The following is a 57,671-nucleotide window of genomic DNA, read 5'->3' as shown; positions in this document are numbered from 1 at the left end:
AGATCATCGTGATGGATCTGTCCGAAGACAAGAGCGAGCCCCGGGTGTTCATCAACCCGTCGGTTGAAGTGCTTGATGGCGATCTTGAGGACATGCAGGAAGGCTGCCTGTCGGTACCCGGCTTCTACGAAGACGTCAGCCGTATCGAACACGTCATGATCCGAGCCATCGATCGGGACGGCAAGCCCTACGAACTCGAAGCGCGGGGTTTGCTGGCGGTCTGTATCCAGCATGAGATGGACCACCTGAACGGCAAGCTGTTCGTCGATTATCTCAGCTCCCTGAAGCGCAACCGGATTCGCAAGAAGCTGGAAAAACTGCATAAACAGAGCGCCTGACCGGCAAGCGGTTCGCCGTTCTTGCAGGACTACAGACCTCGGACCGGGTTACGACCCGGTCTTTTCGTATTCAACGAGACAGAGACTTCAGCACCGTGCGACTTGTTTTTGCCGGCACCCCCGATTTTGCTGCCATCGCCCTGAAAGCCCTGCTGGGCACCCACCACACCGTTGTCGGTGTTTATTCCCAGCCGGACCGACCCGCCGGTCGTGGCCGCAAGCTGATGCCCAGCCCGGTCAAACAGGTGGCCCTGGACGCCAACATCCCGGTGTTCCAGCCGGAAAGCCTGAAGTCCGAGGCAGCCCAGCAGGAACTGGCTGCCCTAAAACCGGACGTGATGATCGTAGCGGCCTACGGCCTGATCCTGCCCAAGGCCGTGCTCGACATTCCCACCCACGGCTGCCTCAACATCCATGCCTCGCTGCTACCGCGCTGGCGCGGCGCGGCGCCGATCCATCGCGCCCTGGCCGCCGGCGATCAGGAAACCGGCATCACCATCATGCAGATGGATGAAGGTCTGGATACCGGCGCCATGCTGCTGAAATCGATGACCGCCATTGCCCCCACCGATACCGGCGGCAGCCTGCATGACCGCCTGGCCGACCAGGGTGGCGAAGCCATTGTCGAAGCCCTGCGATTGCTGGAGAAGGGCGAATTGGCCGGTGAAGCCCAGAATGACGATTTTGCCTGCTATGCCCACAAACTGGTAAAAGACGAAGGCCACATCGACTGGACCCGGAATGCCGCTGACATTGAACGCCTGGTCCGCGCCTTCAATCCCTGGCCCGGCACCTACACTGATCTGGATACCCAGCGCATCCGCATCCACGCCGCCACCGTGCTGGACGAAGACAGCCAGCAGCCGCCGGGTACGGTGCTGCGCCGGGAGCGCGAGGGCATCGACATTGCCTGTGGTACCGGCACCCTGCGGATTGTCCGGGTGCAACTGCCTGGCTCCCGGGCCCAGAGCGTGAACGACCTGATAAACGGCGGCAAACAACTGCTGTTGCCGGGCCAGGAGCTGCACTGACATGAGCGATCAGCCTCAGCCCCTGCGGGCCATTGCTGCCGGTGTCCTGCTGGCGGTCGAGAACGGCCAGTCCCTGTCCCAATGCTTGCCACCAGCCCTGGCGCGCCTTCCGATCAGTGAACGGCCCGCCTTGCAGGCCCTGTGTTATGGCAGTTGCCGCTGGTTTCACCGGCTCGACGACGAACTCCAGGGCCGGCTGAAAAAACCGCTACGGGCTTCCGACCGCGTTGTTCATCACCTGATGCTGGTAGCCCTGTTCCAGTTGCGTTTCAGCCAGCAGGCCAGCTACGCCGTGCTGAATGAAACCGTGGAGGCCTGCCGGGCCCTGGACAAACCGCACCTGACCGGGCTGGTCAATGGCGTGCTGCGCGCCGCCGAACGGACCGGGGCACCGGAGCCGAGCACCGACGCCAGCCGTGTCAGCCATCCAGCCTGGATGGTGGAAAAGCTTCGCCACAACTGGCCCGAGGACTGGCGCGCCATTGTCGACGCCAACAATGCTCAGGCACCGATGACGCTGCGGGTTAATGCGCTCCGGTTCAGTCGGGACGAGTACCTGGCACTACTGAAAGAAGCCGGCATCGGCGCCGTGGCCACCCGGTTTGCCCCCAACGGCATCCAACTGCAACAGCCGGTGCCGGTTGACCGCCTGCCCTGGTTCGCCGATGGCGCGGTCAGTGTCCAGGATGAAGCCGCCCAACTGTGCACTACAGTGCTGGATCTGGCGCCGGGGCAGCGGGTACTTGATGCCTGCGCCGCGCCGGGTGGCAAGACCTGCGCCATCCTCGAAGCCTGCAGCGAACTGGCCGAGGTGGTCGCCATTGATGAATCCGAGGCCCGGCTGCCGCGGGTGCAGGAAAACCTCGACCGCCTGGATCTGGTCGCGACCCTGAAACAGGCCGACGCCGCCGATATCCATCAATGGTGGGATGGCGAGCCGTTCGACCGGATTCTGCTGGACGTGCCCTGCAGTGCCAGCGGCGTTATCCGGCGCCACCCGGACATCAAGCTGCTGCGCCGGGAGTCGGACATCGTCCCCCTGGCCAGCATCCAGCTTGGCCTGCTTGAGGCTATGTGGTCTATCCTCAAACCCGGTGGTCGCCTGGTGTACGCGACCTGCTCGGTGTTCCCCCAGGAGAACCACCGTATAATCCAGCGCTTCCGCAAACAGCAGGAAGCGGCCCGTCTCATGGAACCCGAGGTTTCTTGGGGACGGGACATGGGCCCGGGGCGTCAGTTGCTCCCCGATCCGAACAGCCATGACGGCTTCTTCTACGCCGTACTGGAGAAACCCGAAGCATGAAGATCCTCATTCTCGGTGCCGGCCAGGTCGGTGGCACACTGGCGGAAAACCTGGCCAACGAAGCCAATGACATCACCATCATCGACAGCGACGGGGCCCGGCTCCGTGAGCTGCAGGATCGCCTGGACATCCGCACGGTGCAGGGCGAAGCCTCCTACCCAACCTCGCTCCGACGGGCGGTTGCCGAAGACGCCGACATGGTGATTGCGGTAACCAGCAGTGACGAAACCAACATGGTGGCGTGCCAGGTCGCCAAACTGCTCTACAAGACCCCGACCACCATCTGCCGGGTGCGCGCCAGTGCCTATCTGGCCAAGTCGGACCTGTTCTACCAGAAGGATCGCACCAAAGACCTGGACAGCCTGCGCGGTTTTCCCATTGATGTCCTGATCAGTCCGGAGCACCTGGTCACCAAGCACATTACCCGGCTGATTGAGAACCCGGGCGCCCTCCAGGTGCTTGAGTTTTCCAAGGGCCTGACCCGGCTGGTAGCCATCCGGGCCATGGAGGGCGGACCGCTGGTCGGCCATGAATTGTCCTACCTGCGCACCCACATGCCACGCATCGATACTCGAGTCGCGGCGATCTTCCGGAAAGACCGGGCGATCATGCCCCAGGGCGACACGGTGATCGAGGACGGCGACGAGGTCTTCTTCATCGCCGCCTCCGACCACATCCGGTCGGTGATGAGTGAGCTCCAGCCCCTGGTCAAGAACTACAAGCGCATTTTTATCTGCGGCGGTGGCAACATCGGCCAGCGCCTGGCGCATACCCTGGAGAATCGCTACCAGGTCAAACTGCTGGAGCGGAACCACGAGCGCTGCGTGATGTTGTCGGAAAACCTGCGCAAGACCGTGGTGCTGGAAGGCAACGCCGCCAACAAGGACATCCTGCTGGAAGAGAACATCGAGAACACCGACGTGTTCTGCGCCGTCACCAACGATGACGAAGCCAACATCATGGCCTCGCTGCTGGCCAAGCGACTGGGCGCGCGCAAGGTACTGACTCTGATCAACAATCCGGATTATGTCGACCTGATCCAGGGTGGCGATATCGACGTCGCAATCTCACCCCAGCAAACCACCATCGGCAGCCTGCTGACCCACGTTCGCCGCGGCGACGTAGTGAATGTTCACTCCCTGCGCCGGGGCGCGGCGGAAGCCATCGAGGCCATTGCCCATGGCGATCACCGCTCCTCCAAGGTGGTCGGCAAGCGGCTGGATGAGATCAATCTGCCCGAGGGCACCACCATCGGTGCCATCGTACGCCGGAGTGAGGTCCTGATCGCCCACGATCACCTCCGGGTTCAGCCCGATGACCACGTGATCCTGTTCCTGGTGGACAAGACCCGGATCCGCGAGGTGGAAAAACTGTTCCAGGTGGGACTGACTTTCTTCTAGTTCAAAATCAAGGCAGTGAACTGCACTTAGAAATACCGCTTTGGCAGGCGTATAATGCGCTTTTTTTCAGAGTGCCCCGGGCCAGTTCGGGGCGCCACATTCAGATCGATCAGTAGGCAAACGTCGTGACAGACAAGGCAACCAAGCAAACTACTCCGGACATCAAGACCTTCCAGGGCTTGATTCTGGCTCTGCAGAATTTCTGGGCGCAGCATGGCTGTGTGGTCCTCCAGCCACTGGATATGGAAGTGGGTGCCGGTACCTTCCACCCGGCGACGTTCCTGCGGGCCATCGGGCCGGAAACCTGGAACGCCGCGTATGTCCAGCCGAGCCGTCGGCCGACCGATGGCCGTTACGGCGAGAACCCGAACCGCCTGCAGCACTACTACCAGTTTCAGGTGGTCCTGAAGCCCTCGCCGGACAACATCCAGGAACTATACCTGGATTCCCTGAAGGCCCTGGGCCTGGATCCGCTGGTACACGACATCCGGTTCGTGGAAGACAACTGGGAATCACCGACACTGGGTGCCTGGGGCCTGGGCTGGGAAATCTGGCTGAACGGCATGGAGGTGACCCAGTTCACCTACTTCCAGCAGGTTGGCGGTATCGAATGCTTCCCGGTCACCGGCGAGCTGACCTACGGCCTTGAGCGTATCGCCATGTACCTGCAGGGCGTGGACAGCGTCTACGACCTGGTCTGGACCGAAGGTCCGGATGGTGTGGTGACTTACGGCGACGTGTTCCACCAGCAGGAAGTGGAAATGTCGACCTACAACTTCGAGCACGCCGACACCGAGTTCCTGTTCCACAGCTTCGACGTTCATGAGCGCGAGAGTGCCCGTCTGATCGAAGCCGGTCTGGCGCTGCCGGCCTATGAGCAGGTGCTCAAGGCCTCCCACACCTTCAACCTGCTGGACGCCCGGCACGCCATCTCGGTGACCGAGCGCCAGCGTTTCATCCTGCGAGTTCGCACCCTGGCACGCTCTGTCGCACAGGCTTACTTCGACAGTCGCCGTAAACTTCGTTTCCCGCTGGCCCCCGAGGCCCTGCGCGAGGAAGTACTGGCCGCGGCCGACGCCGCCGATGACAAGGCCAAAGGCAAGAAAGGCAAAAAAGCGAAGAAGGCTCAGCAGGAACAGGGGAACGCGTAATCATGGCAACACAGGATTTTTTGGTCGAACTGGGCACCGAAGAGCTGCCCCCGAAAGCACTCAAACCACTGTCCGATGCCTTCACCCAGGGCATTGCCAAGGGTCTGGAGGACGCCGGCATTGAGTTTGGCAAGGTCGAGGCCTTTGCCGCGCCCCGCCGCCTGGCGGTTCGCATTCGTGAGCTGGCCGATGCCCAGCCGGACAAGCCAGTTGAAAAGCGCGGTCCGGCAGTCAAGGCCGCCTTTGACGACGCCGGCAACCCGACCCGGGCGCTGACCGGCTTTGCCACCTCCCTGGGGGTCACCCCGGATCAGCTGGACACCCTGGAAACCGACAAGGGTGCCTGGGTGGTCTACCGTACCGTGGAGCAGGGTAAGCCCACCGTAGAACTGCTACCGGAACTGGTCGACCAGTCACTGGCGGCGCTGCCGATTCCCAAGCGCATGCGCTGGGGTGCGCATCGGACCGAGTTTGTCCGTCCGGTCCACTGGGTAATCATGCTGTTCGGCAACAAGGTGATCGACACCCCGATCATGGGTCTGAAGCCCGGCAACAAGACCCGGGGCCACCGCTTCCACTGCCCGAAGAAACTGATTGTACCCACCCCCAATGACTATGAGGTGGTGCTCAAGCAGGAAGGCTACGTGCTCGCCGATTTCGCCGAGCGTCGGGCCAAGATTCGCGCCGGTGTGGCCGAACTGGCCGAATCCGAGGCCGGCGGCAAGGCGGTCATCGATGAGGACCTGCTGGATGAAGTTACCGCGCTGAACGAATGGCCGGTACCGCTCATGGGCCGGTTTGAAGACCGCTTCCTGGAGGTTCCTGCGGAAGCGCTGATTTCCTCCATGAAGGAACACCAGAAGTACTTCCACGTTGTCGGTGCCAATGGCGCCATGCTGCCGCTGTTCATCACCGTGGCCAACATTGAGAGCAAGGATCCGGCCCAGGTTATTTCCGGCAACGAGAAGGTGATTCGCCCTCGTCTGTCGGACGCTGCCTTCTTCTACGAGACCGACCGCAAGAGCCGCCTGGAAGATCGTATCGACCGGCTCAAACCGATCGTGTTCCAGGAAAAACTGGGCAGCATCTACGACAAGTCAGTTCGGGTCGCAGCCCTGGCCAGCAAGATTGCCGAGGCCATCGACAGCGATCCGGCCCTGGCCGAACGCGCTGCCATGTTGGCCAAGACCGACCTGGTCACCGAGATGGTGCTTGAGTTCACCGACCTGCAGGGCATCATGGGCCAGTACTACGCCGCCAATGACGGCGAGGCCGACGATGTTGCCAAGGCCCTGAACGAGCAGTACATGCCGCGTTTTGCCGGCGATGACCTGCCCACCACCGCCACCGGCTGTGCCGTGGCCATTGCCGATCGCCTGGATTCGCTGGTCGGTTTGTTTGGCATCAATCAGCCACCGTCCGGCACCCGCGATCCGTTTGCCCTGCGCCGTGCCTCCCTGGGTGTGCTGCGCATCATCATCGAGCGGGAACTGCCGCTGGATCTGCAGACCTGCTGCGAGTGGGCCGCGGAGAACTTTACCGTACTGACCGAGCAGGACACCGCCTCCACCGTGGTGGATTACATGCTCGAGCGCTTCCGGGCCCATTACGACGAGCTCGGCATTGGCGCCGAAGTGTACCTGGCGGTGCACGCCCGTCGTCCGACCCGGCCACTGGACTTCGACCGTCGGGTCAAGGCGGTGGAAGCCTTCCGCCAGCTGCCAGAAGCTCAGGCCCTGGCCAGCGCCAACAAACGGGTGTCGAATATCCTGACCAAGCAGGGTGGCGACCAGATTGGCGAAACCGTCGACACCAGCCTGCTTCAGGATTCTGCCGAGCAGCAGCTGGCCGAGCAGGTCGAGCAACAGGCCGGGAAAGTACTGCCGCTGTTCGAGCAGGGCGATTACGCCAGTGCCTTGCGCTCCCTGGCCAGCCTGCGTGAGCCGGTGGACAGCTTCTTCGATGAGGTGATGGTGATGGCCGAAGACGACGCCACCCGTAACAATCGCCTGGCACTGCTGAACCGCCTGCGTAATCTGTTCCTGCGAGTGGCAGACATTTCCCTGCTACCCACGGCCGGATAACGGACAAAGACGCAGGAGCGAAAGAACCAGGATGCTGATCATCCTCGACCGGGACGGCGTCATCAACGAGTACGATGGCAACTACATCTGCTCCGCTGAGGACTGGCACCCCATTCCCGGCAGCATCGAGGCGGTGGCCCGGCTATGCAACGCCGGCCACCGTATCGCCATTGCCACCAACCAGTCCGGCATCGCCCGGGGCTATTACGGCCTCGAGGAACTGGATGCCATGCACGAAAAGCTGGAGAGCCTGGTGGAGGCTGCCGGTGGCTGCATCGATATCATTGCCTACTGCCCGCACCATCCTGACGACCGTTGCCACTGTCGCAAACCATTAACCGGCCTGCTGGAGCAAATCCGGAGTCATTACCACCTGGACTCGCTGGATGGGGCCATCATGGTGGGTGACAGCCGCAAGGACCTGGAGGCTGCCATCGCCGGAAACTGCCAGCCGGTTCTGGTACGGACCGGTAATGGTCGGGACACCGAGCGCCACCTGGACGCCCGACCGATCCGGGGAGCCGAGGTAGCGGTCTACGATACTCTCAGCAAGTTTACGGATGCGCTTTTGCCCGCGGAGGGCTGGTAAAACCAAAGTGAATCCGTATAATACCGGCCGTTGATCGGCGTGTGGCGCAGCTTGGTAGCGCACTTCGTTCGGGACGAAGGGGTCGCAGGTTCGAATCCTGCCACGCCGACCACTTTCCCGCTTTTCCCGTCTTTTCGGTTCCATTACTCCCCTTCCTGCATTCATTCTTCCCCCATTTGAACCACTATTTATTTTTGCCCAAACCCCATTGCTTTCGACGCCCCATAATTGGTCAGAAGAACAACAAAATTCGTGCGTGAAACACCGCTTGGAATAATGCTATAAAGTTGAAAACACCCAACGGAGGGAACAATGGACCGGACAACACCGGCTTCTCCAGGCCTGTCTGCAGGTAGGCAAATGGGTGAGTGTTAGTCGGTGAGGTGAGGGAGCACATGTATCTATCGGCGGAAACCAGACTCAAGGCCATTCTCGAAGGCACCGGGGCAGGTACCTGGGAATTCAACCTCGATACCGAAGAAGTCATTTTCAACGATCGCTGGGCCGGCATGCTGGGGTACACCCTTGAAGAGCTGGCACCGATCTCATTCCAGACCTGGTCGCAGCTCTGCCACCCCGACGACGTCCAAGCCGCCTACCTGGCACTAGATAGTTACCTGGGCGGCCACAGCCCGCAATACGAATGCGTGCTGCGTATGCAGCACAAAGACGGCAATTGGCGTTATATCCACACCCGGGGCGCCGTGTTCGCTAGCCGACAGGGAACGCACGCACGCTGGTTGATGGGCACCCACCTTGATGTCACTGAAGAGAAGCGCAGACAGCGCCAATTGCAGCAGTTGGCAGAATCCTTGCCGGGTGTGATCTACACCTTTGCTATGGACTCCCAAGGTCAGTACGGGTTTCCATTCGTGAGCCGAAAGGCTGAGGAGTTTTATGGCGTAGACGCCGACGCGGCCATGGCCAACCCCCAACTGCTATTCGATTGCATCCACCCGGACGATCTGCCCCGGGTACACGAATCCATCATCACTTCAGCCAACACGCTCGAGCAATGGAGCTGTGATTATCGCATTGTCCGGGAATGCGGCACTCAATGGGTGCGCGGCACCTCCCAACCGGAACGAGATCCCGACGGTAGCATTACCTGGCACGGCGTCATCACCAACATCGATGACCAGAAGCGCCTGGAACAGAAACTTGAGCACCTGGCGATCACCGACGAACTCACCGGCCTGTATAACCTCCGGTATCTGCTGATGAAGCTGGATGAGTGCGCGGCCGAGACCGAACGCTATGGCACCACCTTCTCGGTGGCCTCACTGGATATCGACTACTTCAAGTCGGTCAACGACCGCTGGGGCCATCCCACTGGCGATCGGGTCTTGCAGGGCATTGCTGAACTGCTCCGTCAGCGGACCAGACGCGCCGACATTGTCGCCCGCACTGGGGGTGAGGAATTCATTGCGCTGATGCCACGAACCGGCCCGGACGATGCCCGGCACCTGATGGAAACCCTACGCAATGATCTGGCGGAAAAGGTCTTCACCAGTGACAGCGGCGACGCCTTCAGTGTCACCCTGAGCGCTGGCGTTGCCAGCTGGTCCGAACACACAAACGCCGTTAGCCTCCTGCTATCCGCATGCGACCGGTCCCTGTATGCTGCCAAGCACGCCGGCCGAAATTGTGTCCTGATCGACAGCCGGTAAACGGCACTGCCAAGTCTCATACGCGCTGCTCCGAGGCCGGACAAGCACAATGGCCAGCTTCAGCGCTAACCCCTTCGTTTGGAGCACAGACTATGATCGGTTACGTCACCATTGGTGTCAGCGACATCAACAAGGCCAAGGATTTCTACACCAAGCTGCTGACAGACATGGACGCCAAGGTCCTGCTGGACATGGGCCGCATCGCCTTTATTGGCAAGAATATGGGCACACCCATGTTGGCGGTGTGTGAGCCGTTCAACCAAGAACCCAACCACCCGGGGAATGGCAACATGTTCGCGCTTCAGCCCGGCTCCAAAGAAGCCGTCGACGCGCATTACCACAAGGCCCTGGAGTTGGGCGGCAGCTGCGATGGCGAACCCGGCCAGAGAATCCCGAACCAGTTCTATGGCGCCTACGTAAAAGACCCGGACGGCAACAAACTGGCGTTCTTCCACTTCGGCTAATCAAAAAGGCCCTCACGTGAGGGCCTTGCTCATTGTGGCATTTGCTGTCAGGCGGCGGTGGCAGCCACTTCGGCCTTGCCACCCTTGAGCAGCGCATAGCCCAGACCAATCACCAGCGATCCGATGGTGATGGCGATGAGGTAGGGCAGAACGACACTGACGGCATTGGGAATCGCCAGCACGAACAGGCCACCGTGGGGCGCCATCAATTTTACGGTGAACAGCATCGACAGGGCGCCGGTGATTGCCCCGCCCAGCATGCAGACCGGAATAACCCGGAGCGGGTCCTTGGCCATGAACGGAATTGCGCCTTCCGAGATGAAACAAAGCCCCAGTACAAATGACGCGCGGCCAGCCTGGCGCTCGGCCTCGGCGAACTTGCGACGGGCCACAAACGACGCCACTCCCATGCCAATGGCCGGCACCATTCCGGCTGCCATGATCGCTGCCATCGGCGCGGAACCGCCGCTGCCTTCCGACAGCAACCCAACGCCAAAGGTGTAGGCGGCCTTGTTCACCGGACCACCCAGATCGAAACACATCATCGCGCCCAAGATACCGCCCAGCAGAATGGCGTTGGTGGTGCCCATGCTTTCCAGGAAGCTGGTGAGCGCGTCCATGATCGCCGCCATGGGCTCGCCCAGTACGTAGATCATGCCAAGCCCGGTCACCAGGCTTGCCACCAGGGGAATGATCAGGATCGGCTTCAGCGATTCGACACTCTCCGGCAGCGGCAGTTTCCGACTGATAAAGCGGGCCACATAACCGGCCAGGAAGCCCGCGACGATGCCGCCAAGAAACCCGGCCCCCAGTTCACCAGCCAGATAGCCGCCGATCATGCCCGGCGCCAGGCCCGGACGGTCGGCAATGGACCAGGCAATGTAGCCGGCCAACAGCGGAATCATCAGTTTGAAGGCTGTTCCGCCGCCAATCTGCATTAACGCCTCCGGCAGGCTACCCGGCTCCTGAAAGGCTTCGATTCCGAACACGAACGACAACGCAATCAGCAAGCCGCCGGCCACCACCATCGGCAACATGAAGGACACCCCGGTGAGCAGGTGCTTGTAGGGGCCGCGAGCCTCGCCGCCCGCTGATGAGCTGGCCTGAGGCTTGCCGGTGTCCAGCACCTGAGCCTCCGCCAGAGCAGCCTGCACCGTATCGGCCGGTTTTTTCAGCGCCGCGCCAGTGGAGGTCCGCCACACCCGCTTACCGGCGAAGCGCTCGGGATTCACTTCAATATCACAGGCCAGGATGACCACATCCGCGGCAGCAATCTCTGCCTCGGTCAGGGGATCCTGGGCGCCCACCGAGCCCTGGGTTTCAACCCGGATTCGGTGCCCGGCCGCCTCAGCAGCCGCGGTCAGAGCTTCTGCTGCCATAAAGGTATGCGCGACACCGGTCGGGCAGGCGGTCACTGCGACAATCTGTCGAGCTTCGGAATCCGCCGCTACCGACGCTTTGGCGGCCACGGCAGGCTCGCTGGGGGTCCAAGGCCGGGCCTCCTGCACCGCGGTGTCCAGAACCGCCGCTGGCGCCGCCAGTGCTTCGGTCACCGGCAATTGGTACATGGCCTTACCGGTGTAAGCATCGAGCGCCACCGGGGTACCCAAGGCGGCGATCACCAGGTCGGCGGCGGCAATGTCGGCCTCGCCAATGGCGGTCGGCTGCTGGCCGTCGCGGCCACGCATATCCGTTCTCACCGTCCAGCCCCGATCCAGGGCAGCCCGTTCAAGCGCCCGGGCGGCCAGGAAACTGGTGGCAATGCCCTGGGGACAGGAACTCACAATAATCAGGTTCATAACGGCACCTCCCCATTGTTGTTATCCCCAGGCCAGGGGGTAACCCGGGTTTGTTCGACAAGTGAATGAAAATCCGACGCGGCCGGATTGCCGACACCGGCATGGCGCACGCATTCGGCAGATAGCGCCGTGGCAAAGCGCAACTGGGCCACAGTGGGTTCTCGGTGTTCTGTCTGCAGCAAGCCGTGCAACAGACCAGCCAACAGGGTATCGCCGGCGCAGACGGTACTGCGCGCGGACACCGGCGGGGGCTCGGACTGGTAGCTGCCATCGGGGCCGAACCAGAGCACGCCGTCGGCGCCCAGGGACACCACAACATGAGCCAGGCCCTCGGCCTGCAACTGGGTGGCTACGCCCGCCACCTGTTGGCGGGACACCAGCGGACGCCCGGCCCAGGCCGACAGTTCCTCAATATTCGGCTTGATACCGAATGGACCCGCCTGCAGACCGCAGGTGAGGGCGTCGCCACTGGTATCCAGCCACACTGGTTTATCCACAGCCCGGACCATGGCCACCAGATCGGCGACCGCTGCCGCGGGCAGACTCGCCGGCAGACTGCCACCGATCACGATGGCATCATGCTCGGCTAGCAAAGGCGATAACTGATCCATCAACTGGTCCAGGGTGTGTTCAGACACCTCGAAACCGGCGCTGTTGATGTCGGTAACCCGGCCGTCCTGTTCCGCCAGCTTGATGTTGACCCGATTGCGACCGGGCACCCGCACAAAACGGTCGGCCAGGCCTTTATCGGCAAACAGCCGCTCGAACGGTGCCGCATTAGCCTCGCCCAGCAGACCGGACACGGTCACCTGATGGCCAAGGCCAGCCAGCACCCGGGCCACATTGATGCCCTTGCCCGCCGGCTCCAGCCGGGTGGCTGTAGTGCGATTGACCTGGCCAGGCTCAAGGGCATCCAGCTCGGCATTGAGGTCCAACGCCGGGTTCAGGGTAATGGTCAGGATGCGTGCCATCAGAACGACTCCAGGGCATCGCGTACCTCAACCGCCGTGGCCTTGGACAAGGCCAGCCTGGCCCGTTCCCGGGCCGCATCCAGGGTGAAATCACGGATGCAGGCCTTGACCAGGGGTACCCGCCGGCTGGTGACGGACAGCTCGTCCACCTCCAGGCCAACCAGCACCGGAATCGCCTGGGGATCCGAGGCCAGCTCGCCACAGACCCCAACCCAGCGGCCATGGGCGTGGGCGGCTTGCACGGTCATCTGAATCAGCCGCAGCACGGCCGGATGCAGGGCATCGGAATCGGCCGAGAGCTGGCCATGGCCACGGTCGATGGCCAGGGTGTACTGGGTCAGGTCGTTGGTACCGATGGAGAAAAAGTCCACTTCCGGCGCCAGGGTCGGCGCCAGCAGGGCACAGGAGGGCACTTCGATCATCACGCCAATCTGCACGTCGGCGCAGGTGACCTCGGCCTGCACCCGCTGCACGATCTGCTTGGCGGCGCGGAACTCTTCCAGATCCTTGACCATCGGAAACATAATCCGCAGGGGCCGGTCGCCGGCGGCGGTCAGCAGGGCGCGGATCTGGGTTTCCAGGATCTCGGGCCGGGTCAGGGACAACCGGATGCCACGCATGCCCAGGAAGGGATTGTCTTCCTGGGGCAGCGGCCAGTAATCCAGCGGCTTGTCGCCACCGACATCCAGCGTCCGGGCCACCAGCGGCAGACCGTTGAGCGCGTCGAAAGCACTGCGATACTCATCAATCTGAGTCGCCAGATCCGGTGCTTCCGGATGGGCCATGAACACGAATTCGGTGCGCAACAGACCAATGCCCTCGGCACCGCGGGCCACCGCATCGGGTGCGTGCGCGGTATTGCCCAGATTGGCGCAGACTTCCACCCGGTGACCATCGCGGGTGATGGCGGGCTGGTGCCGCTTGTCGTGGGCCTCGGCCTGCAGGGCTGCCAATTGCTCCAGCCGGCGGGCAACCTGGGCCCGACGCTCATCGCCCGGATTCGGCACCAGCGAGCCGCGCTCGCCATCGACCACCAGCTCGGCACCGTCAACCAGCTTCAGCACGGCATCGCCGGCACCCACCACCGCGGGTAGACCCAGCGCCCGGGCCAGAATGGCGCTGTGGGAGGTAGCACCACCGCGGGCGGTAACCAGCGCCCGAACTCGCGTGGTATCCAGCCGGGCGACGTCGGATGGCCCCAGGTCATCAGCCACCAACACATAAGGCTGCTCCGGCGGTTTTGGCATTTCCACACCGCAGAGGTTGGCCAGTACGCGCCGACCGACATCGCGCAGGTCTGCCGCGCGCTCGGCCAGCAGCCGATCCGCCAGCGCCTCCTGGCCCTTGGCGGCGGTATCGATGGCCTGCCACCAGCCGGCTTCGGCGGACGCGCCTTCGTTGATCGCTTCCAGAGCAGCCTGATACAGATCTTCGTCCTGCAGCATTTCCACGTGCACCGACAGAATCGGCGCGGCTTCGCCGCCCTCGGCCTGGCGAATCAGGGTGCGCAGCTGACTGTCGGCGGCATCAAAGGCGCGGTTCAGGCGCATGATCTGGGTTTCGCTGTCGACCGAGGTGTCCGGGTAAGTCAGCGTTGGCTGGCGCAGGACGAAAATCGGCGCCAGTGCCAGACCCGGCGATGCCGCCACTGCTTTCAGCGGCTGGTCGTCCGGCAAAGGCTCAGGTTCGTTCTGGGGCCGGGTCTGCGGTGACTGCTCGGCACGAAACGGCGCTACCGCTTCACCCAGGCCCTCAGTGATGGCTTTGGTGAGGGCGGCCACCGCCGCCTGGGCATCTTCGCCGGTGGCGGACAGGATCAGGGTCTGGCCCCGACGCGCGCCCAGGCCAATGATCCGGGTCAGACTGGTGGCGGAGACGGCACCGCCATCGCCTTCCCGCAAGCGCACCCGGATGCTGGCGTTATGACGGCGCGCCTCCTGCACCAACTGCTTGGCGGGGCGAGCATGCAAACCGTGGCTGTTCAGCAGGATGACACTGGCGGTGACGGCATCGGCCGCTTCACCAGACAGCCGGGCCAGCAGTGCCTCGGCCCCCAGACCTTCAATTGGCTCACCGGCGGTCAGGAATTGGTCCAACCGTTCCAGCAGCTCCTGACACTCGTCGCCCGGGCCGGCCAGGCAAAACACCCCCTGAAACTCGGGCCCCGGACGTTTCGGCGTCGCCAGTGACAACGCCGGACGGCGCGCTCCCCGGCTGTGGTGCACCAGCCACAGGCCCTGACCCAATGCCACCGGAGGCTGCCCGATGATCTCGGTGAGGAAATCGGTGTCAACACAGCGCAGGCTCTGCAGGCGAGCAGCGGCAATCAGTGCCAGTTCGCTGGCCGTGGTGGCCTCAAGCCCCAGGCACAGACTGTCCCGGTCGCATTTCGCCAGCACCGGCGGTTTGCTCAGCAAGGCCACCAGCTCTGCAGCATCGCCGGTGCGGGCCAGCTTGTCAGCCAGCCCCGGGGTATCCAGTACCCGGGTCAGATGACGAAGAATGTCCAGGTGCTCGTCAGACTGGGCAGCGATGGCCACCAGCACATACACCCGGGCACCGTCGTGCCAGGTCACGCCATCGGGAAACTGCAGCAGCCGGATGCCGGTATTGTGCACCGCGGTGCGGCTGTCCGGGGTACCGTGGGGAATGGCAATGCCGTTGCCCAGGACCGTGGACGACTGTTGTTCCCGGGCCATCATGCCGTTCAGGTAATCGGAGGAGGTGCGACCAGCGGCTTCCAGGTCCCGGCCGGCCTGGGTCAAGGCGTCCTGCCAGTCGACGGCGGTGGCGCCGAGTCGAACATCGTTGGCGGTCAGCGTCAGCATCGAAGTTGCCTCGCTTTGTTGTTGTGGTGAGCGTAAGTTTGGGGTTGCTGAATCGTGTCAGCAAACATAGAATCGATAATGAATCAGATATGATCGAAAATCAAGCAATCGCGTAATAGGACCTTCCATGACACTCGCCGAACTCGCCCGACTTGCCGGTGTATCCAGAACCACCGCCAGTTATGTCATGAATGGTCAGGGCGTGGCCCGGCGCATCAAGCCCGACACCATAGACAAGGTGCTGGCGATCGCCCGGAAGCACCGGTTTCAGGTCGACGCCCAAGCCGCAGCGCTGCGTGGCGGTGCCAGCAAGACCCTGGGTTTTATCCTGCCGGACCTGGAAAACACCAGCTACGCGCGCCTGGCCAAACTGCTGGAACAGGGCGCCCGTGCCCGCGGCTACCAGTTGCTGATAGCCGGCTCCGACGACAACCCCGAAACCGAAAAGGCTCTGGCGCAGGCTCTGAAAGCGCGGCGCTGTGACGCCTTGATCGTGGCCAGCGCACTGTCAGAACACGACCCTTTCTACCCCGACCTACAGGCCGATGGCCTGCCGGTGATCGCAGTGGACCGGGCTCAGTCGCCGGACCTGATTCGCTGCGTGGTCAGCGATAACCGGAGCGCCGCCGACAGCCTGACCCGCTCGGTGCTGACCGAAGGCTCCGGCACCGTGGCCTGGTTTGACGCCGTACCGGACCTGGCCATGAGCCGGGAACGCCGGTCCGGCTTTGAAGCGGCGGCCCGGAAATTGGGCTGGGCCACCGAGGTATGCAGCGGCGCCCGCTATGATCGGGCGACCGGCGCCGCCCTGATGCGGGACCTGCTCAGCCACCGGGCGCTGCCGGAAGCGCTGGTCACGGCCTCCTACACCTTGTTGCAAGGGGCACTGGATGTGCTTTTGGAACAGCCCGGCGGCCTGACCCCGGCACTGAAACTGGCGACCTTTGGCGACGACCGGCTGCTGGATTTCCTGCCGGTGCCGGTGCACTCGCTGCCGCAGAACCACGAGGCCATTGCCGCCGCCGCTCTCGACCAGGCCCTGGCCGCCATCGCCGAGCCACAGGCGCCGGTTCAGACGGTCACCATCAACCGGACCCTGAAACACCGTCCGGTTCGGACTCAACAGGCGACTCAAACCACCATCCCGGGAGCAGGGCCCGCACCGGTGGCTTGAGAAAGCGGTCGTCGATCAGCCAGATCACGCCCTCGTCCTCCGGCGTGCGGATCACCCGACCAGCGGCCTGGGCCACTTTCTGTAAGCCCGGGATCAGATAGGTGTAGTCGTAGCCGGCGCCGAACCGTCGTTGCAGACGGTCCTTGAGCAGTTCGTGCCAGGCGTCGAAGGGCGGCAGGCCCAGGGTAGCGACAAACGCCCCGATCAGCTGGTCGCCGGGCAGATCAATGCCTTCGCTGAACACCCCACCGAGCACCGCAAAGGCCACGCTCCCGGATTCGCGCCGGAAACCGTCAAGAAAGTCCCGCCGTTGCTGGGGACTCATGGCCGGCTGTTGTGAGCGCTGGGGGACCTCCGGGGCCTGCCGGGCCAGCACTTCCGCCACCTCATTCAGGTACTTGAAGCTGCTGAAAAACGCCAGATAGTGGCCCGGTCGTGCCTGGTACTGGCGGGCAATCAACTCGGCAATGGGTTGGGCCGAGGCCTGCCGATGGGCCTGACGGGTACTGATCCGGGGCGTGAACTGAACCTGCAACTGGTCCCCGTCGAAAGGACTGGGCAATGAGGTAAAGCGACTGTCCTCGGGCAGGCCCAGAAGATCCCGGTGATAGATGCCCGGATTGAGGGTTGCGGAGAACAGCAGCACCGAGCTGGCGGCCGCAAACCGCTCACGCAGAAAGTCCGCCGGCACCAGATTCTGAATCGTCAGCCGCGCCCGGCCCCGGCCCTCGCGCCGGAACTCGCACAGGGAATGGTCACCGAAGGAATCCGCCAGCTTCATGAACGCAACCGATTCAAACAGCAGCTCCTGCAGCGCCAGATCGGGCGGATTGTCGGCCAGGAAGTCGGTCAGCGCCGATACCAGCCCGAGCAGGCTGCCGGTCAGCGCCGACGGCAACTGCTCGAGAAAAACCGCGGCGTCACCGGCATCGCCATGGTCCCGGATTACCCCTTGCCAGGCCCGGGCGGTGCGATCCAGGTGTGGTTTCAGGACTTTCGGGGCGGTTTTCTTCAACCGCAGAAGACGCTGCTGATCCAGACGCACCGAGTACATACCCCGGCCGCGATCCACCAGATTGTGGGCCTCGTCCACCAGCACTGATGCCTGCCACTGGTTTTGCCGGATCAGCCCGTGGAGCAGGGCAGACTGGTCGAACATCCGGTTCACATCGGCCACCACCACATCACTCCAGCGCGCCATTTCCTGGGCCAGGAAATACGGGCACAGCTGATGGCCGGCGGCGATCTCTGCCAGCCGATCCCGGGTCAGGGTGGTACCGGCCTGCACCGCCTCGGCGCGGGCATCCGGCAACCGGTCGAAGAAACCCTTCGCCAGTGGACAAGACTCGCCGTGACAGGCCTTATCCGGGTGTTCGCAGGCGTCGTCCTTGGCCACCAGTTCCAGGGTCCGTAGTGGCCAGTCGTCAGGTTCGGGCTGGGCGGCCCGCAGGCGCTCGATGGCATCCACCGCCAGTTGCCGGGTGGTGTTGCGACAGGTCAGGTAATACAGCCGGTCCTGGCTGGCGGCGGGCATGGCCATCAGGGCCGGAAACAGCGTGCCCAGGGTCTTGCCGAGGCCCGTGGGCGCCTCCAACAGCAGGGTGCCGGCGTTCAGGGTGTTGCGGTACACGGTCTCGGCCAGCTGACGCTGCCGGGGCCGGAAATCCGGGAAGGGAAAACGCAGTGTCCGCAGGCGGGCATCCCGACGCTCACGGTGATCCGCCTCCCACTCGGCCCAGGCCTGGTATTTAGCGCACAGGGCTTCCAGTTCCTGCCACAGCTGCTCGGCACTGGCGGTTTCCGAGATCGGGGTTTCCTTGTCCCGGCCGGTATCGTAATACACCAGCACCAACTCCACTTTCTTACGGTTTTCCTGTCGGCACAGCAGCGCACCGTATGCCCGTAGCTGGGCCCGGTGCAGGGCTCGCTGGTGCTCCCGGACGCGGGACAGATCGCCCCGGTGGGTCTTGATTTCCTCCAGCCGGCCCTGGTGTGGGTGGTAGCCGTCGGCCCGACCCGAAAGCTCTAAACCCAGGCACTCCCCAGTCAGTAAATACTCACTTTTGTAACCATAGCCACGCCGGGACTGGATCGCCTGATGCCCGGCAATGCCCTCCTCGGAACTGGGCGCCGGGGTGTAGCGGAAATCCAGATCGCCATGGCGGGCGGCGAATTCACACAGGGTCCGGACCGCAACTTTCACGTCGAGGCTCCGTCGGGTTGCCAGCGCACGTAACAGACACTGGCGGGAATGCCCTGGTCGGCAAAGAAGGCTAGCCAGCGAATCTGGTGGTCCTGCAACCGATCACCCGGGCCTTTCACCTCGATCATCTGATAGCGCGGCGCAGACGCCGGCGCCTCCGGGTGGAACTGGATCAGATCCGGAAAGCCACTGCGGTGCTCGCGGATGTTCAGCAGCAGGCGCCGGAACAGCTGCTCCAGATCCGCGGCCGGAATACAGGCCAGGGCCAGATCCAGCAGTTCCGGCGTAAGCACTGGCCAGATCACGAACGGATTGACGATGCCGTACTTGGCATCGTAGCTGTCGAGAATGCGGCGCTGGTAGCTGCCATCTGAAAGGGCGGCAAAACAGCGATCGAACGACACCTGTCGACGCTCGACAAAATCATCCCGGGTCAGGTCCGCGGGGCCGACGTGAAACGGGTGGAAAAAGGCGCCTGGCAACGGCTCAAAAATGGTGTCCCAGCACAGCAGGCCGAACAGGCCGGTGATCAAGGTGTTCTCGACATAGAACACCGGCGCCTGGTCCTGCCATAAATGTTGCAGCACCGAGAACTCCACCGAGCCGGTCGATGGCTTGGGCAATTCCACCGACCACTCCCGCAGCTGGGGAGAGCCGGAACTCAGGGGTGAGGGCTGGGCCAGCTTGGCGGCCAGCCGTTTCAGGATTCGCGCCAGGCCCTGGGCCTCGGCATCACTGAGGGCCTGTCGCTGCCATGCGATGGCAATGGCCCAGGCTTCGTCAAAGCGTTTCAATCGTTCCAGCAAGCGTAGCTGTTTCAGCCGGGCCTCGCGATGGCCGCTGGCGGCAAACGCCGTCACCGCCAGTTCACGCTCACCCTGGCGTTCGGCCTGCCGGCCCAGTTCCAACAACAGCCGGTTCCGCCGGCTGGTCAGCCAAGGATTGCTCAATTCACCAGGCACCTCTGGCCAGACTTCAGCGGCGGGCACGCCCTCGTCCAGCCACTGCCGGCACTGATGCATGACCAGGTAACAGTCCACTTCCACCCGCTGGGCGAAGGCGCGGGAATCCAGTGTGAACGGTACTGGCTCGTAGCGCTGGTGCCCCAGCTCCACCAGCACAAAATCGGACCAGCTCTGGCGCAGGTTGCCGAAGAACATCAGCCGGATACGATCAAACAATCCCATTTGCTTCAGGCGCACCACCGGTGCCGCCGACTGGCGGAGCCAGTCCGCCAGTGGTCGCGGGTCGGGAAAGCGGTGGTGCAGGCTCTCCAACATCCGGGCCTTGGCCAGGGATTTTGGCAAGCCCAGGGCCTCGAGCTCGCCGGCAAACACCCGCCGCAACTCCGGTAGCGTGTACAGACGGAACAGCTGCTCAAGCTCCAGCAACGGCTCGGCATCCAGCCAGTCGTTGGCGAGCAGCGGCTCCAGGGCCACAGCTTCGGCCACCGCCAGCTCCGGGTAGTTGAGTTTGTCGGTGCGAAAATGTTCTCCGGTGCGCATCACCAGCCGGGTCAGCAGGGCCCGCGCCGGCATCGGCAGGGTCAGGAATCCGGTCAGCCGGCACTGCTCGGGGTCGGTCAACAGATCGGCGTGGTGATCCCGGACCCAGGCCACCACGGTCTCCATGTTTTCCAGGTAATACAGCGGATTTTCAAGATCCGCGGTGCCCGGTTTCCGGTACCTGGGTTTGGGTTTGGGTTTGGGTTTGGGTTTGGATCTGGGGCCGACCATGGTCCGGGCGATGCCTCCTGATGGCTGGTTCGATTGACGGCTGTCGGGGGTTGTGGCGGGCTAATGACCCGAGCCCGGCATTCTGGCGTATGCACTGACTCATTCACAGGAGAATGCCATGACCGCTCCCATTCTGATCACCGGCGCCGGCCAACGCATTGGCCTGGCGTTTGCCAAAGCCTGTCTCGAGCAGGGCCAGCCGGTGATTGCCACCTACCGCACCTATCGGCCGGCGGTGGACGCCCTGCAAAAAGCCGGGGCCGACTGCGTACACGCGGATTTTGCCACGAACGAGGGCATCGATGCCTTTATCGATACCCTGATGACGAAAACCGACAGCCTGCGGGCGATCATCCACAATGCCTCAGACTGGCTGCCGGAACGTAACGACACCGATCCGGGCGAGGTGATGCAGGCGATGATGCAGATTCATGCCATGACGCCCTACCGCATCAATCTGGCGTGCCGGGCACTGCTGGAAAACAGTGACCAGACCACCGACATTATCCACATGACTGATTACGTGGTCGAAAAGGGCAGTGCCAAGCACATCGGCTACGCCGCCAGCAAAGCAGCCCTGGCCAATCTGACCCTGTCGTTTGCCCGGCTGCTGGCGCCCAAGGTGAAGGTGAACAGCCTGGCGCCGTCGCTGATCATGTTCAATTCGGGTGACAGCGAGGCCTACCGGGAAAAGACCCTGAAAAAATCCCTGATGGGCATTGAGCCGGGAGTGGAAGTGGCGGTGCAAACCCTGCAGTTCCTGCTCGACACCCCGTACATCACCGGGCGCAACCTGCCGTTAGACGGCGGCCGCCATCTGGCGTAAATAATCGCTGGTGATTACAAACGATCGGACGTGATAGGCAGTGATCAAAAGCAATCAGATGCCCAGTTTCGCCGGCTTCAGCAGAACCCCGGCGATTTTCCAGACACCGTCCACCAGCACCATGCGGTAATAGGCATCCCAACGTTTACCCTCGGGCCCTTGCAGTCGCACCCCCTGAATTTCAAAGGCGCCATGGGGCACCCGATCAGTAAATTCGATCGCGGTAGCGCTGTGGACCGCCGGGTACGCCTGCCGCACCATGTTGATAAACACGTCCGAGCTGCCGAAGCGGCGTTTGATACCCTCGGAGGCATGAGCCCAGGCCTGTTCCTGATCGTTGTTGGCGAAGGCTTCAATTTGCAGCAGGATCGTTTCCCGAATGTCGGAGTCCTTGTCGGCCGCCAGGGGCCGGGCAGTGAGCACCAACGCCAACACGACCAGGACAACCAGGAAGACCCGCGCAGTCAGGCTCGCGCGATTGTGAATGATGGCGATGCTGTCCATCGAGACACCCTCCATTGTTCATGTCATAGACAATACGCTTATGTCTGCGCCACAGATCCGTTTGCTTCGCCAAGATTCAACCAATTCCACCTGCTTTCTTGATTGTTTACTGCTTAATTTTTGACCTGTTCGAGCGCCGACCTCGTATACTTTTAAACGTCGACGACAAACCCGAGGTCAATATCCTATGCACATGAACACCGGCGAACTGAAAAGCCACAAACACGATCCCATCTCCCTGCTGGAAATCGTCTCCATGGAGGGCCGTTACTACATGGCACGGTTTTACCTGGACGGCGTAGGCTATATCCTCACCGATACTCACGACCACGTCGTCATGTTTACCGGCGCCTGTGCCGTGCGGGACTTCTTCCACGATTACCAGGTGGAGACGACCGAAGTGATTCCGCCTACCGGCACCGACGAGATGATTGGCATGCCCGTAACCAGCACTGAAACCATGCGGGTTCCGCTCTGAATCCGGGCTGACCGAACCCGTTGATAACAGCGCCGGCAAAACGGGCCGGCGTTATCCCCCCTTGGCGAAAAATCCCCATCATCTTTTACCCGGACAACGGTCTTAAGGCGGTCTGATTCTGTGGCCACATGCGGTAACCTGTACCCTCAGGATTGAAACCCGCATTCGCACTGGATCTCCTCATAACAAGGACCCCCATGGCCGACCATTCCGCCATCGAACCCGGCTTCCATGCCATCCACGCCAACCACCTGGAAGACCTGCGCCGGGCCGTCGTGTTCGTGTGTCAGCAGACACCGCTGCCGCCTCTGGAAAGCGAAACCTTTCTGGTGCAGAGCAACGGCATTGCCCAGTGGCTGAAACTGGCACTGGCGGAGCAGCGGTCAGACGACGGTGGCGGCCTGGGAATCGCCGCCGGTATGGATTTCCTGTTCCCGGCTCGTTTTATCTGGCAGGCCTATCGGGCCGTTTTGCCGGCCGGAGATGTGCCGGAGCAGTCACCGTTCGACAAGCACCGGCTGGTGTGGCGGCTGTACCGGTTATTGCCGGAATTAGTCGGTGAGGACGAGGTATTCACGCCCCTGGCTCGCTTTCTCGACGGCAGCGATTCGGAGCTGCGGACTTTCCAGTTGGCCGAGAAAGTGGCCGATCTGTTCGACCAGTACCAGGTCTTCCGGGCCGATTGGCTCAGTGCCTGGGAGCAGGGCCGGGATGTGGTGATCACCGCCCGCAATGACGAAAAAACGCTGGACCCGGAGCGGCGCTGGCAGCCGGTGCTGTGGCGGCGCCTGGTTGAAGACGTGGGTGTCGACGCTCGCACCAGTCGCTCACAGATTCACACCCGGTTCATGGAGGTGGGCCAGACCGTGACCGCGCCGGCACACCCGAACCGTCTGCCCCGGCGGATCGTGGTGTTCGGGGTTTCCTCGCTGCCCCGGCAGGCGCTGGAGGCGCTGTACGTGCTCAGTCGCTTCAGCCAGGTGGTGCTGTGTGTGCACAACCCCTGCCAGTTCTACTGGGCCGACATCATCAGTGACCGGGAACTGCTGAAGGCGGAACGCAAGCGCGGCAGTGCCCATCCGACCCTGTCCCAGATCGACGACCCGGACCAGCTACACCAGCACGCCAACCCGCTGCTGGCGGCCTGGGGCAAGCAGGGCCGGGATTACATCCGGCTGCTGGACGAATTCGACAACCCGGACGAATACCGCAGCCGGTTCCAGACCCCGGACCAGAAGATCGACATTTTTTCCGAACACGGCCAGGCCGATGCCCCGCGTCTGCTACACCAGCTCCAGAACGACATCTACAACCTGACACCACTGCGGGATATCCGGGACGAGCACCGCGAGGTGACACCGGCGCAGGATCATTCCCTGGTGTTTCACGATGCCCACAGTCCCCAGCGGGAAGTGGAAATCCTGCACGACCAGTTGCTGGCAGCATTCAACGCCGACCCGACCCTGCGGCCCCGGGATGTTATTGTCATGGTCCCCGACATTAACGTGTACGCCCCGCACATACAGGCGGTGTTTGGCCGTGACCCGTCCGACCGCACCCGCCACATCCCATACACCATCTCAGATCAGGGCCAGCGCCATCACGAACCGGTTTTAATTGCCCTGGAAACCCTGATGTCGCTACCGCGCAGCCGGTTCGCCATGAGCGAGATCATCAGCCTGTTGGAAGTACCGGGCATCCGTGACCGCTTCGACATCAGCGAAGCCGAGATTCCGCTGGCCCGGCAGTGGGTGGAAGGTGCCAACATCCGTTGGGGCCTGCACGGCCAGCACCGGGAAAGCCTGGAACTGCCGGCGCACCTGGACCGCAACACCTGGCAGAAAGGCCTTCAGGCCATGCTTCTGGGTTACGGCATGGGCGATGACGAACCCTGGGGCGGGGTTGAACCCTACGGCGAAATCGGGGGCCTGCAAGCCAGTCTGGCGGGCCGGCTGAACGACTTTGTCCACCAACTGGAACGGCTCTGGCAGGAACTGCAGGAAGCCCGCACCCCCAGCCGCTGGGAGACCCTGTTCTCGGCCATGCTCGAGCGCTTCTTCGACCAGCTTGAAGGCAGCGACCTGCTGTTGCTGAACCGGTTCCGGCGCCAGCTCGAGCAGTGGCTGGACAATGCCCTCGCCGCCGGCCTGCAGGACCAACCGCTGCCACTTACGATCGTCAAGGACGTGCTGCTGGACGGCCTGGACGAAGGCGGCCTGAATCAGCGCTTTCTCGCCGGTAAGGTCAACTTCGCCACCCTGATGCCGATGCGGGCGATTCCGTTTCGCCGGGTCTGCCTGTTGGGCATGAACGACGGCGACTACCCACGATCACGGCCGCCGGTGGATTTTGACCTGATGGCCGAGGACTATCGCCCTGGCGACCGCTCACGCCGGGAGGACGACCGTTACCTGTTCCTGGAGGCGCTGCTGTCGGCCCGGGAACAGCTGTACATCAGCTGGGTCGGGCGCAGCATCCGGGACGACTCGGAACGGCCGCCGTCGGTCTTGGTAGGGCAGTTACGGGATCACCTCGACGGCCTCTGGCACTGGTCCGGTGACGGCGATATACCGGTATCCCAACCAGTGTCCCAAGTGCTGACCACCGAGCACCCGCTGCAACCGTTCAGCCGGGACTATTTCCCCCAGGCCAACGGCATCGCAGGCGACCCCGACAGTGCCGCCAAGCCGGTCATCGAGGTGCTGCGTGCCGGTACCCTGTTTACCTATGAGCGGGAATGGCGCGCCGCTCACGGCGGCGAATTGCCCGGCGCCGAACAGGCACCGCTGCCGTACCAGGAACCCGAGGAGCCGATTACCCTGAGCGACCTGGCCCAGTTCCTGAAAAAGCCCATCGATACCTTTTACCAGCGCCGGCTGCAGGTGCGCTTTGACGCCGTCGATGACGACGATACCGACAACGAGAATTTCGACCTGACCGGTCTGGATCGCTGGCGTCTGGACAACGAGCTGATCCAGGACAGTGTCCTGAAAGCCGGCTCGGAACCGGAGCTGCACGACCGATCGGAGCTCACCCTGGACCGGATGGCCCGGCGCGGCGATCTGGGCATGGGCGTGACCGAACACCGGTTGCGCACCGAACTGGCGGGCCGGCTGCCAGACCTGTTCGAGCGCTACCGCAGTGCCCTGAGCAGCTGGCCGGAAGCCCTGGCAGAGCCCATCACCCTGGACTACCGCTACAGCGACCCCACCGGCGCCGTCGAATTGGTGGACCTAATCGACGGCCTACGTGCCAGTCCGGATGGCCAGCTGTGCCGGCTGGTCATTGCCCGCTCCAGCCTGCTGGCCGGTTCCGGTGCTGGCCGCCGGGTGCGCTACGCCAACCTGATGGCCGACTGGCTAATCCACCTGGCCGGCCAACTGACTGACCGACCGTTTGAAACCCTGATTCTGGCCAAGGAAGAGGGCCGGAAATTCCGCTTCCCGCCGATGCCGCCGGAGCAGGCACGGGCCCAGCTGGACGCCATCCTGGCCGGCTGGATGCAGGCCACGACTCGGGCGCTGCCGCTGCATTGCGAGGCCGGCTTCGCCTGGATTGCCAGCTACTATCAAAGCAAGAAATACCTGGGCGATCACGACCGCGCCATCGCCGAAGCCGAACAGGCCTACCAGGTTGCCCTGGAGCGCGACACCGGCTACCTGCGTGGTGCCTATGGCAGCCCGGAGGCACTGCTGGCGAGCGGCGAATTTGAGGCCCTGCTGCATGCACTCTATGTTCCGCTCTGGGAAGCCGAGCAGGGCAAATCCGCCGCCGGCGCAGTGGGGGCACAGGCATGAGCACCGACACCATGACACCCAATCCGAACCTGGATCCGTTAACGCTGCCGCTGCACGGTAGCACCCTGATTGAGGCCAGCGCCGGTACCGGCAAGACCTTCACCATTGCGATTCTGTACGTACGCCTGGTGCTCGGGCACCAGCAACCGGCGGACAGCCCGCTGGCCCAGGGCATGCTGCCGCCCAATTTGCTGGTAGTGACCTTTACCGACGCCGCCACCAAGGAACTGCGGGACCGCATCCGCACCCGGCTGACCCAGGCCGCCGAGGTGTTCTCCGATACCGCCGATGCCGCCACGGCGTCGCCGGAAACCGCACTGATTTACCAGCTCCGGGACCAGAGCTATCCGGATCCGTCGTCCTGGCCGGACTGCCGCAAGAAGCTGCTGCTGGCGGCGGAATGGATGGACGAGGCCGCGGTCTCCACCATTCACGGCTGGTGTAACCGCATGCTGAGTGAGCACGCGTTCGACAGTGGCAGCCTGTTCAAGCTGACCCTGGAAACCGACCAGACCGACCTGCTGGACGAGGTGGTCCGGGATTACTGGCGCACCTTCATCTACCCGCTGCCGCCAGCGCTGATGGACGATGTGCTCGGCCATTGGAAAACCCCGGGCGAGCTGCGCCTGGCGGTTCGCAACCTGCTGACCGAGGCCGAGCAGCTGGCGGCTTCCGAGGGCGACGTGAAGGCGGTCATCGAAGCGGTCCAGCGCCGGCGCCGGGATAGGGCCCAGCAGCTGAAAGACTATCCCTGGGCCAGCTGGAAAGACGAGGTTCTGGAGCTGCTGGATGACCTGCAGAAGGCCAAGCGCCTGCACGGCGGCAGCAAGAAAGCGATGGTTGCGGCCTGGGATACCCTGCTGGACTGGCAGGCCTCCGACACGCTCGCGCCGGACGGCCTGGACAAGGCCGGGTTCCAGAACCAGACCCCGACCGTGCTGCCAACCAAGCTCAAGGGCGACGAGCCGGCCCCCGACCATGCCGCCTTCACCGCCATCGAGGAACTGGTCGGGTTCAGCCAGAGCCTGCCGAGCGCCAAATCTGACCTGCTTCGGCACGCCACCCGGTGGATCGCCAAGCGGCTGGAAGCCGAGAAACAGAAACGCTCGGAAATGGGTTTTGACGACCTGCTCACCCGCCTGGACGATGCCCTGCACGGCCCCCGGGGTGACCAGCTGGCGGCCACCATCCGCCGCCAGTTCCCGGTCGCGCTCATCGACGAATTCCAGGACACCGACCCGGTCCAGTACCGCATTTTCGATCGAGTCTATCGGGTCACGGACAACGACCCCAACACCTGCCTGTTGATGATCGGTGACCCCAAGCAGGCCATTTACGGCTTCCGCGGTGCCGACATCTACACCTACCTGCAGGCACGCCAGGGCGCCCGCGAACGCACCTACACCCTGGGTCGGAACTTCCGTTCCGCCAGGCCCATGGTGCAGGCGGTGAACCGGGTGTTCGAGCACGCCGACCGGACCAGTCGTGACGGCGCCTTTCTGTTTGGCCCCGGGGATAGCTCGCCACTGCCGTTCCAGGGCGTGGATGCCAACGGCACCAAACGCCTGTGGTCGGTCGACGGCGACTACCAGCCCAGCCTGACATTGTGGGCCCTTCAGAGCGGCGCCGAGGACAAGGCCGGCAACCCGAAAGGCCTGGCCAAGGGCGCGGCAACCGCGGATCTGGCCGAGGCCTGCGGCAGCGAAATTGCCCGCCTGCTGACTCTGGGCCAGCAGGGCCGCGCCGGCTTTGCCCGCACCGACGATGCCACCGACCTGCAAGCAGTCCGCCCCGGCGACATTGCCATTCTGGTGAACAACCGGACCGAGGCCGGCGCGGTTCGCGCGGCCCTGGCCGAACGGCGGATCAAGAGCGTGTACCTGTCGGACCGGGATTCGGTGCTGACCTCGCCAACTGCCGCGGAAGTGCTGTGCTGGCTGCGCGCGGTGGCGGAGCCGCGCCAGCTGAGCCTGACCCGGGCGGCGCTGGCAACCCCGACCCTGGCGCAATCCTGGCAGGACCTGAACCGGCTGCTGACCGATGAGCTGGCTCTGGAGCGAGAAATTGAGCGCTTCATGGGCTACCAGCAACAATGGCAGAACCAGGGCGTGCTGCCGATGCTGCGCAGCCTGCTGATGGACTTCGAGGTGCCCGCGCGTCTGCTGCCACGCCCGGACGGTGAACGCCGCCTGACCGATCTCCTGCACATTGCCGAGTTGCTGCAGCAGGACAGCCTGCAGCTGGATGGCGAACATGCCCTGGTGCATCACTTCACCCAGATCCTGCGGGCCGCCGACGAAGAAGACGAGCATCGCACCCTGCGCCTGGAAAGCGACGCCGGCCTGGTACAGGTGATCACCGTGCACAAATCCAAGGGCCTGGAATACCCCCTGGTGTTCCTGCCCTTCGGCACCTCGTTCCGGGCCGAGAAGGATTCCCAGGCCTGGGTCCGTTACCACGACGACCAGGGCAAACTGGTGACCGTGTTCGATCCCGGCCCGGACGACATCGCCCGGGCCGACCGGGAACGCCTGGGCGAGGACATCCGCAAACTCTACGTGGCGCTGACCCGGGCCCGGTTTGCCACCTGGGTTGGGGTCGCCGAAATCGACCAGTGGTCCCAGAGCGGGCTGGGTTATCTGGTGACCGGCCAGGGTGGGGCGCAACAGCCTGAGCCGGGCGACAACCAGTCAGCCCTGACCGGGTGGCTGACAGCCGTGGCCGATGGCGAACCGGCGATCCAGGTGACGCCTCTACCTGAGCCCTCCGATTCCGGCTACCAGCAGCCAGACCCGGACAGCCTGGGACCGGCGCTGGTGTCGGAGCGCGAGGCCCGGGAGGACTGGTGGATTGCCAGTTACTCGGCCATTGAATACAGCGGCCTCAGCGGCACCGGCGTGGTGTTCCGGGGTGAGGTGGAAGACGCCGAGACCCAGAATCTGCTGGAAGAAAGCGCCCAGGACGTCGGCCCCGAATCCATGACCGGTGCCCCGGAGCCAACGCTACCGGACGACCACCATGGCTTTCCCAAGGGCGCCGGGCCCGGCACCTTCCTGCACGATGTCCTGGAGTGGTGCTGCCAGCAGGGCTTCCGGACCATCGCCGATAACCCGGCGCTGTTGCGGGACTATTTGAGCCGACGCTGCAGCACCCGGGGCTGGAGCGACTGGGCGGAGGCGCTTGAGCTCTGGGTGCTGGGACTGATCCAGCAGCCGCTGGTGCTGCAACGTGGTCAGCCCGAGCAGGTCAGCCTGGCCGAGCTGGGCCAGCTGCGACCGGAACTGGAATTCTGGTTTGAGAGCCGCAACGTCAGCATCGGCCGCCTGGACAAACTGGTGCAGGCCCACACCCTGAACGGAGCGGACCGGCCCAGGGCCGAGGCCGGGCGCTTCAATGGCATGCTCAAGGGCTTTATCGATCTGGTGTTCGAGCACAACGGCCAGTACTACGTGCTGGACTACAAATCCAATGCCCTGGGCGACACTGACAGTGCCTACACCGACCAGGCCATGGGCGAGGCGATCCTGGACAAACGCTACGACCTGCAATACGTGCTCTACCTGCTGGCGCTGCATCGCCTGTTGAGTGCCCGGTTGCCGGATTATGACTACGACCAACACGTCGGCGGCGCGGTCTACCTGTTCCTGCGCGGCTACCGGGCCAGCACTGCCGGGGCCTTTACCGACAAACCGCCCAGGGCGCTGATCGAGCAGCTCGATGCCCTGTTCGATGGTGAGACCGCGGCCGAGGAGGCCATGGCATGAGCAAGACCCGTCATTCCGATCAACAGTTCGCCCTCGATCTCGGCAGCGACATCGACACCGGCATCCCGGATCCCGCGCCGGCGATCGACAGCCAACAGCTGTTTGCCAGCCTGGACACCATGGATGCGCTGCTTGCCCAGTGGCAAGACCAGGACTGGCTACGGCCCCTGGACGTCGGCTTTGCCCGGCTGATCCGCAGTCTCAGCGAAGAGCAGGGCGAAGCCCCGGAACCCTTGCTGCTGTTGCTGGCCGCTTTGACCTCGCACCAGGTCGGCCGAGGTCATGTCTGCATTGATCTGGGCCAGTTGCTGCAGGACGCCGAGGCGACCCTGGCACTGCCACCAGAGGACAGCATCAACCTGGTGCCAACAGCCGATACCGAGACCGCACCGTCGCCCCGGGATATTCTGGCCAGACTCAACCTGGCTGACTGCCTGACCACTATTCACGATAGCTGTGCGGTAAGTGATGGCTCACTTACTACACCGCTGGTGGTGAACGACAGCCGCTTGTACCTGCGCCGGTTCTGGCGCTACGAGCAACGGATAGCCGAGGGTATCCACAGCCGTCTGGCGTTGCCGTCGCCCCTGGCCGATACCGCCAGTACCGCCTCAACTACCCTGAGCCAGGCCCTGGGGGTCCTGTTTGGCCACCAGAGCGAGGTCGATTACCAGCAGCTGGCCTGTGCCCTGGCCGCCCGCAACCGGTTTGCAGTGATTACCGGCGGCCCCGGCACCGGCAAGACCACCACCGTGGTCAAGCTGTTGGCGGCGTTGCAGGCGGTAGCCGGAACCACCTCAGACCGGGCCGACGGCCGCAAGTACCGGATCCGCCTGGCAGCCCCCACCGGCAAGGCCGCAGCACGGCTGAACGAATCCATCGGCGGCGCGGTCAGCGAACTGCCGCTGGGACAGTTGCCCGGTCAGGTCAGTCTCGATGACATCCCAACCCGGGTCACTACCCTGCACCGGCTGCTGGGTAGCCGGCCCGACACTCGCCAGTTCCGGCATAACCGGGACAACCCGCTGCTAGTGGATATCCTGGTGATCGACGAAGCCTCCATGGTTGATGTGGATCTGATGGCCTCGGTGTTCGAGGCGCTGCCGGGCTCGGCGCAATTAATTCTGCTGGGCGACAAGGATCAGCTGGCGTCGGTGGATGCCGGTGCGGTGCTGGGCGAGCTGTGCCAGCGCGCGGCAGCTGCCCACTACACCCCGGCCACCGCCGACTGGCTGACCGCCGTCACTGGCCACACCTTACCCAGCGAGCTACAGGACCCGGACGGCCAGCAGCCGGACCAGGCTGTGGCCATGCTGCGCAAGAGTTTCCGGTTCGACGAGCACAGCGGCATTGGCCAACTGGCCGAGGCAGTCAACACCAACCGGCTGGATGCCACCACCCTGGCAGCCTGTCGCGACGGCGGCTTCAACGATGTGATCTGGCTGAATGGTGGCCGGCGCCGCCCGGACCGGGACAGCACCCTGGCGCTGGTGGCTAACCATGCCATCAGCGGCAGCCCGGAAGCCTTCCAGAACCGGGGCCAGGGCCGGCCCGGCAAGGATGGCGTGCTGGCCCCGCCCGTGGGCTATCGGCACTACCTGACCCTGCTTAAAGACGCCAAATTAGCCGCAGACAGCAGCCGGGAGCAGTGGGATCAGCTGGCGCGGTCTTTGCTCAAATCGTTCGCGGATTTCCAGATCCTGTGCGCCCTACGCAAAGGCCCCTGGGGTGTGGAAGGCATCAACGAGCTGGTAACCCAACAGTTGCTGGCGCACCGGCTCATTGATGGCGGCAAGACCTGGTACAGCGGCCGTCCGGTGCTGGTTACCGGCAACGATTACAATCTGGGTCTGATGAACGGGGATATCGGGATTACGGTGGAAGTGCCCTGGGACCGGGACCACCAGGGCCAGGCCAAGACCACGCCCCGGGTGGCGTTTCCGGCCTCCGACGGCACCGATGCCATTCGCTGGATTTCGCCAAGCCGGCTGCAGCAAGTAGAAACCGTATACGCCATGACGGTGCATAAATCCCAAGGCTCGGAATTCAACCACACCTGCCTGGTGTTGCCGGACCGGCTCAGCCCGGTGATGACCCGGGAGCTGATCTACACCGGTATTACCCGGGCCCGCAACTGGTTCAGCCTGATCACCGGCGATGCCGGGGTATTCCAGGACAGCGTGCAGCAACAGGTGGTACGGGCCTCCGGGCTGGCCCAGCGGCTCAGTCTGCGCTAGCCCCGGGCTCGCCGGTATCTGCGTCGGCGCCATGGTGCTGCTGCTGCCAGAGCTGGGCATAGCGACCGTTCCGGGCCAGCAGCTCGTGGTGATGGCCACGCTCGATGATCCGGCCGGCGTCCATTACCAGGATGGTATCGGCATCCCGGACGGTGGACAGGCGGTGGGCAATCACCAGGGTAGTGCGCTGCCGGCTGATTTCATTCAAGGCGCCAACGATGGCCTGTTCCGATAGGGAATCCAGGGACGAGGTAGCCTCGTCCAGGATCAGTAGGGGGGGATTCTTCAGGATCACCCGGGCAATCGCCACCCGTTGTTTTTCACCGCCTGACAACTTCAGCCCGCGCTCGCCAACCCGGGTCTCATAGCCGTCCGGCAGGCTGTGGATAAACTCCTCAAGGTGCGCCAGGCGCGCGGCCTCGTAAACTTCCGCTTCGCTGGCATCGGGTCGGCCATAGGCCAGATTGCGATAGAGGGTATCGTTGAACAGCACGGTATCCTGGGGCACCACGCCAATGGCCGAGCGCAGGCTATCCTGGGTGACCGAGCGGATGTCCTGGCCATCAATTAGGATGGCACCGGCATCGACGTCGTAGAACCGGAAAAACAGCCGGGCCAGGGTGGACTTGCCCGCACCGCTGGCACCCACCACCGCCACCGTGTGGCCGGCTGGAATTCTCACCGTCACGTCCTGCAGAATCGGCCGGTCGGGGCGATAGGCAAAATCGACATGGTCGAAGATGACCTCACCGCTGGTAACTTTCAGCGGCCGGGCATCGGGCGCGTCTTCGATGGCCGGCGCATCCCCCAGCAGACCGAACAGGCGCTCGACATTGACCAGGGCCTGACGGATTTCCCGATACACGAAGCCCAGGGCGTTCAGGGGAATAAACAACTGGATCAGATAGGCGTTGATCATGGTGAAGTCGCCCAGGGTAATGGTGCCACTGGCCACCTCCCGTACCGCCATGGCCATGATCACAATCAGCGCCACCCCGATGATCAGCGCCTGGCCGCCATTCAGTACCGCCAGTGACAGCCGGTTCTTCAGGCGGGCCTGCTCCCAGTCCTGCAGATCCTGGTCGTAAAGCTCGGCCTCAAAGGCCTCGTTGTTGAAGTATTTCACCGTTTCGTAGTTGAGCAGGCTGTCCACCGCCCGGGAATTGGACTGGTTGTCCCGGGCATTGGCCTCGCGCACAAACCGGGTCCGCCACTCGGTCACCCGGATCGAAAACAGCACGTAGATCACCACCGCCACCAGAATGGCCAGTACGTAGCCGACGTTGAACACCACCAACAAGATGCCGGCCACCATCAGGATTTCCAGCAGGGTAGGGACGATGTTGAACAGGGTGAAACGGAGCAGGAAACTGATTCCGTTGGTGCCGCGTTCGATGTCCCGGGCCAAGCCGCCGGTCTTGCGGTCCAGGTGAAACGCCAGCTCGCGGTTGTGCAGATGGCGGAACACCCGCAACGACACCCGGCGCATGGCCCGTTCCGCCACCCGGGCAAAGACCGCATCGCGCAACTCACTGAACAGGGTGGCACCAAAGCGCAGCGACCCGTAAGCCAGCACCAGCAGCACCGGGATCCACAGCAGCAACTCACCGCCGCGATTCTGATCGAGGTAGTCGACGATGTACTTGAGCGCCACCGGCGTGGCCACCGTGGCCAGTTTCGCCAGTACCAGCAGGCCGAGCGCTAACGCCACCCGGCCGCGGAATTCAGCCAGATAGGGCCAGAGCCCGGCGATCACCTTCCAGTCTGGTTTGTGGTGGGCTGGGTAGTCGTGATCGGCGTAGGCGCGCACAGAAAATTCCTTGTTGGACAGGGCAAAGCGACGGCCGCGGCCGTATGATGTGGAAACCGGATGGTACCGAACGGCCCCGGTGTCTGAGTGTACGCAAAACCCTGGAGGCAAATCATCAACAACCGTCATCGCCGCGCCCTGCAGTTGGTCATTGAATTCATTACGCCCTATCGCAGGGCCATGGTCGGCGCCCTGATTGCACTGGTGTTCACCGCGGGCATTACCCTGGGGCTGGGGCAGGGCCTTCGCATCCTGGTGGATCAGGGTCTGGCGACTGAATCGCCGGGCATGCTGGCGCGCGCCATCGGTCTGTTTTTCGTGCTGGTACTGGGCCTGGCCATCGGTTCCTTCGCCCGTTTCTACCTGGTGTCGTGGATTGGTGAACGTGTGGTGGCGGACATCCGAAAACGCGTGTTCAACCACCTGATCGACCTGCACCCGGGCTTCTTTGAACAGAACCGGGCACTGGAAATCCAGTCCCGCTTCACTGCCGACACCACCGTGCTGCAATCGGTGATTGGCTCCACCGTCTCCATTGCATTGCGCAATGCCCTGATGCTGGTGGGTGGCCTGATCCTGCTGTTCGTCACCAACGCCAAACTCGCCAGTATCATCCTGCTGGGTTTTCCGCTGGTGATTGCCCCCATCCTGTTTTACGGCCGCCGGGTTCGGCAGCTGTCGCGCCTGAGTCAGGACCGGGTCGCCGATGTCGGCAGCTACGTGGGTGAGAACCTGACCCAGATCAAAACCGTTCAGGCCTTCAACCACCAGCCCCACGACCGGCGGTATTTCGCCGAGGTGTCGGAAAAAGCCTTCGCCATTGCCCGCGACCGGATTCGCCAGCGCGCCTGGCTGACCACAATGGCGATCACCCTGGTGATGGGCGCAGTCGGAATCGTGCTGTGGATTGGCGGCCTGGACGTGATCCATGGCCGTATTTCGCCGGGTGAATTGGCGGCCTTCGTGTTCTACAGCCTGCTGGTAGGCGTGGCGGCAGGTGCCATCAGCGAAGTCATCGGCGAGCTGCAACGGGCGGCCGGATCCGCGGCCCGGCTGTTCGAACTGCTGCAGACCCCCTCGACGTTTGCCCGGCCGGTACCGATCCAGGACCGGCCGGCCCAGATTAACGGCGCCATCGGCATCGAGTCACTGACCTTCCACTACCCCGGTCGCAGTGACCAGCCGGCACTGAACCAGCTGACCCTGGCCATTCAGGCGGGCGAGACCCTGGCCTTGGTCGGTCCGTCCGGGGCCGGCAAGTCCACCCTGTTCGATCTGCTGTTGCACTTCTACCAGCCGGAGCAGGGGCGCATCCTGATTGATGGCGTCGATACCGCCAACTGGTCACTGCCGGAGTTGCGGCGCTGTTTCGCCCTGGTACCGCAGAACCCGGCGTTGTTCCATGGCACGGTCACCGATAACATCCGCTATGCCCGCCCCGACGCCAGCGACGACGACGTGCGCCGGGCGGCCCAGGTGGCCCACGCCGACGAATTCATCCAGGGCTTGCCCCAGGGCTATAACACGCCCCTGGGTGATGCCGGGCTGGGACTGTCCGGAGGCCAGAAACAACGGCTGGCCATTGCCCGCGCCCTGCTGGCCGATGCCCCCATTCTGCTGCTGGATGAAGCCACCAGTGCCCTGGACGCGGAAAGCGAGCACCTGGTACAGGAAGCCATGCCGGCACTGACCCGGGGCCGGACCACCCTGGTGATTGCCCACCGACTGGCGACGGTGCGCAATGCCGATCGCATAGCGGTGCTGGATCAGGGCCAGTTGCTGGCGGTTGGCAGTCACGATCAGCTGATGGCAAGCAATGAGCTATACCAGCGCCTGGCACGGCTGCAGTTTCGGGATGAACGGGCCTGAACGGGAGATGTTTTCGCTGACCATTGCCACAGCACTCCACGATGGTCGGTTTGTGGTTCCTGCTCGTACTCCTTACACTGATTGATGAACCATTTCGAACCTGAACTCAGGGAGAAGGCAAAGTGAGCAATAAAGAATTGCAGGCACTCAAAGAACGCTACGTTGCAGCGGGCGCGGCAAGTCCCAACGAACAGTTTGCCGATCACGCCACCAACGCGGAACTCTGGGATGCGGACGGCAAGCGCATGATCGATTTCGCCGGCGGTATCGGTGTTCTGAACATTGGCCATCGTCACCCCAAGGTGGTGGAAGCGGTCAAGGCCCAATTGGACAAGCTGATGCACACCTGCCAGACGGTCATGCCCTATGAGGGCTACGTCAAGCTGGCGGAAAAGCTCAGCGGAATTGTGCCGGTACGCGGTCACGCCAAGGTAATGCTGGCTAACTCCGGCGCCGAAGCTTTGGAAAACGCCATCAAGGTAGCCCGTGCGGCCACCGGTCGCAGCAACATTATCTGCTTTGACGGCGGCTACCACGGCCGGACCTTTTACACCATGGCGATGAATGGTAAAGCCGCGCCCTACCAGACCGATTTCGGCCCGATGCCGGGTACCGTTTTCCGTGCGCCTTACCCGGTGCCTTATCACGGGGTCAGTGAAGATGAAGCCCTGCGTGGCCTGAAAATGACCATGAAGGCCGATTCCCCGGGCAAAGACACCGCAGCCATCGTGATCGAGCCGGTGCTGGGTGAAGGCGGTTTTTATGCGGCACCGACCAGCTTCCTGAAGGAAATCCGCAAGATCTGCGACGAGCACGGCATTCTGATGATCGTCGACGAAGTCCAGAGTGGCTTTGGCCGGACCGGCAAAATGTTTGCTATCGAGCACAGCGGCGTTGAGCCCGACATGATGACCATGGCCAAGAGTATGGCCGATGGCATGCCAATCTCCGCCATCGTGGGTACCGACAAGCACATGGACGCCTCCGGCCCCAACTCCCTGGGTGGTACCTATACCGGTAGCCCAACTGCCTGTGCCGCGGCCCTGGCTGTATTCGATGTATTCAAGGAGGAAGACATTCTCGCCAAGGGCCAGCGTCTGGGCGAGAAACTGAAGCAGCGCTTCAACCAGTGGCAGGAGCAATTTGCCCATGTCGACAACGTCCGCAATCTCGGCCCCATGGCGGCCTTTGAACTTGTCGAAAGCAAGGATAGCCGCGAGCCCAAGCCGGAACTGGCAGCCGCTGTGACCAAGAAGGCCAAGGAAAAAGGTTTGATCCTGCTCAGCTGCGGCATGTACGGCAACACCCTGCGCTTCCTGATGCCAGTCACCATCGAAGACGAGGTGCTGGAAGAAGGGCTGAACATCGTGGAAGAAGCCCTGAAGGAAGTTGGCGCCTAATGGGCTAAGCCCAAACCGGCATTACGCCAGCGGAAAACCGAAACCGGATCCGGGTCACCTAGCACCCGGGTCCGGTTTTTTTATACCCGATCTGTCCACAATCCCGGTCCTCCCGACAGCTACGCCCCAAGTTAATGACCAAGGGAGGTGTTGACTAAAGAGTGAGCAATGCATGTTGTTCTTGCACCACAACAAATACAAGACAAGGAGCATGCAATGAATTCCATCCATCGAGTCGTGGCCGCCAGTGCGCTCGGGCTTGCACTCAGCCTGCCGGCCCAGCACACCCAGGCCGGCGCCTTCGTCCATCTGTTCGAATGGCAGTGGAGCGACGTTGCCCAGGAGTGCGAGACCTTTCTCGGCCCCAAAGGCTATAGCGCGGTGCAGATCTCGCCGCCGCAGGAACATATTCAGGGCGATGCCTGGTGGACCCGGTACCAGCCGGTCAGTTACCAGTTGCAGAGTCGAAGCGGAGACGCCGCGGCTTTTGCCGACATGGTCGCACGCTGTAATGCCGCCGGTGTCGATGTCTACGCCGATGCGGTGATCAATCACACGGCCGCTGGCTCCGGCACCGGTACCGCCGGTTCCTCCTATGACAGTGGCTCGCGCAGCTATCCGGTTTACAGCGGCAACGACTTCCACGCGCCCTGCGATATTTCACCATCCGACTACGGCAATAACGCCGACCGGGTTCGCACCTGCCAGTTGGTCGGCCTGCCGGATCTGGACACCGGCGCCAACTACGTTCAGGACACGCTGGCGGGCTACCTGAACCACCTGACCTCACTCGGGGTAGAGGGGATCCGGATTGATGCCGCCAAGCACATGTCACCGGGTGACATCGCCGGCATTCTGAACCGCACCAACGATCCACTGTATGTGTTCCAGGAAGTCATCGATCTCGGTGGAGAAGCGGTCAGTGCCGCTGAATACACCGGACTCTCGGACGTGACCGAGTTTCGCTACAGCGCCTCCCTGGGTGATGTGTTCAAAAACCAGAAACTGGCTTACCTGAATGGCTTTGGCGAGAGCTGGGGCTTTCTGGCCGGCGCCGATGCGGTGGTCTTCACCGATAATCACGACAACCAGCGCGGCCACGGTGCCGGCGGTAGCAATGTCCTGACCTACAAAGACGGCAGCCTGTACAACCTCGCCAACGTCTATATGCTGGCCTGGCCTTACGGCTACCCCAAAGTAATGTCCAGCTATAGCTTTTCCAACAGCGATCAGGGCCCACCGGCGCAGGGCGTTTACCAGGGCGGCAGCGCTCAGTGCGGCGGCGCCTGGATCTGTGAGCACCGCTGGGACGCTATTGCCAACATGGTGGAGTTCCGCAACGTCACCGATGGCACCGGCGTGAATCAATGGTGGGACAACGGCAACAACCAGATTGCCTTTAGCCGCGGAGCCAAGGGCTTTGTTGCCATCAACCGGGAAGGAAACGATCTGACCCGCGCCTTCTCCACCGGGTTACCGGACGGCGACTACCGCAACGTCGCCGGCAACGGCGCCTGCGTTTCGGTCAGCAATGGCCAGATCTCGCTGACCGTGCCCGCCATGGAGGCGGCAGCGCTGCACGTCAACGCGGGCTGCGACGCGCCCCCTCCACCACCAAACGATCTGGCCACTGCTAACTTTCAGTGCGACAACGGCACGACCACAGCGGGGCAGAGCGTGTACGTGACCGGTGACAATGCGACTCTGGGTAACTGGGCGCCGGCCAATGCAATCAAGCTGGAGCCCACCAACTACCCAAGCTGGACCGGATCGATTGAGCTCCCGGCGCAGTCCACCGTCGAGTGGAAGTGCATCAAGCGCAGCGAACAGGACCCACAGGCCCAATTAGTCTGGCAGTCCGGCGCCAATAATGTGATGCAAACGGGCTCGGCCGGCTCCACCACGGCTACCAGTGGCAGCTTTTAACGCCTTCGAAAGCGAGCAAAATCGTCGTATACTGCCGGAACACTCTGTGTCCGGCAGTACCCATTCCCTGGTCTGCTGTCGTTCCCTGCATCAGGCTATCTATGACTTCACCAAGCAACACGTCCACCCCCGATCACAAGCCCAGACCCTGGGTCGACCTATTGGTCAGTATCGTCATTCCCTCAGTGATACTGATGAAGTTCAGTGGCGAGGCGCACCTGGGCCCGGTCAATGCCTTGATCATCGGCCTGGCGTTTCCACTGGGCTGGGGATTGTTCGAGCTGATTCGCTACCACAAGAAGAATTTCATCGCGGTGCTAGGCCTGATCAGTGTCGGCCTCACCGGCGGTATTGGCCTGCTGGAACTGGACGCGGGCTGGCTGGCGGTAAAGGAGGCTGCGGTGCCCGCGGTTATCGGTCTGGCGGTGCTGATTTCCACCCGTACCAAATATCCGTTGGTACGCACCCTGCTGTACAACCCAAAAGTTCTGGATGTGGATAAGATTCACCGATCGCTGGAAGAGAAGGGCAGTGTGGATGAATTCGAGGCGCGGTTGTTGAAGGCCAGCTACTTCTTCGCCGGTACCTTCCTGTTCTCATCGATCATGAACTACGTCATTGCCCGGTGGATTGTCACCAGCCCTTCAGGCACCGAGGCCTTCAACGAAGAACTCGGCCGAATGACTCTAGTCAGTTATCCGATGATCGCTATTCCCTCAATGATCATGATGATGCTGATTTTCTATTACCTGTGGCGCACCATCCGGCGCCTGACCGGCTACACGCTGGAAGAAGTGATGGCACCGCACCTGGCTGAAAAAGAAAAGAAAAAGTCGATGTCCCAGGAATAACCGGGAGCAGAAACAGGCATAAAAAAAGCGGCGCGGATCATAGATCCAGCGCCGCTTTTTTTTGCCCTGAGCAGGGCGTTCGTTACACGTCGAGGTTGGTGACTTCCAGTGCGTTGGTCTGGATAAAGTCCCGACGCGGCTCAACGTCGTCACCCATCAGGGTGGTGAAGATCTGGTCGGCGGCAAAGGCGTCCTCGATAGTCACCTTCATCATCCGACGGGTTTCCGGATCCATGGTGGTCTCCCACAGCTGTTCCGGGTTCATCTCACCCAGTCCCTTATAACGCTGGATGTTCAGGCCGCGCTGAGCTTCCTTCATCAACCAGGCCAGGGCACCTTCAAAGGACAGCACGGTCTGCTTGCGCTCGCCACGCTGGATGTAGGCCCCGTCTTCAATCAAGCCATCAAGGGTCTCACCCATGCGCGCGATGGCAGCGTAGGACGAGGATTCGAAGAACTCGTGATTGAACACATGCTCATGGGGAATGCCGTGCACATAGATGGTGACCTTGGGCAGGAACAAGTCCCGCTCCGGGTCCTTGGTCACCGAGAAGGTGTACTTGGTACCGGTGCGGGTATCCAGAGCCAGGCCGTCACCCAGGCGTGCTACCCAGCGCGCCACCGACTCTTCGTCGCGCAGGTGCTCGGATTTCAAGGTCACGTTGTCCAGCATCTGCTCCAGCACCTTGGCCGGGTAAGCGCGGGACAGACGTCCGATCATGTTCATCACCGCCTGGTAGTCCTTAACCATGGTTTCCAGCGCGGAATCCTTGATTGCCGGAGCATCCGGGTTAACGAACAGCTGAGCGCCTTCCAGAGCGGTCTGGGTCAGGTAGGCTTCCTTCGCCTTCTCATCCTTCAGGTACTGCTCCTGCTTGCCACGCTTAACCTTGTACAGCGGCGGCATCGCGATGAAGACATGGCCACGCTCGATGATTTCCCGCATTTGGCGGAACAGGAAGGTCAGTAGCAGGGTACGAATGTGCGAGCCGTCAACGTCGGCGTCGGTCATGATGATCAGGGAGTGGTAACGGAGCTTGTCCGGGTTGAACTCCTCGCGCCCAATACCACAGCCCAAGGCGGTGATCAGGGTGCCGACTTCGGCAGACGACAGCATCTTGTCGAACCGCGCTTTCTCAACGTTCAGGATCTTACCCTTGAGCGGGAGGATGGCCTGGGTCTTACGGTCACGACCCTGCTTGGCACTGCCCCCGGCGGAATCACCCTCCACTATGAACAGTTCGGACAGGGCAGGGTCCTTTTCCTGACAGTCAGCCAGCTTGCCGGGCAGACCGGCGATATCCAGCGCGCCTTTCCGGCGAGTCATGTCACGGGCCTTGCGGGCGGCTTCCCGGGCGCGGGCAGCCTCGATCATCTTATTGACGATCAGCTTGGCCTCGTTCGGCTGTTCCTGAAGGTAGTCAGCAAAACTCTGGTACAGCTCCTGCTCGACCGCCGTTTTCACCTCGGACGAAACCAGTTTGTCCTTGGTCTGGGAGGAGAACTTCGGATCCGGCACTTTAACACTGATGATGGCGGTCAGGCCTTCCCGGGCGTCGTCACCGGAAGTGCTGACCTTGGCCTTCTTGCCCAGGCCTTCCTGCTCAATGTAGTTGTTCATGGAGCGGGTCAGGGCGGCCCGGAAACCCGCCAGGTGAGTACCGCCGTCACGCTGGGGAATGTTGTTGGTGAAGCAGAAAATATTTTCCTGGAAGGCGTCGTTCCACTGCATGGACACTTCCACGACGATGCCATCTTCGCGTTCACGGTTAAAGTGGAACACCCGGTTGATCGGGGTCTTGTTGGTGTTCAAGTGCTCAACAAAGGCACGCAGACCGCCTTCGTATTCAAACACTTCTTCCTTGCCACTCCGCTCGTCGGTTAGACGGATGCGCACACCACTGTTGAGGAACGCCAGTTCCCGCAGACGCTTGGCCAGGATGTCGTAATGGAATTCGATGTGGGTAAAGGTTTCCGGCGACGGAATGAAGTGCACCTTGGTGCCCGACATCTCGGTTTCGCCCACTTCACCCAGAGGGGCGTTAGGCACGCCGTGGGTGTAGGTTTGCTCGTACACCTTGTTGTCACGACGAATGGTCAGGGTCAGGGTCGAGGACAGGGCGTTAACCACCGACACACCAACACCGTGCAGACCGCCGGAGACCTTGTAGGAGTTGTCGTCAAACTTACCGCCGGCGTGCAGTACAGTCATGATGACCTCTGCAGCGGATACCCCTTCCTCTTCGTGCAGATCCACCGGGATGCCTCGGCCATTGTCCTTAACGGTAATGGATTCATCCGGGTGGATGATAACGCCGATTTCGGAGCAGTAGCCTGCCAGAGCTTCATCGATGGAGTTATCCACCAACTCAAAGACCATGTGATGCAGGCCGGTGCCGTCATCGGTATCGCCAATGTACATGCCGGGCCGCTTCCGTACCGCATCCAGTCCTTTCAAGACTTTGATACTGGAGGAATTGTAATTCGATTCGCTCATTCGAGACTCCTGAAGGGTGTACCGGTGACCGGCCTACTCGCCGTCCGGGCGATGGTAAGTCCGGCAGGTCCGGCTTTATTCTTCCGTCAATTTGCCATGTTCCACGTGGAACATTCTGTACTCCGGTGCCTGATTGTCGGGCCACAGGGCGTCGGGCAGCGGGTGTTCGATGGAGGTAATGAACACCTGGCAACGCAGTGCCTGTAGCTTTCGAGCCAGCATGGCCCGGTGACCCACATCCAGCTCGGCATTAATATCGTCGAGCAAAAACGTCACCTGCTTACCCAGTTCACTCAACACCATGCCCTGGGCAATCTTCATCAAGATAACAAGGGTTTTCTGCTGGCCTCTGGAAAAGGTTTCCGCTACTGGCCGGCCCTGAAATTTTAACCGGATGTCGGCTCGATTCGGACCATACAGGGTATGCCCCATCCGACGTTCCTGTTCCCGGTGACTGGCCAGGATATCCAGCAATGACTGACTGCTATCCCAACCTGGATAGAACTCAAGTTTCAGACCCTGAGTCCATCCGACATCGACTTCCTGAACCAGGGTCTGGAACGCTGCCTTGAACCGATCGAACGTGGTTTTTCGGGCCGCGCTGATGCGGTCACTCAGGGCCACGTACTGGCTATCCCAGACCCGCAGCAGGGCTTCGTCTAGTCTACCATTTCTTAGCGTTTGATTCCGCTGTGACGTCACTCTCTGACACTGTTGCCAGGCCGAGGCAAACGAAGGTTCCACGTGGAACACGGCCCAATCGAGAAATTGCCGGCGTTTGCCTGGGCCACCGGCAACAATGTCAAAAACACCCGGGTCAATCACCGATACCGGCAGATGCATGGCCAGCGACGACAGACTGCGAACGCCTTCGCCATCGACCCGCAGGGTGGTTTCCTTCTGGCTGACATCCCGGGCTATCCCGAGCCGATGGGCCACGCCAGCCGCGTCGGGTTCCGTCGACGCATCCAGGCCCCGATCCAGCCCACCGAAGACGGTGAACTGTTGCTCGCCATGACTGACCACCGCCTGATGCCGGCTGACCCGAAACGACCGCCCCAGCCCCAGATAACCAATTGCCTCCAGAACACTGGTCTTGCCGCTGCCGTTTTCGCCGTACAATAAATTGAAGGACGGCGAGAAACTGACCGGGGTCGGGGATAGGTTCCGGAAGTGCTGAGTCTGGAGTTTTACTAACGCCATAAAAACGGGAACTCAACGTGGCGAGGAGGGGAGTTTGAAGCGACCAAAAAAAAGCAGCGTTACCACTCGTGTAACGCTGCCCTAGTGTACAAAAGCCCGCCCGGTAAGGCGACCGCGTTAATGGAGCATGTTCAATCGTTCATCCATGAACACATCCATTTCAGGCGCCAGGATGTGGACGTAGCGATCGAAGTAGAGGAACTGTTTCAGCAGCAAGGCAAACTCCCGCGGAAAATGCAGGCCGTGGCTCTCGCCGATTTTCACCATATCCATCAGGATGTGGTTTACATCGTCTTCGGCCTGATCTGCCTCGTACGGCACCTGATCCGGTACCATCTTGTCCATCTGCTGATACAATCGGCGCAGGTCCGCCGCCAGTTCATCCACCAGTACTGTCTGATGCGTTACCCCGATCCGAATCATGGCGTCGGCCATGCCTTCGAAGTTACCCACCATCACCGACGAAATGAAATCACTGACCGCCTGCCAGGTGTCCGGCTTGATCCGCCCGACAATGCCGAAGTCGATAAAGCCGACCCGACCGTCCTGCAGCACCATCAGGTTACCGGCGTGAACGTCAGCGTGAAAAAATTCACACTGGGTCAGGCTGGCGAACCAGGTGTTCATCGCCGTGATCAGGGTCCGCTCCGGGTCCCGTGCGTAACCCCGGATGCTTTCCAGGTCGGTTAACGGAACCCCGTGGAAACGCTCCATAGTCAGTACCCGGCGGGTGCTGCAATGTTCATACACCAGCGGTACCGTGGCGTCTTCATTGTGCGTATCGTTCAGGAAGTTGCGAAACACCTTCAGGTTATTCGCTTCCTTGATGAAGTCACATTCCTCCATCATGGTGCGCTGGATTTCCTCGACAATCCCGGACAACGAGGTCCAGGATAGTTTCGGCGCCAGCGTCTCCAGGATGCGCGCCGACAGGTACAGGAAATTCAGATCAGTCAGCAGGATGTTTTCCACACCCGGCTTCTGCACCTTGATGACTACATCCTCACCGGTTACCAGCCGTGCCGCGTGAACCTGGGCAATGGAGGCTGACGCCAGCGCCACCGGATCAATATCCGCGTATACCTGGTCAAGCGGCCGATCCAGTTCGTCGCTGATAATCTTCTTGATCACACCGAAGGGCAGGTTGGGGGTTTTATCCAGGCAGTACTGGAATTCCTCCACATACTCCTTCGGGAAGAAGGTGGGCGAGCTGGCAATGAACTGACCCAGCTTGATGTAGGTCGCGCCCAAGGATTCGAAAGTCTGCCGTAACAGACGCGGGGTAGGGGGGCGATCGCCCCGAACCCAATTGACACCGGTACGCCCCAGCACGGACAGGGTTTGTCCAATCCTGAAGGCGCCCTTGATTCCGTTCGTCACGGTGCCCATGGTGATTCTCCTATAGCCGCATCGGCATAACGACGTACAGGCAGCGATTGTCCATCTGGGACTCGATCAGTGCACTGCTGTTCGGATTGGACAGGGTGATTTTCACCTGGTCGTCATCCAGTGCGTTCATCACATCCACCAGATAACCAACGTTGAATCCAATCTGCAGGGATTCACCTTGGTACTCCACCGGCAGTGCATCTTCCGCCTGCTCCTGGTCCGGGTTATTGGCAAACACCTGCAACTCGTTCGGTGCCAGGTTCAGCCGTACCCCGCGAATGTTTTCGTGGGACAGGATACCGGCACGCTGGAGAGTGTTCTTCAGGGTTGCCCGATCGGCCAGGACTACTTTGTCGCCACCTCTGGGGATAACCCGGTTGTAGTCCGGGAACTTGCCCTCGATCAGTTTCGAGGTGAAGGTATAGGCACCGACAGTGGCCCGCAGGTGGTTATCACCGATTACCAGGGTCACCGGTGTTTCCACATCATCCAGCAGCCGGGCCAGTTCCAGCACACCCTTACGGGGCACAATCACCTGCCGCAGTTCCGGACAACCTGTGGATAACTCCAGGTGCGCCATGGCCAGCCGGTGGCCGTCGGTGGCGACGGTACGGACATGGCCCTGATCCACTTCCAGCAACAGGCCGTTCAGGTAATAACGGACATCCTGCTGGGCCATGGCGAACGCCGTGGCATCGAACATCCGCTCCAGTTCTTTCTGGGGCAGTTCCAGACGGAAGCTTTCGGCTTCGTCTTCGACATTCGGGAAATGCTCCGCCGGCAGTGTCGACAGGGTAAAGTGACTTTTTCCACAACGCAGGTGCAACCGGTCACCTTCCAGCCCAAGCTCCAGGGGCGCTTCTTCACCCAGCGCCCGACAGATGTCGGCCAGCTTACGGGCGGGCACGGTGATCCGGCCAGGCTGGTCAACGTGCACCGGAGTTACCCGAGCCACCAGTTCCACTTCCATATTGGTGCCGGTCAGCGTCAGAGTATTATCTTCGGCTACCAGCAGAACATTCGACAGCACCGGCATGGTCTGTTTCTTTTCCACCACGCCAGCAATGCTTTGCAGCGGGGTAAGCAGGGATTCACGGCTGATCGTCAGTTTCATGGCACTCAGCATTCTTTTAAGTTGAAGGGTGAATGTTTTGCGCTAACGCCCGGCATCAGGTGGTCAGCAATCTCATAAAGTTCTGATAATCCTCGCGGATACCCGGATCAGTCTCCTGCAGTTCCACGATTTTCTTGCACGCGTGCAGCACGGTGGTGTGGTCACGGCCACCGAAGGCGTCACCAATTTCCGGCAGACTGTGATTGGTCAATTCCTTGGACAGCGACATCGCCACCTGGCGTGGCCGGGTCACCGTCCGGGTCCGACGCTTGGACAGCAGGTCGGCCACTTTGATCTTGTAATACTCCGCCACGGTACGCTGAATGTTGTCGATGCTGACCTGCTTCTCGTGCAGGGCCAACAGATCTTTCAGACTCTCCCGAATAAACGGCGGGGTAATTTCCGACCCGGTGAAGTGAGCGTTCGCTATCACCAAACGAAGCGCCCCTTCTAGCTCCCGCACGTTTGAGCGGATCTTCTGGGCAATAAAAAAGGCCGCTTCACTACTGAGTTTCACGTTCGCCTGGTCCGCCTTCTTCATCAGGATGGCGACCCGGGTTTCCAGTTCCGGTGGTTCCACCATCACCGTCAGGCCCCAACCAAACCGGGACTTCAAGCGCTCCTCCATGTCGACAATTTCCTTGGGGAAGCGATCACAAGTCACGATGACCTGCTGCCCGCCTTCAAGCAAGGCATTGAAGGTGTGGAAAAACTCTTCCTGGGAGCGCTCCTTGCGGGCGAAAAACTGAATATCGTCGATCAGCAGCGCGTCCACCGACCGATAGTAGCGCTTGAACTCGTTGATCGCGTTCAATTGCAGCGCCTTCACCATATCCGCCACGAACCGTTCGGAACGCAGGTAGGCCACCTTGGCTCCCGGTTTGCGCCGAACGATCTCGTTACCAATCGCGTGCATTAGGTGGGTTTTACCCAGACCAACGCCGCCATAGAGGAACAACGGGTTGTAGGCGCCGCCCGGATTCTCCGCAACCTGCATGGAAGCGGCCCGGGCCAGCTGGTTCGACTTACCTTCCACAAAGGTATCGAAGGTGAAGCCTTCATTCAGGAAACTCTGGTGCTTGATGTCGCCCTCGACCTGAACCGACCGCCGCCCGTTACTTGGGTTACTTGCTTTGGCGCGCACCGAGGTATTGTCGCCGGCACTGACCGCGACACCTTTTTCTTCCTCGGTGACCCGGCTGCCGCTTTCTTCCTGAACCGAGCCACTGGATCGAACCGGGACCTCAGACCGGCTCACCGGCTCACTGTTCCGAGGCGCAGAGCCAACCTTCATATTTACACGGGGAGCCTGGCCTCCGTTCAGATCCTTCAACACTTCTTCTATACGCCGAAGGTATTTCTCATTAACCCAGTCCATAACAAACCGGTTGGGGGCAAACAACATCAGCTGCCCCTCCCGGAGATCGGACTGCAGGGGTCTGAGCCAGGTGTTGAACTGTTGTGCGGGAAACTCGTCCCGGAGTACTTCAAGACATTGATGCCACATGGTGTTCGGCACGACAGCCTGCTCCCGATAACCCAGAAATGTCTCAGATCAGAATAGCGAGACATCCAATCCAAAGAGGTAACGCGAGATTCTAACCCGATGGGCCCACCAGTGAAAGACCGCCGACTATTTCATGAACAGGCTGTGGAAACAAATTAGCAAATTTATCATTTAGTTACAGACTTACCTACAGCCTTGTGTACAGAAAATTCTTTCAATAATTGTTATCCACACCCCCCTGTGTACACCCTGCCTTCAACCCTGTGTGAAACCCTAGGACCGAACGGTGGATAACTAGGAGGTGATCACCCGAAAGCACTTATGCACAATTCGTGGCGCCACTGTCCACAGGGCTCATCGGTACTTGTAAGCCCCCTTATCATCTCCGTAACTTACTGACTAAAAGCCTTTTCCATTGCTTATCCACAGAAAACAGCCTCAGTAATAACAGTAATAATTAATCCTTAAAGAGAATTCTAAAAGAACCTATAGATTTTATTATCTGGTCTGATTTGTCCGGCCAATGGGCACCTGTGAAAACCACTTATCGATACCCATTGAACTTTCCCCCGCATTTGCATATCATGCCGCTCCTGTTTTGGCTGTACATTTTCCAGCCACATACGAATTTTCAACTTACGAATTGTGAGATCATCACCATGAAGAGAACGTTTCAACCAAGCGTCCTGAAGCGTAAGCGCGTACACGGTTTCCGTGCCCGTATGGCCACTGCCAACGGTCGCAAGGTTATTTCCCGTCGTCGTGCCAAAGGCCGCGCACGTCTGTCAGCGTAACCAGCGCGCCTCATGAAGGCTTTGAGTTTCCCGAAATCGCACCGTCTGCTCAGACCGGCTGATTACGGCAAAGTCTTCGATGACGTACAGCTGAAAGTTCCGCACAAGAATTTTCTGATCCTGGCAACACCGAATAATCTCGGGCACGCCAGGATCGGTTTGATTTTTTCCAAGAAAAATCTGAAGCTCGCGGTCCAGAGAAACCGGATCAAGCGACAGGTTCGGGAAACTTTTCGGCATCAGACCGATTACCCCAGCCTGGATATTGTCGTACTCGGTCGCCAGGGGCTAGCCAATCTGGAAACCCCAACGGTAACGGCCGCACTTAACGATTTGTGGCGTCGACTAAAGCGGAAACACCAGCAATCGCTACCTGCGAACGCTCCATCAGCACAACCAGCCGGCAAAGGATCGGGTTGATGCGTAAACTCCTGCTTGCTCCTATCCGTTTCTACCAGTACGCACTCAGTCCCCTGATGGCCAGTCATTGCCGCCATTATCCAACCTGTTCTCAATACGCCGTTGAAGCGATCACCCATCACGGTGCGTTGAAAGGACTGATTCTCGCTACCCGTCGGTTATTGAGATGTCATCCCTGGGCCGAGGGTGGTTATGATCCAGTGCCGGGTATGGCACAATCCGATTCCAGCAAGGCCGTAACACCCTGCCTTCAGGCGAAGCACTCCCACACTACAACCCAGACCAGACAGTAACTCTATGGATATTCAACGCATCGTATTATTTGCCGGCCTGGCTATTGTCAGTTATCTGATGGTGCTTGCCTGGAATGAGGATTACCATCAGCAGCCGCAAACGGAACAGGTGGCCCAGACCAATGCCGGTTCTACCACCGGCGGCGAAGACAGCATGGTGCTTCCTGAGCAGAACCAGAGCACAGGCACCAGTGAGGAGTTCAGCACGCCGGAGAGCGGAGAGCAGATTGCCACCGCGACGGATTCCGACATCACCGTTGAAGACCAGTTTGTTACCGTTCGCACCGACGTCTTCGAGCTCACCATTGACCGGGTCAGTGGCAATCTTATCCACAGCTCACTGACCGATTACGACAAGTCCCTGAACAGCCGGGAACCGCTGAAGCTGCTGACCAACACCAACAGCCGCACCTACGTCATGGAAAGTGGCTTGATTGGCCGCAATGGTCCGGATAGCCGTGCCAATGGCAGCGCGCCGGTATACCAGACCAACGCTGATAGCTATGAGCTGTCTGAAGGCCAGGACCAACTGACTGTGGACCTGACCTACACCACCGACGACGGCGTCAAGATCACCAAGCGCTATCAGTTTGAGCGCAACAGCTATGAAATCGGCGTGCGCTACCTGATCGATAACCAGTCCAACGAGACCTGGAAAGCCAACTTCACCGGTAAGATCGTCCGGGATCAGGCACCCGACCCGACCGCTCAGAACAGCATGGGTATTCAGGCGTTCCTGGGCATGGTGATGAGTTCTTCGGAGGATCCGTACGAGAAGTTTGATTTCGGTGATCTGGCCGAAACTCCGGTGAATCAGTCCGTTACCAACGGCTGGCTGGCGTTCCTGCAGCACTACTTCCTGGCGGCATGGGTACCCGAGCCTGATCAACCGGCTCAGTTCCAGACTACACGTCGCGGCCCTCTGTACGTGATGGGCTTTGTCTATCCGGCCACTACGGTGGCGTCCGGTGACACCGTGGAAGTGGGCGCCCGTGCTTACATCGGCCCGAAGATTATCGATCGACTGGAGAATGTCGCACCGAACCTGGATCGCACCGTCGATTTCGGTTTCCTGTTCTTCATTTCACTGCCGCTGTTTATCATCCTGGAGTGGTTCTACGGCCTGGTAGGCAATTGGGGTGTCGCCATCATCCTGCTGACCGTGCTGGTCAAGGCGGTGTTCTTCCACCTGTCGGCCACCAGCTACAAGTCGATGGCGAAGATGCGTGCGGTGGCGCCGCAGTTGACTCGCCTCAAGGAACTGTACGGCGACGACCGACAGCGCATGTCCCAGGAAATGATGGCGCTGTACAAGCGTGAGAAAATCAATCCGCTGGGCGGCTGTCTGCCGATCCTGGTGCAGATGCCGGTGTTTATCTCCCTGTACTGGGTACTGTTCGAGAGCGTGCAGTTGCGTCACGCCCCGTTCATGCTCTGGATTCAGGATTTGTCCCAGATGGATCCGTACTTCATTCTGCCGATCCTGATGGGCGCCAGCATGTTCCTGCAGATGCACCTGAACCCGACACCGCCGGATCCGATGCAGGCCAAGATCATGAAGATGATGCCGCTGATCTTTACGGTGTTCTTCCTCTGGTTCCCGGCCGGTCTGGTACTGTACTGGCTGGTGAACAATATTCTGTCGATCAGTCAGCAGTGGTACATTACCCGCAAGATTGAAGCAGAGACGGCTGGGAAAAAGTACTAACAACCGGTACTTTTGACCCGACCCAGACAGAGGCTCCTTCACGGAGCCTCTGTTGTTTGCGCCCGAAGGAATGTTCATGAGCCAGACAGCAGACACAATTGCCGCTATTGCCACTGCCCCCGGCCAGGCCGGCGTGGGGATTGTTCGGGTGTCGGGCCCAGCCGCCGCGGACATCGCCCGGCAAATGCTGGGCTTTATCCCCAAGCCGCGATACGCCCATTACGGCCCTTTCCTGGACCAGGATGGTGGCCTGATCGATGAAGGCATCGGATTGTTCTTCCCCAACCCGCATTCGTTCACCGGCGAAGATGTGTTCGAACTCCAGGGCCATGGCGGTACCGTTATCCTTGACCTGTTGTTGCGGGAAGTCTGCAGCTATGGCGCGCGGCTGGCGCGGCCGGGTGAGTTTTCCGAGCGGGCGTTTCTGAACGACAAACTGGATCTGGCCCAGGCCGAGGCCATCGCCGATCTCATCGAAAGCAGTTCGGAGCAGGCCGCACGCTGCGCCGTGCGCTCCATGCAGGGGGTGTTCTCCCGACGTGTCGACGACCTGGTGGATGCGGTGACTCACCTGCGCATCTACGTGGAAGCGGCCATCGACTTTCCCGAGGAAGAGATCGATTTCCTGGCCGACGGCAAGGTTGCCGGTGATCTGCAGCAGCTGCTCGACCGGTTGGAGATCATCCTCGGTGAGGCCCAGCAAGGCACCATTCTCCGGGATGGCATGAAGGTGGTGATTGCCGGCCGTCCCAACGCCGGCAAGTCGAGCCTGCTCAATGCCCTGGCCGGTCGCGAGGCGGCCATCGTTACCGCCATCGAAGGCACCACCCGGGATGTCCTGCGCGAACATATTCACATCGATGGCATGCCGCTGCACATCATCGACACCGCGGGCCTGCGGGACAGCCCGGACGAGGTTGAGCAGATCGGTATTGCCCGGGCCTGGGATGAAATTGCCCAGGCCGACCGGATCCTGCTGATGGTGGACGCTACGACCACCGATCAGACCGAACCCCACGAGATCTGGCCGGATTTTATCGACCGCCTACCCGCCAATGCGCCCGTTACCGTGGTGCGGAACAAGGTCGACCTGTCCTCGGAAACCGTGGGCTTTACCGACACCGACGGCAGTAGTGCGCCGGTGATCCGACTGGCAGCAAAATCCTCCGACGGCCTCGAGGTACTGAGGAATCATCTTAAGCAATGCATGGGGTTTGCCAGCACCACCGAGGGTGGCTTCCTGGCCCGGCGCCGGCACTTGGATGCCCTGGAGCGGGCGCGCGAAAATCTGTTGCAGGGCCAGGGTCAGCTGGAAGGTTACGGCGCTGGCGAACTGCTCGCGGAAGACCTGCGCGCGGCTCAGGATGCCCTGGGGGAAATCACCGGGCACCTGAGTCCGGACGAACTGCTCGGCAAGATCTTCTCCAGTTTCTGCATTGGTAAATAACAGCGGATTGCCGGCATGCCGGCGGTGCGCCCGGTTTTGTTTCAGCCCCGTTACCAATTGATACGTTTTTATCTCCCAATCCGGGAACGCACAGCGGTAATCTGGCGTTCTAGTTAGGGAATTTACTTATTGAGTACATTAGGGAGTAAAGGCGTGATCAAACTAGTAACAGGTTTTGCTACGGTGGCGCTGACGCTGATGGCGTCGACAACCACCGTGCAGGCAGAAGAACGGCTCTACCTCTACACCGAAAATTTCCCTCCGTACAACATGAGCGCATCCGGGCGTGCGTTTGAGCATGGTCAGGAGGATATTGACGGGTTGTGCACGGAGCTGGTGGTGGCGGCGCTGAAGCAGACCAATCTCGATTACCGCATCAAGCTCCGCAACTGGGACTACGGTTACAACCGCGCTCTGAGCAAGGAAAACCACGGCATTTTCTGTACCACCTACACCGAGGAGCGCGCGCCGCTGTTCAAGTGGGTGGGGCCTCTGACCGACAACCTGTGGACAGTTTTCGCACCACCGGGTTCTGACTTCGAGATGGACGAGCTCTCGGACGCCAGGGGCATGGTGTTCGGTGGTTACCGTAATGACGTCAAATCGGAATATCTGATCAAGAATGGTTACGAAGTGTCGGCGCTGGACAGCGATGACCTGAACCCGAAGCGGCTGGAACTGGGCCAGATCGATCTCTGGCTGGCTGACCGCCTGGGCGGTCCTTATGTGGCGTCACAGCAAAACGTGGAAGGCCTGGTACCGGTGTTTTCGTTCAACGACACCCAGCTGTTTCTGGCCCTGAACCTGGAGACGTCGGATAAGATAGTTGCCGAACTGAAAAGCGGCCTGGCAGCCATTCGAGAGTCCGGTATGTTCGAGGCGATTGAGACCAAATACGGCCTTTGACCGAAAGCTACGACCCGCTCTGGCGTGGGGGCCAGTAAGTAAAGCCCCCGTCCTTCCCGCCTGAGCCGGGTTTAACCAGTGCGGCCAAAGCTTCGGTCGGACCGCGCTTCCAGCGCCTCGGTGTCACTGCGGTTGCCAAGAAAATCAGGCCGTGGCTTGTTGCCACAGAAAGGCTGCGCCAGCAGGTTTTCCACACTGTTGTAAACGAAGAACAGATTGCTGCGCGGCCAGGGCGACATGTTGGCATTGGACGCGTGTAGAGTGTTGCACTCAAAGATGATCAGGGAGCCTGCTGGCCCGGTCGGGGCCTTTATCCCATGCTCATCCACGATGCGCCTCAGATCCTGAGCATTGGGTACGCCCAACTCCTGTTTTTTAAGCGACGACTGGTAATTGTCTTCCGGAGTTCGGCCAACACAGGGTATAAACGTCTTGTGGGAGCCGGGTACCAACATCAGCGGTCCGTTGAATGGCGTATTGTCGGTCAGGGCGATGGAAAAGCTGACGGCACGCATTCGCGGCATACCATCCTCGGCGTGCCAGGTTTCGAAGTCGGAGTGCCAGTCGAAGCCCTTGCCGTGAAAACCCGGTTTGAAATTGATCCGGGACTGGTGAATATAGGCGTCGCTGCCCAGCAGTTGATGCACCATATCCAGGATTTTCGGATCCCGGGTCAGGCGGTCGAAGCGTTCCGACAGCTGGTGAATGCCGAAAATGGAACGGATTTCCTGTTTGCGCGGTTCGGTAATGGTGCCTTCTGATCGCAGCACACTGTCGTTTCGTTCGTAGGCGCGTAGATCGTCGCGGAAGCGGCGCACGGTGTCCGTATCCAGGAAGTTATCGAACACCAGAAAGCCATCGCGCTCATATTGAGCCAGTTCGTTTTCAGTCAGCGGGCCCCGGTTGCGATCCGCTCCTTGGCTGTAGACCACCGGATCGAGCCGATCGAAGGGCGGAATGGGGCGCTCAAGGCGCGTGGGATAAAAGTCGTCAGAACGAGTCTCCATATTCGAACCTCCTTCTTTTATAGTGAATATCAATAAATTCTTATTTATTTCAAAAGGTTAAATTATCCGATTTGGAACTGCGCCAAGAGAATTGGGGGCTGCCCCGTACTTTTCAAGGGTGCTGGGCTGACTTTGTGACAGCAACTAGTTACAGATAGCGCCCTTAACCTCTCGGTGGACCCGGCGGGTAATGCCGGTAAACAGGGTATAGGAAATGGTGCCGCACCACGGCGCAACCTCATTGGCCAACAGGTTCTTTCCCCAAAGTTCTACCGCAGAGCCCAGGCCGGCATCCAGGCCTGTGAGGTCTACGGTGAGCATGTCCATGGATACTCGACCGATCAGTTGGGTTCGCTGACCGTTCACGAGCACTGGTGTGCCATTGCGGGCCTGACGCGGATAGCCGTCGGCATAGCCCAGAGCCACTGTGCCGATTCGCGTTGGTCGTTCACAGACCCAGGTACCGTTGTAGCCGACAGCGTCGCCGGGTTGAAGCTCATGTACGGCAATAATCTCTGAAGTCAGGGTCATCGCTGGTTGCAACAGGGGCTGGATATCGTCCTCACCGCTGAACGGGGACGAACCATAGAGAATTATCCCCGGACGTTGCCAATCATGGAGGGCCAGGGGATGCTTCATCGTGCCAGCGGAGTTGGCAATGCTCCTAGGTGAAGGACAGTCGCGATGGATATTGTTGAACCGTTCTATCTGTTTTTCCGTTTCGGGACTTGCCGGATTGTCGGCGGACGTAAGGTGGCTCAGTAGCGTAATACTGCTGACCTGTGGAAGGTTGCCAAGCCGCTTATAGGCGAGCTTGTATCCGTCCGGTGTGAAGCCTAGTCGGTTCATGCCGGTATTCAGTTTCAACCAGACATGCACCGGCTCGGTCAGCTTTGCGGAAGCGATGGCTTCCAGCTGGAAATCATTGTGTACCGCGGTCCAGATATTGTGGCGGCAGATGTAATCGAGCTCGTCAGCAGAGAAGAACCCCTCCAGCAGCAAAATCGGTTTGCGAATACCGGCCTCTCGCAGTTCGATGGCTTCTTCTATGCAGGCAACGGCAAACCCCGGAGTGTAGGGTTCGAGTTTTTGGGCCACATCAACAGCGCCATGGCCATAGGCGTTGGCCTTTACCACCGCCAGAGCTTTTTGCTCCGGCGCCTGCGATATTGCGATCTGGTAGTTGTGGGCAATGGAATCCAGATCTATCGTCAAAGTTGCGGGTCGGGCCATGGTAGATACCTTTTTACTAATCGCTGGGTGTGTAACGTCAGTGATAACGAGCCATTGAAAGTCCCTCGTGATCGAGGTCGGGGGTTTTCCCGTTAACGACATCGGCCACATAGCGGGAGGCGCCCAGTGACATGGTCCAGCCCAGAGTACCGTGACCGCTGTTCAGGACCAGATTGTCGTATTGGGTGTTGCCCAGAATGGGCACGCTGTCCGGGGTCATTGGACGCAGTCCGGTCCAGAATTCAGCACTATCAACATCACCCGCTCCGGGGAACAGGTCCCGCACCGTAAACTCGATGGCGCCCCGGCGTTTCAGGTTCAGTTCCTTGTTGAAGCTGGCGATCTCGGCGATGCCGCCGACCCGGATACGGTCATCAAATCGGGTAACCGCCACCTTGTATTTCTGATCCATCACGGTGGAAACCGGTGCCTTGTTCTCGTCAACAATCGGCATGGTCAGGGAGTAACCCTTCAACGGATAGATTGGAAGGTGGATCCCGATTTTGCGTGTCAGGTACGGTGCGTAACTGCCCAGCGCTATCACATACTTATCGGCTTTGAGTTCGCCGGCGCTGGTTTTCAGTGAGCTGACTTTGCCTTTCGCGGTTTCGATGGAGTGGATTTCAGTGCCCATCATGAACTGCACGCCGAGTTTCCGGCACTCCTGCGCCAGACCGTTAGTGAACTTGTGGCAGTCACCGGTCCCATCGCCGGGCAGATACAGACCGCCGACGATCTTGTGTTTCACGTTGGCCAGAGCCGGCTCCTGGTTGATGCAGTTTTGAACATCGACTATTTCGTGGGGAACATTGCAACGCTCAAGAATCGCCACGTCACTGGCCGCACCATCCAGCTCTTTCTGACTCCGGAAAACTTCCAGCGTCCCCTTCATTCGCACGTCATAGTCAAGATCAAGCTCAGTGTTCAGCTCCCGGAAACATTCCGCACTGTAGCGGGCAACACGGAGCATGCGCTCTTTGTTCACATCGAACGCTCGCGAAGAACACTGTGCCAGCATTTTCATCATCCAGCTGATGGTGTTGGCATCGAACCGTTTGACGTCGAAATAGAGAGGCGAAATGTCCTGCATCATCCATTTGATGGCTTTCAACGGCACTCCGGGTGCACCCCAGGGCGTTGAATAATCAAACGACAACATGCCCGCGTTGGCAAAGCTTGTTTCCGTGGCTGGCGTGTCCAGGCGATCGACCACAGTAACCTCATTACCCGCTTTGGCCAGATACCAGGCGGTCGTCACACCGATAACTCCGCTACCCAAAACCAGCACTTTCATACACCGCCCTCAATAATGGATTATTCGTTGGATATCACCATTTTATTACCAAAACACCAAGATTAAGCTTTGATTTAAGGATTTATAAAGGGCTAAAATTTACAAAAACGTAAATTAACAGTGGAAAATACTGATCATGATTGAAGGGCGCAGGCGTTCTCTCGACAAACTGGATATCCGTATCCTTAAAGCACTACAAAAGGATGGCCGAATCAGTTACGTAGACCTCGCCGATAAGGTCGGCCTGAGTTCGACTCCCTGTATCGAACGGGTGAGACGGCTGGAGAAAGAAGGCTATATCGAGGGCTATCATGCCCGTCTGAATCCCGAGTTACTCGGATACAACATGCTGGTGTTCGTGGAGATTTCCTTGTCTTACCAGTCCCCGGATTCTTTCCAGAAATTCAGCGAAGCGGTTGAAGAGTTGCCCTATATTCTGGAATGCCATCTGGTGTCAGGGGATTCCGATTACCTCATCAAGGCACGGATCAGCGGGATATCCGAATACCGCGAGCTGCTCGGCGACATGCTGTTGACGCTACCCGGGGTCAAGAACTCCAAGAGCTATATCGTGATGGAAGAAGTAAAGGAAAGTCTTTTCCTGCCTTTGGACTAGAGCAGTCATACCAGATTGGTGAAATCGGATACTTCAACGG

General features: G+C 60.9%; 41 protein-coding genes and 1 tRNA gene (1 of these 42 only partly in view). 27 read left to right on the top strand and 15 right to left on the bottom strand.

Going from position 1 to position 57,671, the window contains the following annotated elements:
* From def to FCS96_RS07470, 10 genes are all read left to right on the top strand, one after another.
* Positions 1-338, top strand: partial view of a peptide deformylase gene (gene def / locus FCS96_RS07515; RefSeq protein WP_041339780.1) — the 3' portion only. Its footprint begins 166 nt before the window's first position; 338 of the gene's 504 nt are visible here — the last part of the coding sequence; the start codon falls outside the window, past its left edge; it ends in the stop codon at positions 336-338.
* Between the two features lie 95 nt (positions 339-433).
* A complete protein-coding gene (gene fmt / locus FCS96_RS07510; protein ID WP_138439746.1) occupies positions 434-1,369 on the top strand; it encodes a methionyl-tRNA formyltransferase in 936 nt (311 codons plus the stop codon).
* Between the two features lies 1 nt (position 1,370).
* The gene (rsmB, locus tag FCS96_RS07505) at positions 1,371-2,672 is read left to right on the top strand and encodes a 16S rRNA (cytosine(967)-C(5))-methyltransferase RsmB (protein WP_138439745.1); all 1,302 of its coding nucleotides are present in this window, start codon (positions 1,371-1,373) and stop codon (positions 2,670-2,672) included.
* Positions 2,669-4,072: a Trk system potassium transporter TrkA gene (trkA, locus tag FCS96_RS07500; protein WP_138439744.1), complete on the top strand. Its 1,404-nt coding sequence runs from the start codon at positions 2,669-2,671 to the stop codon at positions 4,070-4,072. The genes rsmB and trkA overlap by 4 nt, the downstream gene beginning before the upstream one ends.
* Positions 4,073-4,197: 125 nt before the next feature.
* Positions 4,198-5,223 (top strand): glycine--tRNA ligase subunit alpha, encoded by a 1,026-nt coding sequence (glyQ, locus tag FCS96_RS07495; protein WP_138439743.1) that lies wholly within the window; start codon positions 4,198-4,200, stop codon positions 5,221-5,223.
* Between the two features lie 2 nt (positions 5,224-5,225).
* Entirely contained in the window at positions 5,226-7,307 is a 2,082-nt protein-coding gene (gene glyS, locus FCS96_RS07490; RefSeq protein ID WP_138439742.1) for a glycine--tRNA ligase subunit beta, read from the top strand.
* A 31-nt stretch (positions 7,308-7,338) separates the two neighbouring features.
* A complete protein-coding gene (gene gmhB, locus FCS96_RS07485) occupies positions 7,339-7,896 on the top strand; it encodes a D-glycero-beta-D-manno-heptose 1,7-bisphosphate 7-phosphatase (protein WP_138439741.1) in 558 nt (185 codons plus the stop codon).
* A gap of 35 nt (positions 7,897-7,931) precedes the next feature.
* Positions 7,932-8,008 (top strand) — tRNA-Pro (locus FCS96_RS07480).
* 283 nt (positions 8,009-8,291) lie between these two features.
* A complete protein-coding gene (locus tag FCS96_RS07475) occupies positions 8,292-9,566 on the top strand; it encodes a sensor domain-containing diguanylate cyclase (RefSeq protein WP_138439740.1) in 1,275 nt (424 codons plus the stop codon).
* A 92-nt stretch (positions 9,567-9,658) separates the two neighbouring features.
* Positions 9,659-10,030, top strand: a complete 372-nt coding sequence (locus tag FCS96_RS07470; RefSeq protein WP_138439739.1) for a VOC family protein — start codon at positions 9,659-9,661, stop codon at positions 10,028-10,030.
* 47 nt (positions 10,031-10,077) lie between these two features.
* Here FCS96_RS07470 and FCS96_RS07465 read toward each other — a convergent pair whose 3' ends face one another.
* From FCS96_RS07465 to ptsP, 3 genes are read right to left on the bottom strand one after another with little or no spacing between them, the layout of a single operon-like run.
* The gene (locus FCS96_RS07465; RefSeq protein WP_138439738.1) at positions 10,078-11,829 is read right to left on the bottom strand and encodes a PTS fructose-like transporter subunit IIB; all 1,752 of its coding nucleotides are present in this window, start codon (positions 11,827-11,829) and stop codon (positions 10,078-10,080) included.
* Positions 11,826-12,800, bottom strand: coding sequence for a 1-phosphofructokinase (pfkB, locus tag FCS96_RS07460; RefSeq protein WP_138439737.1), 975 nt, complete (start codon positions 12,798-12,800; stop codon positions 11,826-11,828). Before pfkB ends, FCS96_RS07465 begins: the two co-directional genes overlap by 4 nt.
* On the bottom strand, positions 12,800-15,628 hold the full coding sequence (ptsP, locus tag FCS96_RS07455) for a phosphoenolpyruvate--protein phosphotransferase (RefSeq protein ID WP_138439736.1): 2,829 nt from the start codon (positions 15,626-15,628) through the stop codon (positions 12,800-12,802). The genes pfkB and ptsP overlap by 1 nt, the downstream gene beginning before the upstream one ends.
* 127 nt (positions 15,629-15,755) lie before the next feature.
* Between ptsP and cra the strand changes: the two genes are divergently transcribed.
* Entirely contained in the window at positions 15,756-16,802 is a 1,047-nt protein-coding gene (cra, locus tag FCS96_RS07450) for a catabolite repressor/activator (RefSeq protein WP_138439735.1), read from the top strand.
* On the opposite strand, the gene FCS96_RS07445 is transcribed toward cra, so the two are convergent.
* On the bottom strand, positions 16,714-19,005 hold the full coding sequence (locus tag FCS96_RS07445) for an ATP-dependent DNA helicase (protein ID WP_138439734.1): 2,292 nt from the start codon (positions 19,003-19,005) through the stop codon (positions 16,714-16,716). The two genes, cra and FCS96_RS07445, sit on opposite strands and share 89 nt — an antisense overlap.
* Positions 19,002-20,741 carry a VRR-NUC domain-containing protein gene (locus FCS96_RS07440; RefSeq protein WP_138439733.1) on the bottom strand — a complete coding sequence of 580 codons (1,740 nt, stop codon included), beginning with the start codon at positions 20,739-20,741 and terminating at the stop codon, positions 19,002-19,004. Before FCS96_RS07440 ends, FCS96_RS07445 begins: the two co-directional genes overlap by 4 nt.
* 118 nt (positions 20,742-20,859) lie before the next feature.
* Here FCS96_RS07440 and folM point away from each other — a divergent pair, with 118 nt between their 5' ends.
* Positions 20,860-21,567, top strand: coding sequence for a dihydromonapterin reductase (gene folM / locus FCS96_RS07435; RefSeq protein ID WP_138439732.1), 708 nt, complete (start codon positions 20,860-20,862; stop codon positions 21,565-21,567).
* Between the two features lie 54 nt (positions 21,568-21,621).
* Here folM and FCS96_RS07430 read toward each other — a convergent pair whose 3' ends face one another.
* Complete coding sequence (locus tag FCS96_RS07430; protein WP_138439731.1) at positions 21,622-22,071, bottom strand: DUF4864 domain-containing protein; 450 nt, start codon at positions 22,069-22,071, stop codon at positions 21,622-21,624.
* 187 nt (positions 22,072-22,258) lie between these two features.
* On the opposite strand from FCS96_RS07430, the gene FCS96_RS07425 reads away from it, so the two are divergent.
* From FCS96_RS07425 to recD, 4 genes are all read left to right on the top strand, one after another.
* A complete protein-coding gene (locus tag FCS96_RS07425; RefSeq protein WP_138439730.1) occupies positions 22,259-22,549 on the top strand; it encodes a DUF6482 family protein in 291 nt (96 codons plus the stop codon).
* A 197-nt stretch (positions 22,550-22,746) separates the two neighbouring features.
* Positions 22,747-26,346 carry an exodeoxyribonuclease V subunit gamma gene (gene recC / locus FCS96_RS07420; RefSeq protein ID WP_138439729.1) on the top strand — a complete coding sequence of 1,200 codons (3,600 nt, stop codon included), beginning with the start codon at positions 22,747-22,749 and terminating at the stop codon, positions 26,344-26,346.
* Positions 26,343-30,110 (top strand): exodeoxyribonuclease V subunit beta, encoded by a 3,768-nt coding sequence (gene recB, locus FCS96_RS07415; RefSeq protein ID WP_138439728.1) that lies wholly within the window; start codon positions 26,343-26,345, stop codon positions 30,108-30,110. Before recC ends, recB begins: the two co-directional genes overlap by 4 nt.
* Positions 30,107-32,347, top strand: coding sequence for an exodeoxyribonuclease V subunit alpha (gene recD, locus FCS96_RS07410; protein ID WP_138439727.1), 2,241 nt, complete (start codon positions 30,107-30,109; stop codon positions 32,345-32,347). The genes recB and recD overlap by 4 nt, the downstream gene beginning before the upstream one ends.
* Here the strand turns inward: recD and FCS96_RS07405 are convergent.
* Positions 32,334-34,157 carry an ABCB family ABC transporter ATP-binding protein/permease gene (locus tag FCS96_RS07405; protein ID WP_138439726.1) on the bottom strand — a complete coding sequence of 608 codons (1,824 nt, stop codon included), beginning with the start codon at positions 34,155-34,157 and terminating at the stop codon, positions 32,334-32,336. The two genes, recD and FCS96_RS07405, sit on opposite strands and share 14 nt — an antisense overlap.
* A 180-nt stretch (positions 34,158-34,337) precedes the next feature.
* Between FCS96_RS07405 and FCS96_RS07400 the strand changes: the two genes are divergently transcribed.
* The 4 genes from FCS96_RS07400 to FCS96_RS07385 all read left to right on the top strand — a co-directional run bounded on the left by FCS96_RS07400 (position 34,338) and on the right by FCS96_RS07385 (position 40,203).
* Positions 34,338-36,026, top strand: coding sequence for an ABC transporter transmembrane domain-containing protein (locus FCS96_RS07400; RefSeq protein ID WP_407658087.1), 1,689 nt, complete (start codon positions 34,338-34,340; stop codon positions 36,024-36,026).
* Positions 36,027-36,148: 122 nt separating this feature from the next.
* Positions 36,149-37,426 (top strand): 4-aminobutyrate--2-oxoglutarate transaminase, encoded by a 1,278-nt coding sequence (gene gabT, locus FCS96_RS07395; protein WP_138439725.1) that lies wholly within the window; start codon positions 36,149-36,151, stop codon positions 37,424-37,426.
* Positions 37,427-37,642: 216 nt separating this feature from the next.
* Positions 37,643-39,352: a carbohydrate-binding module family 20 domain-containing protein gene (locus FCS96_RS07390; protein WP_171040698.1), complete on the top strand. Its 1,710-nt coding sequence runs from the start codon at positions 37,643-37,645 to the stop codon at positions 39,350-39,352.
* Between the two features lie 101 nt (positions 39,353-39,453).
* The gene (locus FCS96_RS07385; protein WP_138439724.1) at positions 39,454-40,203 is read left to right on the top strand and encodes a VC0807 family protein; all 750 of its coding nucleotides are present in this window, start codon (positions 39,454-39,456) and stop codon (positions 40,201-40,203) included.
* Between the two features lie 82 nt (positions 40,204-40,285).
* On the opposite strand, the gene gyrB is transcribed toward FCS96_RS07385, so the two are convergent.
* From gyrB to dnaA, 5 genes are all read right to left on the bottom strand, one after another.
* Positions 40,286-42,700, bottom strand: coding sequence for a DNA topoisomerase (ATP-hydrolyzing) subunit B (gene gyrB / locus FCS96_RS07380; protein WP_138439723.1), 2,415 nt, complete (start codon positions 42,698-42,700; stop codon positions 40,286-40,288).
* A 75-nt stretch (positions 42,701-42,775) separates the two neighbouring features.
* The gene (gene recF / locus FCS96_RS07375; protein ID WP_138439722.1) at positions 42,776-43,903 is read right to left on the bottom strand and encodes a DNA replication/repair protein RecF; all 1,128 of its coding nucleotides are present in this window, start codon (positions 43,901-43,903) and stop codon (positions 42,776-42,778) included.
* 117 nt (positions 43,904-44,020) lie between these two features.
* Positions 44,021-45,292 carry an ABC1 kinase family protein gene (locus tag FCS96_RS07370; protein ID WP_138439721.1) on the bottom strand — a complete coding sequence of 424 codons (1,272 nt, stop codon included), beginning with the start codon at positions 45,290-45,292 and terminating at the stop codon, positions 44,021-44,023.
* Positions 45,293-45,302: 10 nt separating this feature from the next.
* Complete coding sequence (gene dnaN / locus FCS96_RS07365) at positions 45,303-46,406, bottom strand: DNA polymerase III subunit beta (RefSeq protein ID WP_138439720.1); 1,104 nt, start codon at positions 46,404-46,406, stop codon at positions 45,303-45,305.
* A 55-nt stretch (positions 46,407-46,461) separates the two neighbouring features.
* Positions 46,462-47,925: a chromosomal replication initiator protein DnaA gene (gene dnaA, locus FCS96_RS07360; protein WP_138439719.1), complete on the bottom strand. Its 1,464-nt coding sequence runs from the start codon at positions 47,923-47,925 to the stop codon at positions 46,462-46,464.
* A gap of 647 nt (positions 47,926-48,572) precedes the next feature.
* Here dnaA and rpmH point away from each other — a divergent pair.
* The 6 genes from rpmH to FCS96_RS07330 all read left to right on the top strand — a co-directional run bounded on the left by rpmH (position 48,573) and on the right by FCS96_RS07330 (position 53,481).
* Positions 48,573-48,707 (top strand): 50S ribosomal protein L34, encoded by a 135-nt coding sequence (gene rpmH / locus FCS96_RS07355; protein WP_008172542.1) that lies wholly within the window; start codon positions 48,573-48,575, stop codon positions 48,705-48,707.
* Between the two features lie 12 nt (positions 48,708-48,719).
* On the top strand, positions 48,720-49,127 hold the full coding sequence (gene rnpA, locus FCS96_RS07350) for a ribonuclease P protein component (protein WP_138439718.1): 408 nt from the start codon (positions 48,720-48,722) through the stop codon (positions 49,125-49,127).
* Positions 49,127-49,420, top strand: coding sequence for a membrane protein insertion efficiency factor YidD (gene yidD / locus FCS96_RS07345; RefSeq protein WP_212747057.1), 294 nt, complete (start codon positions 49,127-49,129; stop codon positions 49,418-49,420). Before rnpA ends, yidD begins: the two co-directional genes overlap by 1 nt.
* A gap of 4 nt (positions 49,421-49,424) precedes the next feature.
* Entirely contained in the window at positions 49,425-51,128 is a 1,704-nt protein-coding gene (yidC, locus tag FCS96_RS07340; protein WP_138439717.1) for a membrane protein insertase YidC, read from the top strand.
* Between the two features lie 76 nt (positions 51,129-51,204).
* Positions 51,205-52,575, top strand: coding sequence for a tRNA uridine-5-carboxymethylaminomethyl(34) synthesis GTPase MnmE (gene mnmE / locus FCS96_RS07335; RefSeq protein ID WP_138439716.1), 1,371 nt, complete (start codon positions 51,205-51,207; stop codon positions 52,573-52,575).
* Positions 52,576-52,728: 153 nt separating this feature from the next.
* Positions 52,729-53,481: a substrate-binding periplasmic protein gene (locus tag FCS96_RS07330; protein ID WP_228264047.1), complete on the top strand. Its 753-nt coding sequence runs from the start codon at positions 52,729-52,731 to the stop codon at positions 53,479-53,481.
* 71 nt (positions 53,482-53,552) lie between these two features.
* Here the strand turns inward: FCS96_RS07330 and thpD are convergent, their stop codons facing one another.
* From thpD to FCS96_RS07315, 3 genes are all read right to left on the bottom strand, one after another.
* The gene (thpD, locus tag FCS96_RS07325; protein WP_138439715.1) at positions 53,553-54,488 is read right to left on the bottom strand and encodes an ectoine hydroxylase; all 936 of its coding nucleotides are present in this window, start codon (positions 54,486-54,488) and stop codon (positions 53,553-53,555) included.
* Positions 54,489-54,632: 144 nt separating this feature from the next.
* On the bottom strand, positions 54,633-55,721 hold the full coding sequence (alr, locus tag FCS96_RS07320; protein WP_138439714.1) for an alanine racemase: 1,089 nt from the start codon (positions 55,719-55,721) through the stop codon (positions 54,633-54,635).
* A gap of 37 nt (positions 55,722-55,758) precedes the next feature.
* Entirely contained in the window at positions 55,759-57,015 is a 1,257-nt protein-coding gene (locus tag FCS96_RS07315; protein WP_138439713.1) for a D-amino acid dehydrogenase, read from the bottom strand.
* A gap of 136 nt (positions 57,016-57,151) precedes the next feature.
* Here FCS96_RS07315 and FCS96_RS07310 point away from each other — a divergent pair, with 136 nt between their 5' ends.
* Positions 57,152-57,631 (top strand): winged helix-turn-helix transcriptional regulator, encoded by a 480-nt coding sequence (locus FCS96_RS07310; protein ID WP_138439712.1) that lies wholly within the window; start codon positions 57,152-57,154, stop codon positions 57,629-57,631.
* Positions 57,632-57,671 lie beyond the last annotated feature (40 nt).

This window comes from Marinobacter alexandrii (genome assembly GCF_005871205.1).
GTDB classification, from domain to species: Bacteria; Pseudomonadota; Gammaproteobacteria; order Pseudomonadales; family Oleiphilaceae; genus Marinobacter; species Marinobacter alexandrii.
The sequence above is the reverse complement of the archived record's forward strand: the minus strand, read 5'-3'. Positions and strand labels throughout refer to the sequence as shown.

What these genes read in the sequence shown, in the direction of transcription:
- rsmB (WP_138439745.1), top strand. Translation starts at nt 1,371, where the DNA reads ATGAGCGATCAGCCTCAGCCCCTGCGGGCCATTGCTGCCGGTGTCCTG.
- recB (WP_138439728.1), top strand. Translation starts at nt 26,343, where the DNA reads ATGAGCACCGACACCATGACACCCAATCCGAACCTGGATCCGTTAACG.
- ptsP (WP_138439736.1), bottom strand. Translation starts at nt 15,628, where the DNA reads ATGCTGACGCTGACCGCCAACGATGTTCGACTCGGCGCCACCGCCGTC.
- FCS96_RS07310 (WP_138439712.1), top strand. Translation starts at nt 57,152, where the DNA reads ATGATTGAAGGGCGCAGGCGTTCTCTCGACAAACTGGATATCCGTATC.
- FCS96_RS07370 (WP_138439721.1), bottom strand. Translation starts at nt 45,292, where the DNA reads ATGGGCACCGTGACGAACGGAATCAAGGGCGCCTTCAGGATTGGACAA.
- recF (WP_138439722.1), bottom strand. Translation starts at nt 43,903, where the DNA reads ATGGCGTTAGTAAAACTCCAGACTCAGCACTTCCGGAACCTATCCCCG.
- FCS96_RS07390 (WP_171040698.1), top strand. Translation starts at nt 37,643, where the DNA reads ATGAATTCCATCCATCGAGTCGTGGCCGCCAGTGCGCTCGGGCTTGCA.
- folM (WP_138439732.1), top strand. Translation starts at nt 20,860, where the DNA reads ATGACCGCTCCCATTCTGATCACCGGCGCCGGCCAACGCATTGGCCTG.
- FCS96_RS07315 (WP_138439713.1), bottom strand. Translation starts at nt 57,015, where the DNA reads ATGAAAGTGCTGGTTTTGGGTAGCGGAGTTATCGGTGTGACGACCGCC.
- trkA (WP_138439744.1), top strand. Translation starts at nt 2,669, where the DNA reads ATGAAGATCCTCATTCTCGGTGCCGGCCAGGTCGGTGGCACACTGGCG.
- mnmE (WP_138439716.1), top strand. Translation starts at nt 51,205, where the DNA reads ATGAGCCAGACAGCAGACACAATTGCCGCTATTGCCACTGCCCCCGGC.
- FCS96_RS07440 (WP_138439733.1), bottom strand. Translation starts at nt 20,741, where the DNA reads ATGGTCGGCCCCAGATCCAAACCCAAACCCAAACCCAAACCCAAACCC.
- gmhB (WP_138439741.1), top strand. Translation starts at nt 7,339, where the DNA reads ATGCTGATCATCCTCGACCGGGACGGCGTCATCAACGAGTACGATGGC.
- dnaN (WP_138439720.1), bottom strand. Translation starts at nt 46,406, where the DNA reads ATGAAACTGACGATCAGCCGTGAATCCCTGCTTACCCCGCTGCAAAGC.
- FCS96_RS07465 (WP_138439738.1), bottom strand. Translation starts at nt 11,829, where the DNA reads ATGAACCTGATTATTGTGAGTTCCTGTCCCCAGGGCATTGCCACCAGT.
- cra (WP_138439735.1), top strand. Translation starts at nt 15,756, where the DNA reads ATGACACTCGCCGAACTCGCCCGACTTGCCGGTGTATCCAGAACCACC.
- pfkB (WP_138439737.1), bottom strand. Translation starts at nt 12,800, where the DNA reads ATGGCACGCATCCTGACCATTACCCTGAACCCGGCGTTGGACCTCAAT.
- yidC (WP_138439717.1), top strand. Translation starts at nt 49,425, where the DNA reads ATGGATATTCAACGCATCGTATTATTTGCCGGCCTGGCTATTGTCAGT.
- FCS96_RS07385 (WP_138439724.1), top strand. Translation starts at nt 39,454, where the DNA reads ATGACTTCACCAAGCAACACGTCCACCCCCGATCACAAGCCCAGACCC.
- recC (WP_138439729.1), top strand. Translation starts at nt 22,747, where the DNA reads ATGGCCGACCATTCCGCCATCGAACCCGGCTTCCATGCCATCCACGCC.
- gyrB (WP_138439723.1), bottom strand. Translation starts at nt 42,700, where the DNA reads ATGAGCGAATCGAATTACAATTCCTCCAGTATCAAAGTCTTGAAAGGA.
- thpD (WP_138439715.1), bottom strand. Translation starts at nt 54,488, where the DNA reads ATGGAGACTCGTTCTGACGACTTTTATCCCACGCGCCTTGAGCGCCCC.
- rpmH (WP_008172542.1), top strand. Translation starts at nt 48,573, where the DNA reads ATGAAGAGAACGTTTCAACCAAGCGTCCTGAAGCGTAAGCGCGTACAC.
- recD (WP_138439727.1), top strand. Translation starts at nt 30,107, where the DNA reads ATGAGCAAGACCCGTCATTCCGATCAACAGTTCGCCCTCGATCTCGGC.
- rnpA (WP_138439718.1), top strand. Translation starts at nt 48,720, where the DNA reads ATGAAGGCTTTGAGTTTCCCGAAATCGCACCGTCTGCTCAGACCGGCT.
- yidD (WP_212747057.1), top strand. Translation starts at nt 49,127, where the DNA reads ATGCGTAAACTCCTGCTTGCTCCTATCCGTTTCTACCAGTACGCACTC.
- FCS96_RS07425 (WP_138439730.1), top strand. Translation starts at nt 22,259, where the DNA reads ATGCACATGAACACCGGCGAACTGAAAAGCCACAAACACGATCCCATC.
- alr (WP_138439714.1), bottom strand. Translation starts at nt 55,721, where the DNA reads ATGGCCCGACCCGCAACTTTGACGATAGATCTGGATTCCATTGCCCAC.
- FCS96_RS07400 (WP_407658087.1), top strand. Translation starts at nt 34,338, where the DNA reads ATGGTCGGCGCCCTGATTGCACTGGTGTTCACCGCGGGCATTACCCTG.
- FCS96_RS07475 (WP_138439740.1), top strand. Translation starts at nt 8,292, where the DNA reads ATGTATCTATCGGCGGAAACCAGACTCAAGGCCATTCTCGAAGGCACC.
- glyS (WP_138439742.1), top strand. Translation starts at nt 5,226, where the DNA reads ATGGCAACACAGGATTTTTTGGTCGAACTGGGCACCGAAGAGCTGCCC.
- FCS96_RS07470 (WP_138439739.1), top strand. Translation starts at nt 9,659, where the DNA reads ATGATCGGTTACGTCACCATTGGTGTCAGCGACATCAACAAGGCCAAG.
- FCS96_RS07430 (WP_138439731.1), bottom strand. Translation starts at nt 22,071, where the DNA reads ATGGACAGCATCGCCATCATTCACAATCGCGCGAGCCTGACTGCGCGG.